Below are 57,671 nucleotides of genomic sequence, written 5' to 3'. Positions count from 1 at the left end.
TCGCCCAGATTGCGAATCAATCTTATATGCGCGTTGATAGTAATCCGATGCTTGCTGATTATTGCCTAACGCAAGTAATATGTCTGCTACTAACAAATTAGCGTCAAGTTGTTGTGGACGTGCCTCTTGAGCCGTAATGGCCCAGACCAGGGCATGTTGGTAATCGTGTTGGGCCATTAAAGCTTGTGCACTCATTAAATAAGCATCCTGTTTTAGTTGATCATCCGTAATTTGTTGATAATATGGTAACGCTTTGTCATAAGTTTGAGCTTGATAATAGACATTTCCCAACGCATAACGCAGGTAGTCGGCTGCGGGTTGTTGGTGGTCAAACTTTCCCAACGCCTTCATTGCTAACGCCTCTGCCTGTTCAAAATCTTGACCAGCCGTTAATAATACCACTAGTTCATAATAAGCATGGTAGTCCTCGGGCTGTGCATCAATCTTGCCAATGAGTTGATGGACTAGTGCTTGCTGTTTAGCTTTGCTAGGACGTGATGTTTTTGCCATCCGAACCACTTCCTTCTATATTAAATCGTATCAGTTGCATCGGGCCGCCGTGATAGGTATGAGGTGTCATTCCAATCTAATAGCTTAAAATGTTGACCACGGTCACGCGTCTCTAAAATTGTTGTTGACGTATTCGACAAGCCACCCCGTTGCCGTAACGTCGCCAGTGTCGCTCCCAGTAATGAGTTGACCAAGGCATTCAAGGCCGCACCATGACTAACGATCAAAACATTGTCATCGCGACGTGGATTTGCTTGAACAATTTGCTTAATAGCGGGAGTCATCCGCTTCAGCAGTTGTTGAAAGCTCTCCCCTTGAATCGCTGTCGGGTCATACTGATCCGGATGATTTCGAAACGCGTCGAATTCGGCCGGATACGTAGCTTCAACATCCGTGAAGGCCATTCCTTCCATCTTACCGAGATTGAACTCCCGTAAACGACTCAGTACCGTTATGGGTAACTCTGATTGTGTCAAATCATTACGTAGTGTCATCGCTGTATCACGCGCCCGTTTTAACGGACTGACATAGATATGACTAAACCGAATATCCTGGAGCGCCGCTGCCAATTCATGAATTTCTTGATAACTAGTCGGTAATAATGGTGAATCTCCCTGAGAGCCTTGATAGCGCCCCTCAAGATTCCACTCTGTTTTCCCATGGCGAACAAATAATAGTTTTGTCAATTGCTTACTTCCTTACTCTAGTGTCTTGATTTGATCTTATTTTCGAGCAATGGCCCCTCCAAACTGAATAACGGTTGCGATGATTCAGCAGTATCATTGCAACTCATAGTCAATCGCCGTTAGGCCAACCCTGTTAATACTTCAAATGACGTGGCGGATGGTCGTGATACTTCGTCACGCTCGCAACACGTCTTACGTTCTATATTATGACAGTTTTCAGACTGATTTTCAAAATCTGTTCACGAATTTTAACGATCATCACGCTATTATTTGATAAACGCGATCAGTTGACCGGGCATGGTATCTTTTAGCCACTAAGTATGCAACTGCTACGCCATACTGCCAATGGCTGTTATTCACCGTACTACTCAGCCGTAAGAGTAAATCGTCGTTTTTTCAATCTACTTAATAAAAATATAATTATGTAAACTAAATCAGCCGAACCAAGTTCAACTCCAGCATTACCCTGCTTTAACAAAAAAGTGGTAAGTAGCTTTGAAACACTACTTACCACCACTAATTATTATGCAGCGGGCACAATCGCCAAGGTCCAAGTAATAATGCTTTGATACTCACCAGGCGTTGCCAATGGTGTTGCTGGTAACTGTAATGAACTAGGTGCCACATCAAAAGTTTGACTCTGATGACCAGTTTGCCGGTAAACGCTGGTTGTCGAACCATCCGTTGGTATCGTTTGATTGAGCACTCCCGTCGAGTCTTTGAGCATTAACCGAGCCGTCTTGATTGTTGTATTTTCAGCAGTAAAGGGACTCAGACTCGCCATTAACTGCCAGTCAGCCCCAACAGTCCGGTCATCAACCACGGCCAACCGATAGTCATTATTACCGTCATAACCGTCATTAGCTTTTACGGCCGTCGGGTCTGTCGCCAAGTCAGTACCTTGTGCGAGTCGCTGCAGATTTAACGTTCCAAAATTAAAATTAGGAACGGCACTCAATGATAACCGACCACCACTCTTAACTGTTAGCAAAGCGGCGTTGGTCGTCACCGTCTGTGGCTTGCCATTGACCGGATAGCTTAGACTCGCATAGTAGGCCGTTCCATCATCATCCGCATTGGTCGGTACCTTGACCGTATAACTCGTATCCGTGACATTGAGGGCTGTAGCCTTACCATTCTTGACACGATACCAATTGCTAACAGTCACCCCCTCGGGCAATGCTGGTAATGTAAATGTTGCCGGCGTCCCTTCTACGACCGTCACATCTTGTAACGCTCCAACCAAAATTTTGACGCTATCACTCAGACCATTAGAGGTTCCGGTAATCGTGACAGTTCCGTGATCATCCGCTTTTCCGGAATTATCCGTGGCGGCATCCGCTGCGGTCACATTCCCATATTCATCAACTGCCGCAAGTGACGGGTCACTACTCTTCCAAGTAATTGGATCCGTTGCTTCCTCTGGCGTCAGTGCTGCATGTACCATGGTCGTTTGTGCATTATTGAGCCACGCGTCATCACTCGTCACTTTGATGCCAGTCGTTACCACCCGGGCTGGCGTGACCGTCACTTTCGCGATTTTGGACCAATAATCAGGAAACGCCCCAACACCAGAGAAATCATACTGGACCTGAAAATAAAGATGCGTTGTTTTGGTCACTTGCGGCGCATTGAAAGTATAGGTTCGACTATTAGTGCCAATCTTCTGATAGGTTTGCCCCTCATCCGTCGATTCCCACCAAACGTACTTGCGACCACTCAACAGACTTGTCGCCGCCTCAAGCGCACTGCGCTGAGCCCGAACCGACAGCGTTACTGAGTTGCCACCAATCACATTTGAATCGATTGGCTGTTGTGAAAAACCGCCCGATAGATTCAAGCCTAAGACGGAACTCGGTGGACTGCTTGGCGATTGGGGCGCCGTTTTGGCTGCTAAGGCACTCGTGACGATACCTAAACCAACCAGCATACTTATCACCATTAGGCCACAAGCCTTGATCAACTTTCTCATCGTTCCTCACTCCTTACGCGAACGCCGCTGGCCAAACCAGTACGCCGCCATTAGAAGTGCTAAGAGAATGACTAGTGCCACTGCACCCCACAGCCACCAGTTGACCTGACGCGGTCCAACCAGATGATGATTATGTTGTTGCGCCCGTTCTGCAGTCAAGGTAAAGTCACGGGTGAAATCCCAGACACGCTGGCCGCTCGTTAGATGCAATTTTAGTCGGTACTTCCCTGCGGCTAAGTTTTGCGTGCCCAACGCGACTTGATAGTTAAACCAGCTATTCGGTGCCATTGATCCTGATTTAAGTTGCTGCGTGGCAACGGTTTTTCCCGTCGTGCGTTGAATAACGCGTGCTTGAATTTTGAGTTGTCCAAAAAGTGTCGGCGTCAGATTACGGAGTTTGGCAAAGAGTACTGGTTGCCCATTGGTGGGCGTCACTTTGACTTCATCGAGGACTAACTTAACTGGAATCGTCACTTGCGGCTGACACCAAAGCGCCACCGCTGTAACCTCTGCATAGCGATTCTTCAACATAAAACCTTGACTCGTCGTTGGCCGGGCCGCATTGGCGGTTGGATTGGTGACAAAGAGGCCACCTAACACCTCCCCTTGGAACCCAGACTTGGGAATCGTGGTCTTAAAAGCCACCGTTTTCGCTTGATGAGCCGCTAACTTAACTACGACGCCACTTGACGTCATGTCAGTAAACGTCGTCGTGGCAGATGGGTCATGCCGCTTAGACGGCACGTACGCGACGCTGCCTGCATCTGAGGTCGTTGCGTTGACCGGTGTTACCTGCAACGTAATTGCTGATTTACCAGGATTGCTGACGGAGACTCTGAACGTTGACGTCGTTCCCGGCGTGACCTTCATATTAAAGTAACCCGCCTGCTTATCTAGTTGATCCTTGGGCAGTAAGGGTGTCAGAATAAAACCCGATGCGGGTGTGTTAGATGCCGCTTGACCAGGTAATGACCCTAAAAGCCCGCCTAGTAGCAATGCCAACACTAATAACCACCACTGACCGATTTGTTTCCATCGCATTCTAAACACCCCCACTTCACTTAATCATTGAATAACGACGCGCGATGATCAGCTGAACCTATGAAGCTGCTTTTGGTGTTGCTGCAGCAGCTGCTGGTGCATTTTGAAGCGTCCAGTAAAGCGTTGCTGTGTAAGTTCCAGCAGAAATATTGGACTGCTTACCGACTTGCAATGAACTGCTCGTGGCAGTCGTCGCTGTATTTGAACCTTCACCACTATCTGCAGCAGCATTCCATAACGTTTGTGGGCTCGCGACCCATCCGTTTGTCACTTCGCTCTGATTCAAACTCAATGCGGTCGGCGCGGCAGTATTAGCATTGTCAGCGTTACCCTTGGTCATATTCAAATTCAATGTGGCCGAGTCAACTTTAGCCGCTCCCGAACTAAACGGTCCCATCCCAACTGTCAACGTCCAGCCAGCATGATTTCCCCGAAAGTCGCTAACGTTTAAATTGCCACTACCATTGCCATCATAGCCACTGCCTCCCGACGTATTGCTACTTGTTGCATTTAACGTTGTGGCAGCAGATGCAATATTCTTAACGTTGGTCGAACTTAACGCGATATTTGGCACAGCATCCAACGTTAATTCACCGGGCATAACCGTAAATTGTGCATTCGATAACGCTTCCGCATTACCCGTGCTATCCGCAACATAACCAGACGAAACTGTCGTCAAATTGTTGCTTGCTGTTCCGGGTCCGGCCGCTAACGCCGCTAGGGGCATTAGCGCAAGTGATAGTAAAGTTGCGCCACCACTCAACCCGGTCATTAATTTAAAAGTTCGCATGTTGCTTCCTCCTTCTCAATCGACTGCTTTTCCAGTCGCCTGCTACCATATTAGTTTACTAATCACTTTATGATTCCGCTTTCACCGTCCTCTTCCCCTGACGCCAACCATAGTTTATCATGTATACCAATCGAAACTGTGGGTTATGTTTTGATTCATTAACTTTCCATATTAATTAAACGCCTGGTGATAACCGGCCACAACGTGGATACCCAGTCACCCTTGTAACCAAAAAAACATCAAGGCCCGTTGTCCTTGATGTTTTTACATCATTAATTCATTTATTTTTTTAACGCTTCATCTAACGCAATAACGCCCTTAACTGGACCAACCACAGTAATCACATCATGGAGGGCCATCATATCCGTCGGCTTGGGCGAGACATCAATGTGTTTCTCGTGTTTGATTGCAATTACCGTCAGACCAAAACGTTGCCGGATCTTTAAATCGATCAGATTCTGATTAACAAAGTTCGGATCCGTAATCTCGATTGCGGCCAACGTATACTCATCACTTAAGTCAATAAAGTTTAAAATATGGTTGGAAAGGATGCGGTGGGCAATGCCCTGACCCATATCACGTTCCGGAAATACGACTTGGTCAGCGCCGACCCGTTCAAGGACCCGCCCCTGGTCGCTAGTTTCGGCCTTGGCGATGACCTTTTTCGCCCCCTGCTCCTTGCTCAACATCGTCGTCAGAATACTGGCTTCCATATTATTGCCAATCCCAATAATCACATAATCAAACGTATCGACGTTCAAATCACGCAACACCTGCTCGTCACGGGTATCAGCAATCATTGTCTGTGTCGCCACGTCCATTAGCTCGTTAACTGGTTCTTCGTTAATATCAACGGCCAAAACATCCTGATGAGCTGCGGCAAGCGCCCGAACAACACTCTCACCAAACCGTCCTAGACCAAATACAGCAAAACTTTTTCGCATGTTGCCCACCTAACCAATCAAAATATTTTCTGCCGGATAACGGATCAAGTTCACCCTAGCTTGACGTCTGGAAAGCGCGTAGAGTGACGTGAAGATCCCCACCCGGCCAATAAACATTAGCATCATGATTACAATCTTCCCAATCAAAGTCAGATTGGGCGTCAATCCCAAACTGAGTCCGACGGTTCCAAATGCTGATAACACTTCAAACAAAACGTATTCCAACCCGAAGCCCTTCGGAATTTTTTCAGTCTGCGTTAAGATCAGTGTTGCCACTGTCAGCACAATACTAGCCAAGAAAATCAGCATTAGCGCCCGATTGATATTCTCCTGACTAAAACGACGATGACTAAACTCAACATCACGGCGACCACGTAGCTGGGCAATACTTTGGAACATCAAAACGCCAAACGTTGTCGTCTTGATCCCACCCGCAGTCGATCCAGGCGTCCCACCAACGAACATCAGAATCATAATGACCAATAAACTCCCCGCTTGCAATCCTTGAGTAGGCATTGTGATTAAACCCGCTGTCCGGGGGGTAACACTTAAAAACAGCGTATTGATCGTTCGGTTGACCCACGACATTCCGGTTGGCAACAGTTCCAAGTCACGTTCAGTGATCAACAACAAGACAAAACCGATGACAAATAAACTGAAAGTTGTGAGTAAGGTCAGTTTGGAATTTAAAGTCAGTCGCTTACGCGTATGGTACAGCAGCACGTCACGCCAAACTAAAAATCCAAGGCCACCCGCAATAATTAGGATCATCGTGACCGTCAAGACGTATGGATCATTACGAAAGCCTTGCAGACTATCGCCAAACACATCAAAACCGGCATTACAAAATGACATAACCGCATGGTATAGTGACACATACAATCCGTGACGCCAACCAAATCGAGGTACAAAATCAATTGCGAGCAACCCAAGACCGCCTAGCTGAAAGAGCAGTGACAAACCCACGACATACTTCATAACGCTTTTAGTATCACTCAATCGTTCCAAATTCAGGGAGGCCTTGACCATCAACTGCGTAGAGAGACCGATCTGACGACGCATAATATTAAAGAGGAGTACCGCAAAGGTCATGTAGCCCAGCGCACCGACCTCCGAAAGTACCAGAATCACCAATTGACCAAACGTTGTCCAGTGCGCAGCAGTATTGACGACGGTCAGCCCAGTAATACATGTCGCTGATGCCGACGTAAACAACACATCGATCAACGACGTGTGCACGTTTGCTGGCGTCGCCCATGGGAGGCTCAGTAAGACTGTCCCAATCAGAATTAAGATAATAAAACCGGCTACCATTTTCTTAGATAGCGTATCAAAAAATTTAAAATGTGCTAATTGTCTCATAATCATTCCATCCCACAACAGCTTATCGATTATAACCAATCAGTCCGATTGATCATACTCCATTTAGCTTAATCAACCTAGCCAAGAAAAGCAAGTCCGACCTAAGCTTTGACGTACGCCGGCCACGGCCGACCCAATACATACAAAAAAACCGCTAATCAAGCTCAGCTTGATCAGCGGTAAACCAATTACGAACTAAACATACTGTAAGACGCGCTCATCATTATAAGCAGCGTCAATCATACCGGAACCTAAGCATTCCTCACCGTTGTAGAAGACAACGGCCTGTCCAGGAGTAATCGCCCGAACTGGATCATCAAAAGTCACGGTAACTTCCGTGTGGTCATCATTAAAATGCACCGTCACACCAGAATCTTTTTGCCGGTAACGGAACTTTGCCGTCACGTGGAAGTCATTACCTAAGTCTTCATCAGTCACAAAGTGTAAATCGGACGCCTTTAAGTGGGTCGCGTACAGGTGCGGATTATGGTAGCCCTTGCCAACATACAGAATATTCTTCTTCAAATCTTTGCCGACCACGAACCATGGCTCGTTATCCTCGCCATCACCACCGATACCAAGTCCGCGGCGCTGGCCGATCGTGTAATACATCAGCCCGGCGTGCTCACCCTTCACCTGACCATCGAAAGTCATCATCTTACCGGGCGTTGCTGGTAAGTAATGGCCTAGGAATTCCTTGAAGTTCTTTTCGCCAATGAAGCAGATCCCAACGGAGTCCTTCTTCTTAGCTGTTGCCAAGCCCGCGTTTAAAGCAAGCTTACGAACGTCAGGCTTCACCATTTCGCCAAGTGGGAACATCACCTTTTGTAAGGTCTTCGAATCCAGCTGACTTAAGAAATAAGTTTGGTCCTTGTTGCTGTCAACACCACGCAAAAGGTGCATCGTGCCATCTTCATCATGTTGTAACCGCGCGTAATGACCAGTGGCAATGTAATCCGCCCCTAAATCCATCGCGTAATCTAAAAACGCCTTAAACTTAATTTCTTTGTTGCAGATAACATCGGGGTTCGGTGTGCGGCCCTTCTTGTATTCGTCTAAGAAGTACGTGAAGACCCGGTCCCAATATTCCTTCTCGAAGTTAATCGAGTAATAAGGAATCCCAATTTTATCTGCCACTTTGGCAACATCTTTATAATCTTCGGTCGCGGTACAGACACCATTTTCGTCCGTATCGTCCCAATTCTTCATAAACACGCCCACCACGTCATAACCTTGCTGCTTCAAGAGCAACGCCACTACGGATGAATCAACACCACCACTCATGCCGACAACGACACGCGTGTTACTGTGATCAGTCATACTTTTCACCATCATTTCCAAAAGATTCTGGAGAATCCACGATTTGAAGGTCGTACAAGTCCAGTAATTTCCATTATAACAAAGAAAACTCCGGCTGCAAGCCAGGCGTTCCCTGATTAGTCCGTCGTGAGGACATCCCGTTCAATAAAGTTAGCTAAAATATACCGTAATTGTTCAACAGCTTCCGGATGGGCGTCATTTTTGAAAATATTTGCCCGTTGGACACCATTGCCCGTTACCGTCGTCATCTTAAACCCAGTCAAATCCGCATTGACTGTCATCTTCAGCTTGAAAGCCGCTTGATAGGGTGAAGTGGGATCCAAGGAACGTTCAAAACTAAACGCGCCCGAGCGACCCTTCACAAAACCCAAATCCATCAACGTGTATTTCTTGACCGTTGGACTCAGCGTATACGTCTTAGTATCCCCATCTAGTTTAACCGTTGTTGTGTATGCCATCGTCACGCCCCCTGCTTTTTTAATAAGCGCTGCGTCGTCTTCGTCAGCACCGTTACAAACTGATCCAGATCAGCCTTAGTAGTATAGCGACCAAAGCTCAACCGAATCGACTCGCTGATCCGGGGAGAGTCTTCACCATACATTGCAATTAAAACGTGTGATGGTTCTAGGCTCCCCGCCGTACATGCGGAGCCCCCAGAAACTGCGACACCACCTAAGTCCAGGTTAGTTTGCATTGTATAGGTCGATACCCCTTTGATCCATAAGTTCAAAACGTGTTGCAAATTATGCTCACCGAGGGACCCGTTGACTTCAAAATCAACTCCGTTAGCCGTTAACTGGTCAACGATGTATTGCTTGAACTCACGATACTTAGCCTGCCGGTGGGCTTTCTCAGCGGTCGTCAGTTCTTGCACGGCCGTGGCAAAGCCCGCGATTGCCGGGATATTTTCAGTACCGGCACGGCGCTTATCTTCCTGTTCGCCACCCTTGACAAAGCTAGGAAAGTTAATGCCATTGCGTCTATACAAGAAGCCCAAGAATTTAGGCCCATTGATTTTATGTGCTGAGGTGGACAACATGTCAATATGATCCCGTTGCACATCAATATCCAACAACCCGTAGGCCTGCACTGCATCCGTATGGAACCATGCCTGGTGATCCTTTAACAATTCACCAATTTCATGGATTGGCATCTGTGAACCAACTTCATTATTCCCGGTCATGATTGAGACGAGAATCGTATCAGGACGTAGTGCCGCCTTCAAATCATCCAGACTAATTTGTCCCTGTTCATTCACGGGTAAATAAGTAATCTCAAACCCATGTTCTGCCAAAAAAGCAGTCGATTTAAGAATTGCTTGATGTTCGATTGCCGTCGTAATAATATGCTTGCCTAAATGTTGGCGCGTCCACGCGGTCTGCATCACCGCCGTATTATCACTTTCTGTACCACCACTGGTAAAGATAATGTCATCGTCAGCTGCGTTAATGCTTTGGGCAATCACGTGCCGACTATCGTCTAAAACTTCACGGGCGGCCCGACCGAATGCGTGGGTGCTTGAGGCATTGCCAAACGTATTCGTCATTTGATCCGTCATCGTCTGAATAACGGACGCTGCCATTGGGGTCGTTGCCGCATTGTCTAGGTACACTTGCTTCATTACATCATACTTCCTTCTAAATAATTCTTAGTTATTAGCATCGCTGCGATACATCTGACTAATTTTGCGCCGCAAATAATGCAAGTAACATCGCTGCGGACTGCTTACCCGCTTCCAGGATAAATTCGTCAAAACTAACACCGGCATTTTCATCACCGACATCGGACATCGCGCGAATCACCACATATGGCGTCTGGAACTGGTGACAAGCTTGACCAATTGCGGCGCCCTCCATTTCACTAGATAGTGCTTCTGGAAAGTGTGCTAAAATCTTATCGGTAGCCGCCTTATCTGCGATAAATTGGTCACCGGAAACAATCAGTCCAGTCTTGGCATTCAAACCGGTTGCCTTGGCCGCCGCCATGATTTGCTTTACCCAATTGGCATCCGTTTCGTAGTATAGTGGCTGTTGTGGTAATTGGCCATATTCGTAGTCAAAGGCCGTCGCATCAACATCGTGATAAGCAGTTGCCTTAGCTACGACAACGTCACCGACATGCAAACCAGCGCCAATCCCACCTGCAGAACCAGAGTTGATGACAACGTCCACATCAAAGTTAGTAATCATTAAAGCCGTAGTCATACCAGCTTGCACTTTACCAATGCCTGATTGCACTAAGACAACTTCCTGCTGATCAATTGTCCCATCATAGAACGTAATATCCTTAATATTAACGATCTTTTCGTCTTGCAAAGCGTCCCGTAACGTTTTAAGTTCTTCTTCCATCGCACAAATAATTCCAAATTTCATGTGAGCCTAGCGCCTACTTTCTATGGTGTTAAAAATAAAATTAAAAAGACAATAATAATCCCAACGACTAGTCCAGCAATCGCCCAATTCAATTTGCGGGCTAGCCGTTTCGTCTTGGCTTCTTCAACAGCCCGGTTGTTCTCAGCAGCATACGCTTGTCTGGATGCACTGGGTTCAGCCGTTGGTGATTCTTGCTCCTGAGTATCGTGACCAGTTGGCTGGCTACGTTGTTGTCGATATTGCTGTCTGGTGAGTCGATCATCATCTGCCACTATGCTTCAACTCCTAACTCAGGGTGACTTTGCCAGTACCAAATCGCCATTACGGTTTTGGCATCCTGAATCTGACCAGTCTGAACTTGACTGACAGCCGTCGCGAGGTCCAGCTTGATGAGCCTAATTTGTTCGTCAGGGTCTTGTGGGAATGCCGTTGCAACCGCACTCAGACCGGTAGCAACGTACAACTTCATTAGTTCGTCCGTAAACCCGGGTGACGTGTAGAATTGGGCGACTGCTTCTAAGTGCTGAGCTGTCAATCGTGTTTCCTCATTTAATTCGCGGACGGCCGCCTGGTCCATGGTCTCACCGGATTCGACCTTACCAGCTGGAATCTCGACGGTCAGCCCACCGGTTGCAGCGCGCCACTGTTGTTCAACAATCATTTTATGTTGCGCGGTAATCATCAGCATTGCGACGGCCGGCTGGTGTCGCACAATTTCACGTGTTGCCGTCGTTTGATCTGGTAAAGTGACTTCTTGTCGTTCGACCTGTACCAACCCGCCTTGATAAACCAACTGACGACTCTGAACCCGTTCCTCAAATGTCATTGATCAAGAACCCCTTTCAGTGTCTGCTCTCTCAATAAGGATACCGATTTTTTAGCTCGATTGCAATTTTCAACTGGGCGATTTCGGTAATTTTAACGAACCCGCAAAAAATGGGCTAACGAGCGACCAATTTGGCTCCTTAACCCATTTTTCCAATTCTTAAAATCAAGCGGACCAATTGACACTAATCGCCATTAGGCCTTTGCAAGGTTAGCGACGAAATCTTCATAAGCAACCTGCTCACCAGTTTCCGTTGCGGTAGCTGGGCTGTAGTCGCCCTGAAGCGCATCTTCTAATGGCAAAGTCACGATCCGGACGAACGTCGCGTTACCGATCAATTCCATCCAGTATTCTTCATCGGCACCTTGGTGAACAACGGTTTTGACCATCCCACCAGGATTGGTGACGTGGATTTCTTGATTAAAATCGGTACTTTCTTGGTGTAATAACACGTACATCAATGAGGAAGCCGACATCGCAGTCCCACAAGCATTGGTAAAACCAACCCCGCGTTCAAACGTGCGTACAAAAATTGAATTTGGTCCTAAGACTTCCACAAAACTAACGTTGACGCCATCAGGGAAAATTTGGTTTTTACCATCATTCATCCATTCACCGATACGTCCTAATTCGGGGCCAACCAACGTATCATGGTCAACGAACGCAATCAAATGCGGATTAGGCACCGCCACAGCTGAGAATTTCAAGTCAGCAGACAGCGCTGGAATCTTTTCATTAATAATTGTCGTCGCATCGTTATTCGCATGCATGCCAAGTGTCTGCGCGTCGAAAGTTACGGGTGAAATTTCAACACTGTAAGCTGGGACGTGGGCCGCAAAATCAGCAACGGCCTGCACCTTTAAGTCCGCATACATCGTCTGAACCCGGAAGTCTTCCTGACTATTTTGCGTGCCCAAATAACGAGCAACGGTCCGTAGCCCATTACCGCACATGCTAGCTTCCGTCCCGTCCGCATTAATGACCCGCATCCGACCAAGTACTTGTGGATGTTCTGATTTATCAACAACCAACACGCCATCAGCGCCATCGTACAAACCTGCGCCGTCACGTTTACAAATGTTAATTGCCAATTGCTTCAAATCCGCATCCGATAACGGTGCTTGAAATTGTGTTTGATCCAATAAATAAAAATCGTTACCAGAACCGTGTACCTTGATCATTTTCACAGCCATCAACATCCTATCTATATAAAATCGACCTTAATTTAAACTACTTCATTATCATACTGACTTTTTTATGAAAATTCAATTGCAAAGGACCATTTCTCATAATAACCATTCGAGTGACCAGGTCCAGCACTTGAATTGTTCAATAAATCACTGACGCTGTCATCGATCAGCACGTGCACTCCTGTTTAACACTATGAGTGCGGCCGGGTCGCTGTCGTGGGTTGCCGTTTAGCCAACGCTTGGTTAATCTTGGTAACCTTCAAATATTGATTGAAGCGGACCGTACCCCAGAGTACTAGGTAGACACCTGTGAACAAACCCCAGAAAACAATCGTCACGTGCCAGTGATTAAAACCTAACATACCAATGACAAGAACTAACGTACCACCAACATGCAACAATAACGCTCCTAATTCTGATAGTTGTTCAACGTCAAATATTAAGGTCAGCAACCCAATCAACGAACTCATCACCAATACACTCACGATATTCATTGGCGTGGGACGCGTCGCCTGAACTCCCAATGCAAGCAGAACAAGGTAGGCAACCGCACCATAACCACACCCACTCATTATTCGCCGTAAGAAAACCTTCATCGCTATCCTCCTAAACCCCTAAACTAGTCATCAGTGACTTTACATACTTCCGGCTCACCTCAGTTTTAACCTGATTAGTCAATCTTGCCGTCATATTACCCGAAAAGCTATCACTCAAGGTTATTAGATGGTTAAGATTCAGAACAGCATGTTTCGAAACTTGAACAAAGTCAGAGTTTGCCAGTCGTTGCCGAAAATGGATCAGTGGCTCCTTACTGGTCACGATGCCTGTCTGTGTGTAAATCATCAGCTGACCATGTTGGACATCCGCCAGAATAATATCGATGATTTTTACCATCATCAATTGCTCGGTCGTTTTCACCGGTAAGATCGCCGGTTGCCCTGTTTCAAATTGGTCAATGTACGTCATCAGCACTCGAACTGGCTGATTCAGTACCGGTGCCTTAACTAACACCTCCGGCTGTGTTGCCGCTACCTGTTCATCCTGTATAAACTGACTTTGGACCACCTTGACCACCCCATTTTAATTTAGTCGTTGTATGCGACGTCGCTGTCGATACGGTGCTATCAACACTGCTAACAAGCAGCCTAAAAAGATATATCCCATTATCTGATATGTTTGGGAGGTCGTCAATAATCCTGACCAGTTCAGTCGGACACCCATCAATCGTTCAAAATAGGCTTGTGCCGTCATTTGATGATTGAAAACATGGTTGAGCGTGTCGGACATTAATGCTTGCCGATATAGCGACGCCACGTAACTTCCTGGTGTCAGTTTGACTAAAGTCTGAGCAAATGACGGTAACGACCCAACCGGAATATAGATTCCAACTAAAAAGCCAGCCGCAGTGCCGAGAATCGTTGCTATTTTACCAAGATTATCAACTGCTCGGACCCGCTTCAAAATAACCGCATTGACCAGGGTCGCAAAGGCGGCGCTAACGATAATCAAACCAAAGACGGCCAACAATTCTGAGCCGGAGATGGTTAAGCCATCCGCTGCATTAAAATACCCCCACATGCCGAAGAACATCAAGAGCTGCATCACGATTCCAACGATGGTCGCGCTAACTAAATAACTCACCTGTAACTGAAGCGGCCCGGCATCAGTTAACAATAAGTCCGTCTGAATCTGTCGTTCCCGATCCCAAACCAGTTGATTCAAACCAGCTAGTGTCGTTGTGATTCCCGTGAGTGCTAACGTCCCACTAATTAGCCAGTTGTCCAATAATTGGTTGGCTTGGGGCAGTTGTGCCCAGTCGCGGTGCATACCTTGTTTGAGAAAAACCAAGTATAAGATAAATGAGATTGCAGCACTCAATAGTGACAATAACACCCCGCTCCGATTGCGAAAGTATAACAGATAGTTACGCTTAATCAATGCCAACATTTAAACCAGCTCCTTTCCTGTTAAGGTCATGAATGCCTAATTCATAGTTCCCGGATGAAATTCAAAATTTGTTAATAACATACGACAAGTATCCAAGACCTGTAAGGCTATCGTCATATTAGGTACAACGCAACTCACTTGATTGCCTGCCACGTCCACTTTCATTGGTGGTAGTCGCTTCAATACTGCGGACACACATGTTGGCGCCGCTGTCAACACAAGCCGTTGTTGAGCATATTGCTGCTTAATACTGGTCGCCGTCCCATTAGCAATTACCTGTCCTGACGCAATCACGTAAACATTATCGGCTGTATCCGCTTCATCCAAGTAATGAGTCGTCAAAATAATCGTCAAGTGTTCTTGCTGTTGCAACTGATGCAACAAGTGCCAAATTGCCGTCCTAGTTTGAATATCCAAGGCCGTCGTCGGTTCATCTAAAAACAAGATTTCCGGCTGATTGAGCAATGCCCGGGCAATATCAACCCGCCGCTTTTGACCACCAGAAAGTGTCCCATAACGCTGATGCAAAAAGCGTGTCAATCCCAATTGTGCTCCGAGCTGTTCAACTCGGTGCTTTGGTAAATAGTGATACTGATGGGCACGCAACTGTAAATTTTCAACAACCGTTAGTTCTGAATCCAAAACACTGTTTTGAAAAACGACCCCAACTTGTTTAGTCGTCTGTAACTCAATCGTACCAGCGCTTGGTACCAACTGACCAATCAGCATTTTGATCAACGTACTCTTACCAGCGCCGTTTGGGCCTATGATAGCAGTCAAGCTCCCCGTCGTCACTTGTAAGTTAATATCATTGACAGCGACGCGTTGCCGATAAGTTTTGGTTAAATGATGCGTTGTTAATAACATGGTTACCATCTCCCACTTAGAATACCGTCAGCATACCCGCATATGACCACCGTGTCTCACTTTTAAAGGCAAGTGGTCTCATTCACGTGGCAAGTGGTCAGATTGAGACAGTCAAATTCGCTTCCAATCATTCACATGCAACATTTAATTTAAAACCAAACATGTTCAATCATCCGCCATCTGGTAACCGCATTCCCAAAAAATCTAATAAAAAAGTGCCACTAATCAGTCCCGTTCGACTGATTAGTGGCACTTTTCATAAGTTATCAAGACTCACGCTAAATTTAATTCAGATTAAACTTCCAAACCAGTTGTTACTGATTCAGGGTAGTTTTCACGAACGATTGCGGCGCACCGTGCACATAACATCGGATAGGCCTCGTCACTGCCAACATCGGTCTTAACCATTCGGCAACGATCACAAACGTCACCGTCAGCATGGCCAACCTTGATGGCTAACGTGTCACCAAATGTTTCTGCGTCTTCAGGCGCGTCACTTAACGCGTGTAGATCTAATGCTGAAACCATCAACATCTGCCGAACATTGGTGTTCAGATGATCTAAGAAGGCTTGCGTATCATCATCAACATACAAATCCAAGTGTGCTTCCAAGGATTTACCAATCAACTTAGCATCCCGGGCTTCTTCCAACGCCTTTAAGACGTTACTCCGAAGATCCATGAACCGCGTCCATTGAGCCATCAACTCGTCGCTGTTCGCATAATTTTGAACAGCTGGCATCTCAGCTAATTGCGCAAATTCTTCTGGTTCCTTCAAAAATGGCCAAATTTCTTCAGTCGTGTGTGGCAGCATTGGTGTGAAGAGCTTCGTCAAGGCAACCAAAACATCGTAGAAGACCGTTTGCATCGACCGCCGTGAATGGCTATCCTCGGCATCAATGTACATAATATCCTTGGCAATATCGAGATAGAAGTTTGATAAATCAACCGTCAAGAAGTTGATCAACTTCTTGTAGATATCCAAGAAATCATAATGATCGTAATGGTCCTTCGTCTCAGCTACGAATTCGTTCAACCGTGTTTCCATGTACTGGTCCACACTTGCTAAATCTTCATAAGCCACGCGGTTGGTCTTCGGATCAAAGTCTGCGGTGTTGCCTAACATGAAGCGTACCGTATTCCGGAACTTCTTGTAGGAATCGGCTACTTGCTTAAAGCTTTCCATTGAGACCCGAACGTCGGAACTGGTATCCACTGAAGCGACCCACATCCGAACGATTTCAGCACCCATCTGCTTAATAACATCAGCTGGCGCAATCGTGTTGCCCAGTGACTTACTCATCTTACGACCTTGATTATCCAACGTGAAACCTTGTGACAAGACTTGCTTGTATGGGGCATGTCCAGAAACAGCCACACTCGTAATCAAGCTTGAGTTGAACCAACCACGATATTGGTCAGAACCTTCAAGGTATAAGTCGGCTGGATAGTCGAGGTATGAGCGCTCTGCCAGGACACCTTGGTGTGATGAACCAGAGTCGAACCAAACATCCATAATATCGGTTTCCTTAGTAAAGGTACCGTTTGGTGAATGTTCATTAGTATAGCCATCTGGCAATAGGTCCTTAGCGTCGCGTTCGAACCAAACATTCGAACCATACTTGCCAAATAAATCAGCTACGTGGTTAATCGTCACTTCGTCCATGATGGCAGTGCCATCTTCAGCATAGAAGATTGGAAGAGGTACACCCCAAACTCGTTGCCGTGAAATGACCCAGTCACCACGGTCACGAATCATGTTGTAAAGACGCTTTTTACCCCACTCTGGGAAGAATTCAACGTCATCCATCGACTTAAGGATTTCATCACGCATATCACCAACGGAAGCAAACCACTGTGGCGTTGCCCGGAAGATAATCGGCTTCTTAGTCCGCCAGTCAAATGGATAGCTGTGTTCGTATGGCATATATTTCAGTAATAACCCAGCGGCCTTCAACTTGTCCAGTGCGATCTTGTTAGCGTCATCGTAGAAGACCCCCGCAAAATCATCACCAGCTTCAGCCGTTAAGAACCCTTTGTCATCTACGGGAGCAAAGATTGGCAGGTCGTATTGCTTACCGATCCGGTAGTCATCTTCCCCATAACCAGGCGCAGTATGCACTAGCCCAGTCCCAGAATCAAGTGTGACAAAATCACCTAACATCGTTACTAAATGCCGACTATTGTCAAAAGGATGTTCGCACAAAATGTTTTCGAGTTCCGCACCCTTGACCGTTTTAAGCACTTGAACATCTTCCCAACCAAATCGTTCGGCATTTTCGTCCAACAATTCAGCCGCGAGCACAAACTTACGATTTTCACCAGCCGGTTGCACAACGACGTAATCAAAACTTGCATCGATTGTGATTCCTTCTGAAGCTGGAATCGTCCAAGGAGTTGTTGTCCAAACAACCATATAGGTATCATCATCTAAGACACCCTTACCATCAATGACATGTTCACCGTAGAAGGCGGATGGCGATGTCACATCATGATATTCCACTTCAGCTTCTGCCAAAGCCGATTCAGAAGACCATGACCAAAAGACAGGCTTTTGGCCCCGGTAGATCAAGTGACGTTTAGCAAACGCACCAAAGACCCGCACTTGAGCCGCTTCAAATTCTGGCTTTAACGTTAAGTATGGGTTGTCCCATTCACCAGCAACGCCTAAGCGCTTAAACTCATCACGTTGACGATCAACTTGTTCCAACGCGTATTTCCGACAAAGTTCTCGGAATTCATTGTCCGTCATCTTCTTGCGGTCATAACCGGCTTGCTTTAACTTCTGTTCGATTGGTAGCCCATGGGTATCCCAACCAGGAACGTAAGGTGCCCGAAACCCATTCATCGACTTATAGCGAACGATGAAATCCTTCGTGATCTTATTTAAGGCGTGCCCCATATGGATATCACCATTCGCGTATGGTGGGCCATCGTGTAAGATAAAGCTTGGCTTACCTTCATTCAATTTTTGCCGTTGTTCGTAGACTTTATTTTCAGCCCACACATTTTGCCGTTCAACTTCTTTGACCGGTAAGTTTCCACGCATTTTAAACTTGGTCTTACCGAGGTTTAACGTTTCTTTAACGCGCATATTCTCACTCCTTAAAATTTTTATCAAACAATCGCCATTGGATTTTTAGACACAAAAAAACTTCGTCCACCCAGGGACGAAGTTATCGTGGTACCACCCAATTTTAGAATTGTTTAAATTCTCTCTTAGCATGGTTAACGTCCATGGACCGGCCACCCTTACTCAATTCAGGATAGCATTCGGAGATGATCTGCAACTAACTAAGGGACGACTGCCTTTCCATTGCCGGCAGCTCTCTGGGCGTATTAGTTAATTGTTTGCTGTTCTCCTCAATACATTCAATTCGCTTCAATTGTGCCTGACGATCGCCTAATTAATTATTAGTGCTGTCATCATCAGGGAAAATAACCACCGTCTGTTGTTGGACTTGATCGCCACCGTCCGCAACGGGGGTCTCACCACTCGTTGCTTCCGTAATTTCAACGGTTGCTTCTGAGTTTACGCTCGCATCCCCCGAGTTGTCAAGGTTATCTTCCTTTAAAACGTGTTGAATTTCAGCATAATCAGCCGTATTCGTTTCGCTAAGTAGTTGATCCCAATCCTTGCTCTTAACCACTTCTAACTGCGATTCTAACATCACTTGCAAGCGTTGCCGGAAGACCCGCGTTTGTTTCTTCAAATCATCAGTTTCAACGGATAATCGTTTGGCCTTTTGAGAAGCTTCGTCGATCATTTGGTTTGACTTGTCGGTTGCTTCACTCACAATGTCAGACGCTTGTTTCTGAGCTTCGCGGGTGATAATGTCGGCTTCCTTCTTAGAGTTCGTCTTCACTTTATCAGCAGCTTCTTGAGCCACCAAGATAGATTGATTCAAGGAATCTTTCAATTCATTGAAATACTTCAACTTACCTTCACTCGAGTCCAACCGTTCTTGGAGGTCTTTATTTTGCTTCAAGGTAATTTGATAATCTTTGATAATTTGTTCTAGAAAATCATTAACCTCATCAATATTGTAACCACGCAGTTTCGTTGAAAACTCTTTGTTATGAATGTCATCAGGACTTAACACCATTAGAATTCCTCCAATATCTATTTACTATGAATAATATTTAATGTTATTCGCAGCCGCGCTTTTTTGGTCTCACCGCTAATTTCGGCAAGTCGGACACGACCGTAATGGTTCACACTCAGCATATCTAACAATGCTAACTCGTAATCAGCTTTCGGTAAGTCAGCCCAATTCAGCCGAACCTTAGCACCTTCGATCAATTCCTTGGCGTGATGCCGCGACAAGTTGAACGCCGCCTTAATGATACTATCCGCACGTAATGAACTAACCGTCGTAGTAACTGCCTCCCAGTCGTCTTCCGGTGTGATCACCGCCGACAATGGTACCGCTGTTAAGTGGACTTTCGTCTTACCAAAACGGTCGATTTGCTCCTCGAAATAGCTGGCCATCTCGTTTTCGCACACAAACTGCCATGTCGTTCCGTCAGTCACGATGTCACCAAAGACATCACGCTCGACGCCGGCATTGGCAAGCGTACCCAGAATTTGACCATGCTTTAAGGTGGCAAACTTCACGGGATAAACAATGTTAAACAGTGTGATTTGAAAATCGGCCACTTCAGGTTCGTAATACACCGGGTAAAATAAGATCCGTTGTAACTCAGCACCTTCAAAGCCACCGGATGCCCGCATCCGCACGTCGTCTAACTGGTTGACCAGCGTTTGCGCAATGTAGATTTGTCGCGGGTTCAAAAACGCAGTTAAGATTGGTCGGTACTGATCAGCTACTTGCCGTAGCCAACCAGTGACCTGTTCAATAAATGGGGCTTCACTATCGCGAAAATGTTGTTTTAAGTTATCATTCACGATACTATCCTCGTTATTTTAATTTAGTATATCAATAAAGTTATCAGATAAAATAGGCCACTTTCAGCTAATTGGAGCACCAACAGCGCAATGATCGGCGAAAAATCCAGTCCGGCAATTGCGGGAATAAAGCGCCGAAAAATACTGAGAAATGGTTCACAGATTTGACCTAAGAATTGGCCCACGCGAGTATTATAAGCTCCCGGGAACCATGACATCAAAATGTAAACCACAATGGCTAATTGGTACAGTTGAAACAACCGACTAATAATCGTCACTAACAGGCCACTCACTCCTTATAATTTGCTCGTATCAAACTGACTTGTCGTACTTCCGGAAACCTCGTAATTTTCAGGAATACAGAGGAAAATTTCATCACCGATCCGTTCGATCTCACCATTGATGGCAAAAACCGTCCCGGTCAAAAAATCCACAATCCGGCGTGCCATTTCATCATCGACGTGATCAAAATTAATGATTACAGCTTGATTTTTCAATAACTGCGTCGCAATTTCTTTCACGTCCGAATAAATTTTCGGTTCGAATAGGGCAATTTTGCTATTCACCGACTTGCCCCCTTGCATTGGAACTACCTTTGGCGTGCTCCGAGTATTGGTTGCAGATTCAGTGGGAGCCGCCGCTTGGGAAGCTTCGGTGGGTTCCTCATACTGACTGTCAGAATCACCAACACCAAAAAAGTTACTAATGAATCCGGCCATGTGCTTGCGCTCCCTTCACCGTTTTACTTACGCCGGCGCTTGAAGAATGGTGGTGTATCTAGCGAATCACCACTGTTATCATCCTTACTATCGTCAGCTTGTGAGTTGTCATTAAAGACATCAAAATCAGTTTTTTCAACATTGTTAAACTCTTGACCATTGTTGACTGGCCGTGAATTGTTCGGTTCGCGCCGAATATCCCAATTACCGAATGGGTCGTTAGCTTGGGACTCACTTGATTGGGCCGCTTCACTCGTCGCTGGCTGGTCAGTTGGCGTTGCGAACATGCCGCCTCGTTGCTGACTAGCTTCACTACGACTAGGCTGGCTGTCCATCTTGAGTTCGCGTTGCTTCTGATCGATACCAGTGGCAATCACGGTCACCCGGACTTCATCGCCAAGACTTTCATCGATCGAAGTCCCAAAGATAATGTTAACATCAGTCGTTGCCGCTTGGGAAACAATGTCAGAAGCAGCTTGGGCTTCATACAAGGACATGTCGGGGCCACCCGTGATGTTCAGCAAGACTTGTTCGGCACCATCGATTGAAACTTCCAATAATGGTGAAGAAATGGCTTGTTTAGTCGCGTCCGCCGTCCGGTTTTCACCACTAGCAGAGCCAATACCCATCAGAGCGGAACCTTGGTTTTGCATGACCGTCTTAACGTCGGCAAAGTCCAAGTTAACGTACCCTGGTGACGTGATTAAGTCAGAGATACCTTGAACCCCTTGACGTAACACATTATCAGCTTCTTGGAAGGCTTCCATCATTGGAGTCTTCTTATCAACGATTTCAAGCAAACGGTTGTTAGCAATAATGATCAACGTATCAACGTTGTCTTTCATCTGAGCAATTCCTTCAGCAGCGTTACGAGCACGCTTAGGACCTTCAAATGTAAATGGACGGGTGACAACACCCACTGTCAGCGCGCCGGAGTCCTTAGCAATTTTAGCCACAACTGGTGCCGCACCATTACCAGTACCGCCACCCATACCGGCCGTTACAAAGACCATATCTGAGCCTTGTAACGCTTCTGTCAAGGCCTCTTCACTTTCCTGCGCAGCCTTGGAACCAACATCAGGATTAGAACCTGCGCCTAATCCCCGCGTAAGCTTTGGTCCAAGTTGAATTTTAGTTTCGGCATTTGAAGTTTGTAATGCCTGCACATCAGTGTTGGCAACGATGAATTCGACGCCTTTAACATCTTCAGCAATCATCCGGTTAACGGCGTTACCACCACCGCCACCGACACCGATGACTTTAATATTAGCCCCTGAGTTCTGGGTTGAATCTAAAGAAAATTCCATGTTTTTTCCTCCGTCATTTCTATCCGATATTAATCAAAGAAGTGGTTGAAGAAGCCTTTGACCCGTTCAACAGTTCCCTTATGATCTGGATCAGCCTGTTCCTGTGGTGCTTGTGGCGCAGACTGTTTCTTAGTTGCTTTTTTAGGTTGTGCTGCGGGTTGGCTAGGTGCTGGTGTTGTATCAGCAAATTCCAACGCCACACTGGCACGAGTATCACCGGTAAGTGCACTCTTAACGAGTAACGTAACTTCACTCAAGGCCGCTTGATATTTGATGACCGCTAACGCCTCATCAAACGACGGATGCCTCAAGCCCATTTGATTAGGCGTAAAGACGCGAACTCGCGTTCCAAAACGTTGCGCCGCCAAATCAGTGATACCGGGTAATGCTGCCACCCCACCAGTTAAAACAATGCCACCGGGGAGCTCGAGCGCCCGAATCTCATCCAAGTGCTGCTTGACCTTATCAAAGATCTGGTCTAGACGAGCCTCAATGATTTCTGCTAAGTATTGCTCACTTATTTGCTCCGGTGTACTTTGCCCAACAACATCAACTGGGAAAAGTTCATCATCCGAGGCCTGCTGAGCATCGGCATAGCCATAATCACGCTTTAACTTCTCGGCATTCTCGATCGATGTATTCAAAACGACCGAGATATCTTTGGTAATATACTGGCCGCCTTCTTGGTCAACGTAAGTATACTTCAATTGGTGATCATGTATAACTGCCGCAGTCGTTTGACCACCGCCCATGTCAATAATGATCGAACCAAAATCTTGTTCACCGTCATTCAGCACTAAGGAACTTAATGCCAAGGGCGCGATCACAATCTGTTCAATTTGCAGTCCAGCCTTTTCCAAAGCCTTCCGCGTATTGTGAATGATTGTTTTCGGACCAGTGAACAGGGTGCCGTGCATTTCAAGCCGGACCCCAACCATGCCACGTGGGTCCTTGATGCCATCAAAGCCATCGACGACAAATTCATCGGGGATGACATCCAGTACTTCCCGCTCTGGCGGTAAACTCTGAACTAACGCAGCCGCCGCAACGTTTTGAACATCTTCATTATTAATTTCTTTGGACTCATCTGCCACGGCAATCATACCACGACAGCGTTCAATTTTAACCAGGTTAGCGGGAACTCCCGCAATCACCTTTTTTATTTCGATACTTGCTTTTTCTTCAGCTTGGCGTACTGCTGATCGAATCGTTTCGGCCGCCTTATCAATATCGACGATCACGCCACGACTTAAACCATTAGAACGTGCGCTTCCCACACCAATAACGTTCATTTGCCCTTTAACACGTTCAGCAACAATGACTTTTATTGAGGTGGTCCCTATATCAAGTCCGACATAAATTCCTGAATTATCCATAATAGAGGAACCTCCTAGTATTTTACATAAATATTCAAGGATTCGCTGACATATCCAGTTATTCCTTAGTTTACCATATCCTAAGCGCTTTTAAAAAGGTCACACTTAGCATTCTATCAATTATTCTGATTCTTGAACGGATAGGAGTATGCGCCCACCTCAAGATTGATGACACCCTTGGTTTTCATCTTCGCCACAATTCCCGGATAATAAGCCATCTTGCTAGCAAAAGTGCTAATTGTTGCGTACACTTCATTACCGTCATTCATGTAAAGATGAACCCGTTCGGGATTAGCCTTGTTCGGCGCAAACTTGATCTCAGAAATATTGTGTTTGACCGCCGATGGTAACTTAGCGTACTGTGCAATCATCGTTGCTAAGCGGTGACCGCTTTTAAAGTTGGCATAGATCGGTGAACCGCCACCGGGTTGAGAATAGGTCGCTTTCAAAATCAACCCATTTTCCAAAATTCGTCGATAGTGTTGACCAGTCGATAAGTAACCCGCGATGCGAATTTCTTTAACTGTCACCCGAACACTGTTCAATCCAACTAACTTAGTCGTGACCTTGCCGATTTGCGGCTGGGCACGTTCTGCGCGCTTAGTAGTCCGTTGATCATGACCAATCACGGACCATAAGGCAACTCCAGGGTTGATCTTAGTCGCCGTCTTGACCTGCGTAACAGACAATTGATCGTTACCATGTACGGTCACCGTCTGAACATGGCTCAGTGGTGAAATGAAGTAACCAGCCACACCAGCACCAATCAGAAAACAGCCCATCAAGATCACGACCCGTTTGAAAAGTAATCGGCGGCGCTGAGATTTGAGTTTCGGTAATTTATCGCCAATTCGCAGGCGTTTACCTGACCAACTATGGTGACTCTTTTGCGCTGCGCGATGATTCTCAGCCGCGTCTCGTTGAAACCGTTCCCAGGGTGTCAGCTGCTCGGGGTGCTCACGCTCCTTGGGCTTTTTATGAAAAATGGCCATCACACCCACCCTTTCACTCTAGTCTCTGTGCTACTTAATCACCGTTTCTAAAACGTGTAGTAACTGGTCGGCCGCATCAGGCATCCCCAGTTTTTTCGCATTAGCCGCCATCGTTTCACGATGCGTGGTACTTTGGAGAAGGCCATCTAATGCAGCTACCAAACTGGTTCCCGTCAAATCAGCTTCCTTAATCAGTTCAGCCGCCCCCGCATTCACGAGGCTTTGTGCATTCTTGGTCTGATGATCATTCGTAACGTATGGACTAGGAACTAGAATTGAAGGAATCCCTAAAGCCGTAATTTCCGCAATACTAGTTGCACCTGCTCGACCAAGAATAACCGCGACTTCTGGTAGAATTGCTGGCATATTTTTGATGTATGGTTCGATTTTAACATTCGGAGCTAGCGCTGTCGCTGACAAGCCATTCCGAATCTTTTCGTAGTGTACCTGGCCGGTGACGAACAAGGTCTGATAGTCACGTTTGTTCAGTTCAGGAATTGCCGCGACCGCTGCTGCGTTAATGCGCGCAGCACCCCGGCTCCCCCCAAAAATCAACGCCGTTGGAATGTCAGGATCCAGATCAAACTGCGCCAAAGCGCCACTTTTTTTAATATTAGCCACTTGTTGGGCTCGAGGATTCCCAGTCATCACAACTTTTTGAGCGGGAAATTGTGAGCGCGCACTCTCAAATGAAATGGCGATTTTATCCACAAACCGACTTAGGAATTTGTTAGTGACACCAACAACTGAATTCTGTTCATGAATGACTGTTGGAATGTGCATCTGGCTCGCCGCGAAAACGACCGCACCACTCACGTAGCCCCCGGTTCCGACCACAACATCTGGTTTAAACGCCTTAATGTACTTACGCGCCGTAACCACACTCTTTAAAAACAAATAGACTGTTTTAACATTTTGTAATGACAATGAACGCTTAAAGCCCTGGATCTTGATTGTTTTAAAATCGATCCCCCGTTCCGGCACAATGCGGCTCTCTAGTCCACGATGGGTTCCCACAAACTGAACTTGCGCTTCGGGATCATGTGCTTTTAAGGCATCGATCAGTGCCAGTGCGGGATAGATATGACCACCTGTCCCACCGCCAGAAATCATTAATCGCATTAGTTTTCTTCCGCCTTTCCAGTTAACTGTTCGATTGCTTTAATAAATCGGTCGCCCCGCACTTCGAAGTTCGGGTACTGATCCCAACTGGCACAAGCCGGCGATAACATGATGATGTCACCAGCCTGACTATGTTGCCAAGCAATTGGCACAGCAGTCTCACAGTTGTCCGTAAACTCAATATCTTGAATACCAGCCAAACGCCCAGCGTCCGCCATTTTTTCAGCAGTCTCACCGAAGACGATTAACGTCTTGACATGCGCCTTTAATGCGGGAGCAAGCTTTTCAAACGTATTACCACGGTCCAAACCACCAGCAAGTAAAATGACCGGCTGATCAAAGCCCTTCAAGGCCATCTCGGTCGACACCAAGTTGGTTGCTTTGGAATCGTTGTAAAATTGCCGGTCCTGATACGTCTCGACATATTGAGTCCGGTGTCGAACACCCGTAAACGTCTTCAAGACTTGAACGATTCCTGCTGTTGGAACAGCTTGAAGTTTAGCAACGGCAATCGCTGCTAACGCATTTTCAACATTATGATCACCAGGAATCCGGATATCAGCAGCATCCATGATGTACTCATCTTTAAAGTACAGCTTGCCGGCTTCTTCATAGGCGCCATCTTTCGTATTGGCTTGCCGTGAAAATGGCACGACGGTTGCTTGTGATTGCTTACTGAGTTGCCGCCATTCTTCACTATCCCAATTAATGACTAGATAATCATTAGCCGTTTGGTTCATGGTGATTCGCATCTTTGCCTTGACATAGTTCTCACGTGAGCCATGGTAATCCAAATGCGTCGAATAAATATTCGTAATCACCGCAATATGTGGGTGCAAAGTTTGAATACCACACAACATAAAACTCGAAAGCTCAGTCACCATTGTGTCGGCCGCCGTAGCCTTTTGTGCAATTGCTGAGGCCGGCACGCCAATATTGCCTGCTACGTAAGCTTTACCGGCATTTGTGCGTTGATTAAGCATCATCGTGATCATCGTCGTTGTCGTGGTTTTACCGTTCGTCCCCGTCACCCCAATCAACTCTCCCGCTAGGATTTGCGATGCAAGTTCAACTTCGGTAATAACTGGAATACACTTTTCCTGAGCCCCACTCACAATTGGATTTGAGTATGGAATACCCGGGTTCTTGACAACAACTTTAAAATCTTCATCTAGTAGTGACAACGGGTGACCACCCGTGATAACTTTGATTCCATCACTCAATAATTCCTGTGCATCCGGGTTCTCATCAAATTTCCTTTTATCATTAACGGTCACAAACGCACCTAATTTGTGGAGCAACCGTGCGGCATTGACCCCACTCTTTGCTAATCCAAGAACCAAAACCTTTTGGTTACGATACTGCTCAACCGACTTCATAAACCAAGATCTCCCTATAATGTTTGTAGATGATACCTAAATTAACTTGTTATGTGGCTGATGCACCAACTCGTGGTCATCAGCAAATTATTCATGGTGAGCCAGTGACCAATTCCACGACATAATCTGCGGCAGACAACGCAACCATTTAAAGAACAATCGTTGCGTTGATAGGAATCAGTACTATTTACTTGGCGACCACCAATGAATAAAGTCCTACCGCAAAGACCAATTATGTACAGCTAACTCGGACAAAAATGCCCGAGTTAGCAAACTGTGACTAAATAATCGTGGCAACACTGATTACGGCTGCCACTAAACCAATCGACCAAAAAACGATATCAATCTTCCACTCGCTCCAACCCTTCATCTCAAAGTGATGGTGAATTGGACTCATCAGAAAGATCCGTTTTCCCGTTAACTTGAACGAGGCGACTTGGAGGATAACTGAAGCCGTTTCAATGACAAAAATGATGCCAATCAAGAGGAGGGATAGTTCATGATGCAATAAGATCGATACTGCAGCTAAAGCACCACCGAGCGCTAATGATCCCATGTCACCCATAAAGATCTTGGCCGGTTTGTGATTATACACGAAGAAACCTAATAGTGACCCCACGACGGCCAAACAGAATAACATCACATTATACTGATTTTGAGCGTAAGCAATCACGGCATACGCACCAAAGGCAATCGTGGCCTGACCAGCGACTAATCCGTCCAACCCATCCGTTAAGTTGACGGCATTTGAGAAGCCCACTAACCAGATGATGGCGAAGAGCATGTACCAAATTCCCAGCGACCAGACCCCCAAACCTGGAATCCTAAGTGCCATTGGCAAATGTTCATGTTGATAGACCAACGTTAAAATTACTGCCCCAATGACTTGACCAAGTAATTTTTGCCAAGCCTTTAAACCTTCGTTTTGTTTACGCCAAAGCTTGATACTATCATCCCAAAAACCAAGTGCACCGTATAAGACCAGGATAAACATCAAAATCCAGGTGGTTGGTTGTAGCTGATGTTGCCACCCACCGACCCATAACGTGGTGACTAAGATTGCGATAATGAACAGTAGGCCCCCCATAGTTGGCGTCCCAGATTTTTTCTCATGCCACTTAGGACCTTCCTCACGAATCATCTGTCCTTCTTTGCGGGCGCGGAAATACCGAATAAGTGACGGCATTAACGCAAACACAATAATAAAACCACTAATTAGGGTTGCACCCCACACTAATAAACTCACAACAATTCTCCATTCTAAGACTTGATAACTACTTCAGTGTCACACTAATTGCCTGCTTAGCTTCGATCGGATTACCCGCAGTCACACTTTGCGTCTTGACGTAACCCGTCCCGCTAGTCGTGAGCTTAACGCCCGTCAACGTCGCAAAATCAGCCACTTCACTTGCCGACCATCCAGATAAGTTCGGCATATACATCTGCCCGTTGGTAACCAGAATGACGCGTTGACCACTTGAAACGACAGTGCCAGAAGAAATGGATTGCTTGACGACCCGACTACCCTTACCAACAACGACCACGTCAAGCCCCTGCTTCTTAGCAGCTTTCTTGGCCGCGCTAGTCGACTTACTCGTCAAATCTTTCATTTTGATCGTCGTCGCTTTAGTCTCACTCGCTTTTTGTTCTTCCAATGCCCGTTTCATCACGGTATCAAAAATCTCTGCCATGTCATCTGACGCGGAACTTCCGTTAAGTGTCGGTTGTTTCATCGTAATGTACATAATGTACTTCGGATTTTTAGCTGGCGCCATCCCGACGACCGAGTACAGATAGGTGTTGTCACCTTGCTCATACGTACTCCCGTTGCTGACCTGGGCAGTCCCAGTCTTAGCAGCAATGCGATACCCGCTGATCTTATATGATGAGCCAGTACCGTATGACTTATATACCACATCTTGCATATGATCCAACACCTTGCTGGCAGTCTTCGAACTGATTGGCTGGCTTACAACCTTCTTCTTACCCGTATAAACCGTTTTGTTGGTGTTAGGGTTAGTGATCTTGGAGATAAAGTACGGCTGTAACATCTTACCATGATTAGCAATCGCTGTGAATCCACGAAGCATCTGCATAGCGGTCACCTGAATCCCCTGACCAAAGGCCGTATCCGCTTGTTCGATTGGATACGTAAATTGAATTGAACCACTCTGCTCGTTGTCAAGACCACTATTAGTACTCTCACGCAACCCAAAGCGTTTAATGTACTTCAGCCAAGTCTTGGCCCCCATTGCTTGTTCTAGGTGGGCCATCGCCGTGTTACTTGAAAGGGCAAACCCCTTAGCATAGGTAATATTGCCCCACCCGCTCGTATTCCAATCAGGAACGGTATTATTACCGATCTTATATTCACCGGTTGGGACGGTTACATTAGCATTGTACTTACCGCTGTCGATCGCCGCTGCCATTGTAAAGACCTTCATCGTCGATCCTGGTTCATACGTGTCTTCAACCAACAAATTACGCCACATTTTAGATAGTCCGGTCTTTGTTTGCGCATTAAATGTCGGTCGCTGCGTCGTCGCCAGAATGGCACCAGTCTTCGCGTTCATCAACGTTGCTGTCATTGACTTAGGTGAGACCTTAGCGTTTACTTGTGAAACTTTAGTTTCCAGTAATGTCTGTAACTTACTATCGATGGTGGTATAAATATTATCCCCATCCTTAACCTTCTTACCAGTCTCAGTGCTACCTTGATATCCGCTCTTCGTAATCGTCTTGCGACCATCGGTTCCCGATAACTGCTTGTTAAAAGCCAACTCGATGCCCATCGACCCCGTTAACCGCGTCTGATCGGTATCCTTCTGACTCTTGGAGGTGGTCAACCCAACTAAGTGGGAAGCAAACGTGCCGTTTGGGTAGAGACGCGCTTCAGATTCAATAAAGTGCAGCCCAGCCACATTTTGGGCATCGATCTTTTCCTTGGTCGTCAGTGAAATATTCTTACCAGCCGTCCCAAATTCAATTTGGAACTTACCTGCGCCTTTTTGCAAGGTCGCGAGGGCTTTCTTATAGCTGATTGGCAAATACTTCGATAAGACACGCGCCGCCTTCGCATTATTTTTAACATACAGTGCCTTGCCACTAGCACTTTGCTGATTTTTCGCCATAATGGCGTAGACCGTGTACGTGCTAGTATCTTCAGCGATTGGGTCACCGTTGGCCGTATAAATAGTCCCACGTTTGGCCGTGATGGTCTGGTCTTCCGTATAAAGTTTCTTGGTGGCCTCGACCAGATTGACCCCGTTGACGTGGCGCACAATCGCGATATATGAAAAACGAATGATCAAAACACCAAAGACGGCAATCGCGCCAAAAAATAGCCATTGGCCAAAAATTCTACGATTTTGTTTTGGTGACCGTTTCGAAGTCATTCGTTGTTTGTTCTTATTCATTTGTAAACATTCCTTATGCTACCGTTGTTCAGCGATAACCCGTACTGCTTAGCAATTTTATTTAAACGGCTCCGACTTGAAAGTTCACTGATTTCTTGTGCGGCCGACGTATTTTTTGCCTGCACTTTTGTGACTTTCGTTTGCACCGTCTGTAACTGACTTTGTGCGTTACTCGTTGCAATGTTCGTTGAAACTAACATAATGGCTAATCCAAACACCACCAAACTCAAACCAACACACAATACTTTTTCAAATAATGAAAAAGCAACTCGCTGCGTCTTGATGGACGGATTCGGGGTCACAACGGTTTTTGTTTTATGTACCGGGGTGGTTGCGCCAGGAGTTTGCTGTGGCAACTCCCGCGCTAATCCATTTTGGGCCATTTTAATCACTCCTTTAATTATTCCTGAATATTATTTATTCGTTATCTTTAAACGTTCGATGGCTCGTAACTTGGCGCTGCGAGCACGACGATTAGCTTCGATTTCCGCATCGCTAGGCACGACCGGTTTACGACTGACTAAGCGGTAATCTGGTTGCATTTCAGCTGGGATAACTGGTAAACCAGGTGGCAGCTCCGGCAAATCGCTGTGCTCCTTAAAGATCGTCTTGACGAGACGATCTTCTAACGATTGGAATGTGATGACACTGACACGACCATGAACATTGATTAAATCAATCGCTTGTTCGAGCGAAGTCTCCAGTACGCCCAATTCGTTATTCACCGCAATTCGAATAGCCTGGAAAACCCGTTTAGCGGGATGACCACCCGTTCGCCGCGCTCTTGCTGGAATGGCATTCTTAATAATTTCGACCAATTGCCCCGTCGTCACGATCGGCTGAACCGCCCGTTCACGCTCAATCAACCGTGCGACTTGTTTAGAAAACTTCTCCTCACCATAGCGATAGAAAATACGAACCAAGTCCGCATAGGGCCAAGTATTGACAACTGTTTGAGCAGTTAATTTCTGACTCTGATCCATCCGCATATCTAACGGCGCATCATGTTGATACGAGAAGCCGCGGGCAGCATCATCAAATTGTGGCGACGAAACGCCGAGATCATAAACTACCCCGTCAACGTGGTCAAGCCCCCGAGCATCTAGTTCAGTCTTCAAGTTGGCAAAGTTACTTTTGATGAACGTGACCTGACCACGTTCAAGATAAGTCGCTAAGTTACTTTGGTTATAATCGATTGCGGTTTGATCCTGGTCAAAGCTATACAAGTGGCCTTCCGGACCTAACTGTTGCAAAATTTCACGAGAATGACCACCGCCACCTAACGTACAGTCCACGTAGATGCCATCCGGCCGGACGTTTAACGCGGCGATTGCTTCATGCAAAAGTACCGTTGTGTGTTCAAATGTTGCCACGCGTGCGCCCCCTTCCTAAATTATTATTGTTATTTAAAAATCAATCAAGTTTTCTGCAAGATCATCGAAGTTCGCTGCGGTCTCCGTCTCAAACTGTTGCCAGTGTTCGGCACCCCAGATTTCAAATCGGTCAGAAACTCCGACGATCACACATTGCTTTTCCAACTTTGCATATTGTCTCAAGGTTGCAGGTATCATGACCCGTCCCTGTTTGTCTAATTCACATTCAGCAGCAGCAGCATAGAAAAAACGGACAAACGCTCGCGCATCCTTGCGAGTTAGTGGTAAATCATCTAACTGTGCTTGAAGCGTTGCCCACCGTTCAGCGGGATAGCCAAAAATACAACCATCCATCCCACGAGTAATGACAAACGAAGTGCCCAATAGCTCACGAAACTTGGCAGGAATGATTAGTCGCCCTTTCGCATCTAAGGCATGTTCAAACTCTCCGAAAAACATCTTAGACGCCACGGCCAATCAACCCCTTTCATTAAACATAATTCAAGTCTACCACACCCCCCCACTTCCTACCACATCGTTTTGTTACTTTTCCAAATTGTTAACAAAATATCAAAAAAAGTCCCACCTAACGTTAGTTTCGTTAGGTGGGACTTAGTGGGGGACATTTTTACGATGTTAAAAAGAAGTGGCTGCCAAGTGCTAGGATATAGACGACGAGTGTCAATAATTCCGCTCCCCGCCAATAGAGCTTAAAAAAGCGCCAGTAAAGGATTTCTCCGCGTTCAACAGCTTCAATCAGTGTTAAACCGATCCCCAAAATCATTAGGGACAACACTTCGTACGGTGCCAGCGAACTATCCGTTGCTTGCAGTGTCAGAAAGTGGGTGAAAACAATTAAAAATGGCGGCCAAAAATCCAACAATCTTAATCCATGTGGCCAAACGCGGTGTGCAACCCGTTTAGCACCTAAAATGATCATCGAGATGGCGGCTAAAAATACCAGCTGCCCATACCAAGTGGTCCATAAATCTCGCATATGCGTACTTGCCTCCCCATTAGTGTCGGGTTAAATTATAGAGATTATCGTTAAACTTTTCAATCATCTGTGACAGCCCTATAATAAACATAAACTATTACTGGAGGGATGACCGTTGTTACAATACTTTACCACTGGTAAAAATGGCCTTTTGACTACGCCGGACGACCATCACGATCAGCCATACTGGATCAACGTTGAACGCCCGACCTCAACTGAAATCGACCAACTGGTCACACAATTTGATCTTCCCAAAGATTACTTAACTGCCATCCTCGACGATGCGGAGGTTTCACGAGCCGAGCAATTATCAACCACGCAATCCAGTCAACCAATCTTAATCGTGATGCAGTATCCCAAACTCACGACGAGTAAGCTGGGTTACCTTGAATTTCAAGTCTATCCCTTCGCCTTGATTTTAGTGGATCAAGTGGTCATCACCGTCAGTAATTACCCGGCTAGTTTTATTCAAGACTTTGTGATGGACCCGGCCTCGTCTAAGCTAAGTCTGGATAATCACGAAGATTTTGTGCTGACTATCATGTGGTACATCGAGCACAGTTTTGTGACCGCACTCGAATTGATCAACCAACGGACAAGCGCCCTGGAAAGCCGTTTGAATCAAGCTACTCACAACGTGGAACTCTTTACCATTATGGCTTACCAAAAATCCTTGATTCGTTTTAAGGCCGCCCTTAATCAGAACACACCCACGCTTGACGCGGTTGAAACTTCGATCACCCATTTCAACGCACCTAATCACCAATCACTCACCGATGACATTAAGATTGAGACCCAGCAAGCGAGTGACATGGCTGAAACGACCAATCAGATTTTGCAGCAATATAGTCAATTAGTGGGTTCAGTAATTTCCAATAATTTGAATGATGTCATGAAATTTCTGACCTCACTCACGATGGTGTTGACGATTCCAACGATTATCGGTGGAATCTATGGCATGAACGTCAAATTACCTGGTGCCGGTCTCGTCCACGCTTTCACTTGGCTGATGCTAGGAACGATTATTCTTTGCATTATTAGTATCGAATATTTACGAAACCATGACTATTTTTAATTTCAATTGAAAAAAAACTGATTCCACGTTAAACTATGAAAGAATTACTCGTAAAGTGTGGTGCATACAAACATAATGAAGAAAAAATCAACTTTTCAAAAAATTACGATGGTCGTTATCTGGTTAATGATCATTTCTACCATTGGGTCATTGGTGCTTACCGCCTTATCTGGGTTAGGTTTACTAACCTTCTAGGTTAAACACCTTGCGAACCACGAATGGTTGCAATACTTACCAAGAAAAAAGTTACGCTTGCTCACAACAAGCGTAACTTTTTTTATTACTGGTGGATCACTCAGCCATGGTCGGCAAGCTTAGCCACCAACTTCTGGGACAATGTGAATTAAAAAAATCACGCATTTGTCTCTGAAAAAGGTTCCAACCGTTAGTCAAATCTGGCTAACGATTGGAACCTTTACTTTAACGTCGATTATTCAATCGTATCGGCAGCGCCACCATGTGAAGTCATACCATTCAAATGATGCCCACCAATCTTACTGGACGCTAAGCGTCATTACCCGACGCGGGCGCTTCGTCAGCCGATTTTTGGCGGTAAACCTTACGTGGCTTACTCCCCTCCGAAGGGCCCACCACGCCGCGTTCCTCCATTTCGTCGACGATCCGTGCTGCCCGGTTATACCCGATACGAAAGCGTCGTTGGAGCATCGAGACACTGGCGGACTGTTGATCAGTCACCAATTCAACGGCTTCGGCATAATACTCATCCTCACCGTCACGAGGGTCCCCACTACCAGCGGCATCCGTCTCGTCATCCTTGACCAGCATACTATCGTCATAATCAGCCGTCTGTTGGGCTTTGATAAAGTTGACAACTTCTTCAACATCATGGTCAGAAATATAAGCACCCTGCACGCGCAGTGGCTTATTCATGCCCATTGGCTGATACAGCATGTCCCCACGACCAAGTAGCTTTTCAGCACCGTTACTATCAATAATTGTCCGCGAATCCGTCCCACTTGAAACGGCAAATGCCATCCGTGACGGTACATTGGCTTTAATTAATCCGGTAATAACATCTACCGACGGCCGTTGTGTTGCCAAAATCATATGAATACCGGCTGCCCGGGCCATTTGACCCAAGCGAATAATGGCATCCTCCACTTCGCTCGAAGTGACCATCATTAAATCGGCTAATTCATCGACGACCACCACAATGTATGGTAAGACGGGCCGTGACTGCCCATCAGCCGCATTTTGTTGACGGATATATTGGTTGTACCCCTGCATGTTACGCTGCTTGGAATCCGCGAACAATTCATAGCGTCGCTCCATCTCGGCAACGACCTTATGCAACGCCCGGGCCGCCTTCTTCGGTTCCGTGACTACGGGCGTCAACAGATGTGGAATCCCATTGTAAACCCCTAATTCAACCTTTTTAGGGTCAATCAGCATAAACTTAACTTGACTTGGTTTCGTGTTCATCAGTAGCCCCGTGATCATCACGTTAATGGCAACCGACTTCCCACTCCCAGTTGAACCAGCAATCAGTAGGTGCGGCATTTTAGACAAGTCGGCAACGACTAAATTACCAGAAACATCACGGCCGAGCGGTACGGCCAACGGTTTGGTCGGGTGCGCTGGTTGGGCCTCAACGATATCCCGAAATGACACTGTTGAAATCTGTTTATTTGGCACTTCGATTCCAATCAATGATTTACCGGGAATGGGCGCTTCGATTCGAAGATCCTTCGCTGCCAGCGCTAACGCTAAGTCGTCCGCTAAATTGACGACCTTGCTGACCTTGACCCCAACAGCTGGATGTAACTCATACTTCGTTACGGATGGCCCTAAGCTGACATTCTTCACTTCAACTTGAACACCGAAACTTGCCAACGTGGTTGTTAGCTTCTGCGAGTTACTCTCAATCGTTGCGTACTCAGCACTCTGATCCGTTTTTGGAATCTTCGTCAATAGTGTTGACTCTGGCAACTGGTAGTCCGCATCATCCATCACTTCAGTCCCTTGGAGTTCTTGTTCATGATCAACCGTAGCAGCTGAAGTTGGGGATTTTATGGGCGAGGCTTCACGATCACTAGCCACCGTGATATTCAAGTCGGCAGGCGAGCTCGTAACTGCACTGGCTGCTGAGTCCGGCGCCGAAGTCCCGCTCGTTGTCTCAGCAGGGGCTGCTGACTGTGGTACGGTTGACGTTGGCTGCTTCTCAGTACTTGCCGCTTGATTGGCGCGCACTTGTTGGTGAACCCGCCAACGGGCAATTTGAACCCGGAGCACGTGCGTCAGCCATTCATAACCGGATCGCAGTTGCTGGCCCAATTGCATCAAGGCCTGACGCAACGCTTGCATCGTCTTATGGAACGGCAAATCAAAGGTAATGTAGATACTGGCAACCATCAGGATCAGTGCGATCAAAATTGTCCCGACATTAGCCAATAGTGGATAAGTGACACTATAGCCAGCAGCGCCGACTAATCCGCCACCAAGATTACTGGCCATGCCCCCCTTGGCAAAATCATTTTTAATCAGATTCCACGTCAACGACCAAAAATCGGTATGGTGATTCAATTGATTAAACATCGGGATCTCTAATAGCAATAAGTAACTGAAGAAAAACAAGTTACCACCGACCCACCACCGCCAAGTCAGTCGTGGCCACCGACCAAAAATCATCAAATATCCCATGACGAGGAGTGTTAGCCCGGCAAAAATCTGGTAGGCATTCCCAGCAATGGCTCGGAAAAACTCTGCGAATACCATGCCCACTAACCCCACCTTCAACAAGGCGAGGATCGTGACCAATAGTCCAATCAGGCCAATGACATTCCCCGTCATCTGCCGCTTAGCCGCAACCGTCGGCTTCTTCTTGCGCGTCGAGGTCCGGCGCTTTTTTGTTGTTGCTTGTCTACGCGCCACGCTTCGTTCATCCTTTCTCAATTAATACTGTCTTCATTATAACAAACTCAAGTTCCCCCGTCCCCATCAAAAAACGCACCCTAACGTTTAGCGCTAGTGCACGTTCTGTTGGTTACTTCAACTTATCATTTTCATAGTGGTGCGACCGTTCAAGGTTCGGGAATTGTTGTTGCCGCAGGGCTTCATAAATCACAATCGCAGCCGAATTCGATAAATTCAAGGCTCGAATATGTGAATCATCTTGAGGAATCCGAATGGCCTTTTCGGGATATTTGCGCATAAATGGTTCTGGTAACCCTGTCGTTTCCTTACCAAATAAGAAATAGTGATCCTTACCCGTATCACTATAATCAACATCCGTATAGTCATGTTCAGCAAATTTAGACACTAAGTACAACTGATTTAAATCAGGGATACTAGCTAAAAAATCTTGCAAGTCAGCATGATAAGTAATATCGACACTATCCCAGTAGTCCAAGCCAGCCCGTTTTAAGTGCTTATCATCAATTTTGAAGCCCAACGGTTCAATCAGATGCAAGGCCGTATCCGTTCCGGCACACGTCCGGGCAATATTACCAGTATTCGCTGGCATTAACGGTTCAAATAACGCAATGTGATTTGTCAAAATAATCGTCCTCATTCATTTTAGTCTCTACGCCATGTTCATTCATAGCAATCCTATTAATCATACCATGTCTATGGTTCAACAGCGAACTTTGAAACTAAAAAACGCTTTGTTCGCATTCTTAACCAATCTTTCCTATACTAATCACCGTACGCGCCGGAGGGCGGAACAGGACGCACACTGGCTGACGAACACCAATCTAAACCTGACACGTTGTCATCATGATTCATGCCGGATTAACACGTACAAGGCAGCATTCGGATCATTTTATAACTCGAGGAGGAATTATCTATGAAAATTATGATTATTGGCGCAACCGGAATGGCTGGCTCAGCCATCACCAAACTAGCACTTGAACGGAACCACACCGTCGTAGCCATCGGACGTTCTGAAGAAAAGCTAGCCGCTCTACCGGCTAACCCAAATTTGCAGACCAAAGCTAAAGACGCTTTCGATCTCACACTATCTGAGCTACAGGCGGTTGACGTGGTCGTTGACGCAATGGCGACTAGTCCTGATAAGGCTTACCGACACGTGGATCTGGCAACTAAGCTGATCGCTCAGCTCCGCGAACAACAGCGGCCACGTCTCCTCTTCATCTTAGGGGCCGGTAGTTTAACAACTGGTGATGATCAACACCTCTTCGTGCACGACATTGAAAGTAATCCCGCCAATGCTGCCTTCGTCGCTATTCCGCAAAACCAACTGGCCGAACTGACCTTCTTACGAACCGTCACCAACGTCGATTGGGTTGGAGTTTCCCCGGCCGCCAATTTCACAGCAGGTCCTGCTACCCCGGCCCAGTACGGCCATGACACATTACTGACGAACACTACTGGTGAATCAGTGACCAATAGTGGCACGATGGCGGTAGCCGTTTTAAACGAACTGGAAACGCCCAAACATCATCAAGAACGCTTTACAATCGCTAACCAGTAAACGTCTTGCCTAGCAGCGCTAAAATATCGAGTGGCAGCCAAACCACAAGCCGAGCGCTACTTGAGCAATTTAGTTAACTGTGACGCGCTTTAAATAAGACCAATTAATCCCGCCAGAATCTGACGGGACTTTTGTGGCGTCGCAATTGCTGGCAGTATTTAACAGCTAAGTGCTGCCACCGCCCCATCTCTCCTCATTGCGACAGTCGTAGCCAACATTGTCACTAACCAGTTGGTTGCATTACACCGCCAGTTAACGCCCTCACCGACCTTTAATTAATTCTTCACCAAAGCATGCTAAACTATTGCCATGTTTATTTGAAAGTGGGGATACCATGAATAACCGTTTATCAGGACGGAATTTACTCTTCATCGGCACCATGTTATTTGGACTATTTTTCGGTGCTGGTAACTTGATTTTTCCAATTTTTCTGGGCCAGCAAGCCGGCCAACACGTTGGTGCGGCCATTATCGGACTATTGATCACCGGGATTGGACTTCCATTACTAGGCGTGATCGGCATGGGGCTGACGCGCAGTCAGGGCGTATTTGACCTGGCAACAAACGTTAGCCGATCATACGCGTATGTCTTCACCGTACTGCTTTACTTTACCCTCGGGCCACTTTTTGCAATGCCACGATTAGCAACTACGGCCTTTCAGATTGGACTGGCCCCCTTCTTAACCACCAAATTACAACCCGTGGTGCTATTGGGCTTCTCCGTTGCTTTTTTCGTCGTCACTTGGTTACTGGCTCGTAATCCCGGTAAGATTATGACCTATGTTGGTAAGTGGCTGACACCCATCTTTTTGCTATTATTAGGTGCCTTAATGCTTGTCGCTATCATTAAGCCACTGGGATCACTTAACGTCGCGGCGAGTGGCGCCTATGTCAGCCATCCAGTTCTAACTGGTTTTACTGAAGGCTACAACACGATGGATGCGTTAGCCTCGCTAGCTTTTGGCATCGTCGTGATTGATGCGATTCGCGACCTCGGTGTCCGTGATCCGGGGCAAATCGCAACTGATACCATTAAAGCAGGCCTAATCAGCATGAGTTTAATGGCAGTCATCTATGGCCTGCTGGCGATTATGGGTACCATGAGCTTAGGTCGCTTTGCTCCAGCTGCCAATGGGGGGATTACCTTAGCTCAAATTGCCGATGCCTACTTCGGCCGATTCGGTAATGTTTTACTAGCTCTAATTGTCATCATCGCTTGCTTAAAAACTGCCATTGGCCTCACTTCTGCTTTCGGTGATACGTTGCATGGCATGTTTCCTAAGATTTCCTACCATTGGCTGATCACCATCGCTTGTCTCATTCCAGCCATTCTTGCTAACGTTGGGCTAACTGAAATGATTACTTATTCAACCCCAGTGCTGATGTTTCTCTACCCGCTCGCAATCGTGTTAATCATACTGGCAGTACTGGCACCATGGCTTGGGATGTCCCGCTGGTTATATGGAATGACAACTGTCTGGACCATGATTCCGGCCATTCTTGCCGGCATTAACGCTATGCCATCCGCCTGGGTACAAGCATCCTGGTTGCAAGCTTTGCTTCATCTCAACGCGTGGCTACCGCTTGCCAATCTAGGGTTAGGCTGGAGTGTACCCGCACTGCTAGGTTTCGGTTTAGGGTGGTTGATCAGCCGTAAACAACCATCCGCTTCTAAATTGCATTAATATAGCGTCACATATAAAATAGCGGACCTTCTGATAGCCATCCACGACTTTTCAGAAGGTCCGCTTTAAATTACGAGAGCCATGCCAATTGACTGGTTGCCATTGAACCTCACCGGTGAATCATGGCATTATTCAGGACTGGTATGAATGCAATAGCAACACATGGTCACACCTCACCGTCAGCTTTTGAAGACACAAAAAAACGTAGTATTTCGGTGTGGGCACGGCGAAACGCTACGTTAATGAAGTACAACTCGGTAGTCACCAACGACATGTCGATGTTAACTACCAAACGATTTCTCAAAGGTTATCTTAACACCGGCGTTTCAATCATGCAAGCACCCGCGCTAACCTTTTTGCATCGTTAATAAACTCACATCAACGGTAATCTTAGTTAACCCCTGCCGTTTAGCGGTTGCGAGCTGCTCAGCATCCGCACCCCAGTGCAGCGGTGTCATGACTAATAAGTCGTTAAAGTCAATGTTATCAAGCGCAACTTGGTATTGAATTCGTTGCCGCTTAGCAGTGGGATAGTGCTGGGCAAACAGATCTAACACCCGTTGATTATCATACTGATACTGTCGATCAGTCGGTTTAAATAGTAAATGACGCAGTTCAACTAAGTACTCAGGATTTGGCACGATCTTCAATAACTGTCCACCGGGCGCAAGGACCCGTTCAAACTCTTGGTAAGCGGATGGTGAGAAGACATCCATAATGGCCGTGAATGCCCCATCGGTAAAGGGTAATTGGGCCAAATCGGCCACACAATAATAAGCAGTCGTCGTCAATTGGGTCGCTAAGTTAACCCCATCCTTACTAATGTCAAAACCAATCCCCACGTCTTCAGAATTGGCATGCATTGTCAACAAATCAGCTAGGGGGGTGCCTTCACCGCTACCAATATCTAAGATTCGTTGCGCCGTTTTTGGCAATGCCGCATTAATGGCTTGGACAATGGGGCCGAAAAAACCAGCTTGCAAAACTCGGCGCCGCGCTGCCAGCATGTTAGCATCGTACTCGCTAGCGACTTGATGCGTTAGAAAATACAACGTCCCTTTTTTTGAAAAATCTACTTGATGCCCATTAGGACAACATAAGCTGTGGCCGTCAATTGTCACGTATGCTTGATTACAAACTAAGCATCGAAAGCGATCGATATTTGCCTGAACAAACTGGATGCCGTGGTCAATTTTTTTCACAGGTGTCACCTTACCTTGGTTAATTTTATCATTAGGCGTCCCATATCCAAGCGATGCTTTCCAGCTTACCTGAAACTATGGATTCACGATGACAACATCGTGTAAAGGACGTATGTTCAATCATACCATATCGGGGCGGACAAAATAGTAGCTGTTACGATTTAGGTGTGGTATCTTATTAACTGTTCTAAAGGCTGACTTAAATTGTCAAAATGAATTTGCTACCGAATGGCATGAATTTAATGACATAAAGGAGACTCATTCAGATGGCAAAGAAATCAAAAATTGCGAAAGAAAAACGCATCGAAGCAACCGTGGCTAAGTATGCCGAACGACGCCAAGCACTTAAAGCTGCTGGCAACTATACCGAATTGGCAAAATTACCACGTAATGCTTCACCCGTGCGTATTCATCGGCGCGACTCACTTGACGGTCGACCACATGCTTACCTACGTAAGTTCAGCATGTCGCGCCTTAACTTTCGTCGCTTAGCGCACGCTGGTCAAATTCCAGGTGTTAAAAAAGCAAGCTGGTAAAGTGACAACTGGCGTGATATTCACTAATGATTAGTAACATCACCATTCAGTTAAATTAAAAAGGTTCCACAGAATTGTCATCAGACTTCTGTGGAACCTTTTTAATTTGGCGTTATTGGTTTAATCGCGTTTCAGCGCCATCTGAGTAGCCAACAATTACCTTACTTGTTAGTTTGATCAGTTGATGGGGTTGCTTCAGCCTCATACAATCCCGAAGACCGTCGATACCAGTCAAACAGATGTGTCCACAAAACTTTCAAGATCGCATAGCCTGGAATCCCGAAAATAACCCCCATCAACCCGAAGATTTTACCAGCCGCTAATAGGACGACTAAAATCGTAATCGGATGAATAGCTAAGCTACTCCCTAAGACTAACGGTGAGATAAAGCGGCCTTCAATCGTTTGTTCAATGACGAAGACAATCAGAACTTGGACCAACATCCATGGTGAGGTGACTAACGCAATGACCACTGAAGGCACCATTGCGAGAAAAGACCCTAAATATGGAATCAAATTTAAGATTCCAGCCGCAATTCCCAACGTCAGCGCAAATTTCAAGCCAATAATACTGTAACCAACCGCAAACATCACGGCAACAAAGAACGCCACGGTCAATTGACCACGAATATAATTACTGACCTGTGAATTGATTTCTGTCAAAACTTCTAAGAATCCTGAGCGCGCTTTGGTAGGTACAAACTTAGCCATATACTTCGGTAGTTGATGACCATCGCGCAATAGGTAAAAAAGAATAAACGGCATTGTTATCAACCCAATGATGACGGTCGTTACGGTACTAAATACGCCTGTAAGTGAAGTCACCGTCCCGGTCAAATACTTCGAAAAGCGGCCACTCACTAGCTTACTGAGATCCGTGTTCCAACTTTCAAGTTGGTCACGGATACTACTGAGTTGCGGATCATTGAGCCAGCGATTAACTTCAGTACTGGCATTTTTCCAATAATTGGGCCAGTCATTGATAATTGATAAAGTTTGATCGCGAATCGTTGGGATAATCGCAATAATGCCTAACGCCAACAGCGCGACAACCACAATAAACAAACCAATGATCGTCCAGGTTCGTCGTACGCGAAAACGCTTTTCTAGCCAGTCAACAAGTGGATTAAGCAAGTAGTACAGCACACCGGCCAAAATAATCGGCAAACCCACGATGCTAAAAAATTGCCGGACCGGATCTAATAGCCAATCGACTTGCTTGCCCATAAAGAAGATCGTCAATACTAATAAAATAACGACCAAAATCCGAATGAGCCGTTGCGCTGACCACCGTTGTTTCTGTGAATCAGGTTTCAAACAATCCCTCCTTCCTAAGCCTGATACGTAATAACGCTACCGACCTTGATTGTTGGTAACTGGTTTGGTGTCAAATAAATGCCGTTTTCCATTGGTTTGGCAGGTACTGGTTTGAAGTACAACGTCGCGTGCCCAATTGACGTTAAATTAGCTTCCACTAGTCCCCCTGCAAAGGCCACCGTATAAGTTTGTCGATCGATCGTAATGGTGCTACCAGCAACTAACGACAGACTCGCGATGGGCTGCTCAAATTTCTGAATCACCGCGATTTGCTGTAATGGTGCCGTGGCCGTTTCATCGAATAAAACTAAAATTGGTTCCTTGGAATCGATAGCATTCGCACCAATCGATTGTACTGTTGCAGTTATTGTCATATTGAGACCCCCATCGGTTAATTAATTGCTTTAATTGTAGCATAGTCCTAATCACAGACGCCAATTTGTCATCGCTTACACGGGCCATATCTATGCTATACTTGAATTATCTATCAAGGAGGTTTGTTATCATGCAAGAACGCATTTTATTCGGAACATATACGAAAAAAACAAGCCAAGGGATTTACCAAGGAACCCTTGACACCACTGCCAAAACCTTAACCAACGATGGCTTACTGGCAGCCACTCAAAATCCCACCTATTTGGCCCTCTCAGCTAAGGATTGCCTATACAGTGTCGATAAGGAAGATGACGAGGGCGGTATCGCTGCTTGGCAAATCGACGGGCAAACTGCTCACAAACTAAACACCGTTGTCGCACCTGGCACCCCACCAGCTTACGTTGCTGTCGATGAGGCCCGACAACTCGTCTACAGTGCCAACTATCATAAGGGAACGGCCGAAGTCATGAAAATTGCTGCTGATGGCGCGCTGACTTTGACCGATACTGTTCAACATAGTGGCCATGGCCCTCGTCCTGAACAAGACGGCTCCCATATTCATTACACCGACCTCACGCCAGATAATCGCTTAGCCGTAATCGATTTAGGTAGCGATAAGGTCTATGTCTATAACGTCAGCGACGCCGGTCAGTTAAGTGAACAATCCGTGCTCACTATGGAAGCTGGCTTTGGACCACGTCACCTCGTGTTCAGTCCAGACGGCCAATACGCCTTCTTAGCTGGTGAATTATCGAGTCAGATTGCGAGCTTAAAATATGACGCCCAAACTGGTGCCTTTACGCAGCTTGGCATTGTGAAGACCATTCCTGCCGACTACACGGCGCACAACGGTGCCGCAGCCATCCGCTTAAGTCACGACGGTCATTTTCTCTACGTCTCCAATCGTGGCTACAATACGTTAGCTGTCTTTGCAGTAACCGCCGACGGTCATTTGACCCTGATTCAGCAAATCAGTACGGAAGGTGACTTCCCCCGTGATTTTGATTTAGATCCAACTGAAGCCTTTGTCGTGGTCGTTAATCAAAACACTGATAATGCCACTTTGTATGCACGCGACTTAACGAGTGGTAAACTAAGTCTATTACAAAAGGACGTTACTGTGCCTGAAGGCGTTTGCGTCCGTTTCTAGTAAAGGATGAAACTCATGTTATTAAAAGAAGTCTGTGTTGAAAATTACACTAACATTCCCGCAGCCATTGCGGCCGGTGCCAATCGGATCGAACTCAACGATAACCTATCCGTTGGCGGTACAACGGTCAGTCGTGGTGTAATGGCTGAGGCAGCCAAGTATACCAGTGAACATCACGTGCCCCTAGTGACCATGATTCGCCCCCGTGGTGGCAATTTCGTTTATAATGATACGGAATTAAAAATCATGGAAGCGGACCTGCTACAGGCTCAATCATTAGGTGTTGATGGTGTCGCATTTGGTGCTTTGACTGCGGATAATCAGCTTGACGAAGAAGCCTTAGCGTTACTAATTGGTGCAGCCGGTGGCATGTCGATCACCTTCCACATGGCTTTTGACGCCATCCCTGAAAATCAACAAGCCGCGGCAATTGACTGGTTAGTAGACCATGACGTCGATCGCATTTTGACACATGGCGGCCCACTTGATCAGCCGATTGCTGACTGTGTCCCCCACTTGCAAACGACGATCAAACAGGCCGCTGGCCGAATTCAGATCCTACCTGGTGGTGGCATTACCACCGCCAATGTCGCCGACATCACCACAACGCTCGGCGTCAAACAGGCCCATGGGACCAAGATTATTAATTACTAAGAACTGCCAAAAAGGCGCATCTCATTTTTTGAGATGCGCCTTTTGATTGGCGAAGTAAACTAAAAAATTAGACCATTAATCACGGTTATTCAATGGTCTAATATTGGCACAAGCGCCCGCACTAAGCCAACTTGCCCTGAGCCCTCTTCCGCGAACAAATTGGTCATTGTCAACGCTGATCAATTGGCTCGTGTTCATCATCAATCATGCTAATTAGGATAAACATAAAACGGACCAAATCTTAATGGTCACTTTATGAATTGGCACGTTGATTATGAATAATTAAACGGTTAAGATCAGCCGGTAATGGTGCAAAGGTCGTGAGGGTCTGGCTAATGAATGGATCATCAAATTCCAGTTGCATGCAGTGCAGTGCTTGGCGCTGAATCCACGGGTCACGAGGACCGCCATAAAGGGCATCACCGATCAATGGATGACCGCTAGCTGCAAAGTGCACCCGAATCTGATGCGTTCGGCCGGTATGCAGCCGTACCCGGACGACTGTCATGTTACACAGCCGCTTGACCACCCAGTACTCGGTTAAAGACGGCTTACCGTCGGGACGGGTCGTTCGTTTGATAAATGAATCAGCGGCACGACCAATGGGCGCATCTAGCCACCCGTGGTCAGTCGTCAATTCACCACTGACGACGGCTAAGTACATTTTGCGCATCGCATGGGCCTTCAATTGATGATCAATAATCGAATGGGCAAAATGGTGCTTAGCGAAGAGAACGATACCGCTCGTATCCCGATCCAAACGCGTGGTGATATGCACAACCTCATTATCATAATGGGCCGCTTGATAATAACCTTTTACCCGATTCGCTAAGGTATTGTCAGGTAAGGCATGCGCCGGTACTGAGGCCACTCCTGCTGGTTTATTCACAATCAGGTAGTCACGATCCTCATATAAGATATCGATCGGCAACGTCGAGACGCCTAAGTGGTCATTACCAATTTCAGCAGGTGTGACCATCGTCACAGTCTCACCGCCTGTCAGCATATGAATCGCTAATACCGGTCGTTCATCAACGAGAATTGCCCCACCATGAAACTTAACTTTTTTCAACAAACTACGTGTCACACCATGTTGTGCCAAGAGTGTCTTAACTTTCATCGGGGTCGTCTCATGGTTGATCCAAGTAAACCTCATTGCTCGTCCAACCCGATGAAGGATGTCCCGACCCGTTGCCAGAAGCGATTATGACGATGCTGAGCAAATGCAATTCGACGATTAGCAATTGAATAACGAATTTGTTCAATTGGCCGCGGCTGCGTATCCATTTGATCAGCTGTAAAGACAAAGTGTGACTGCTGTTGTGGCCGAATCGTTATTGTTTCATACGGCGCTACGATGACTGGCGAGCCTAATGTTCGGAAGACTCGGTTGTTGATCGACGCAATCTCGGCCATTTGTAAAGCGTCCAAGCGCGGATGAATGACAGCACCACCAACTGACTTATTATAAGCCGTCGAACCAGTTGGAGTGGAGACGCATAACCCATCGCCACGAAAACGTTCAAATAGTTCATCTTGAATATAAACATCGGCAACCATGGTACTCCCAAGCTTCTTAAGCGTTGACTCGTTCAACGCCAAATAATGATCAGTCGCATCCGTATCCGCATAAGTAATATCTACAGCCAGCAAGGGATAGGTCACACTCTGGCCGTTGTCTTCCAGTAAACCGTTGATCAGTTGGTCGATTTCATAATCTCGCCAGTCCGTATAGAAGCCTAAATGGCCAGTATGCACGCCAACAAAGCGAACTTGGTCAACCATGTGACTATAGTGGTGAAACGCCGCTAAAAGCGTCCCATCGCCTCCTACCGACAAAACAATGTCTGGGTGCTCATCATCAATTTCAAACCCGGCAGCCAGCAGTTTAGTATGTAACTCACCCGCTACTTTCTTGGTCTTGGCACTCGCATTTGCAAAAATCGTTACTTTCATGAATTTTGATCTTCCTTTGTCGTGTCAGGCTCATCGTTGCCCGGCCCCTTCCCATACGAGAACAAGCTCTGAGCTTCTTGAATTTCCTCACGAATTTCTGACATTTCTTTATCCAAACTAAAGGCGGCTTCCGCAGCCCGTTGTAATCGTTGACTCAAGTTTTCAGGGAAATCCCCTTGATATTTATAGTTAAGCGAATGTTCAATGGTCGCCCAGAAATTCATGGCAAGTGTCCGGACTTGGATTTCGGCCAAAATTTTCTTTTCACCACCGACCATTTGGACCGGATATTCAATCACGATATGATACGAACGGTAACCAGATGGCTTTTCATTACTAATGTAATCGCGTTCTTCCAGAATTGTCATATCCGTCCGTTTTCGCAATAAATCAACGACCTGATAGATATCCTCAACGAATTGACACATAATCCGCAAACCAGCAATATCCTGCATATCTTGTTCTAGGCGATCTTCTTGTACTTTACGTCGGGTCATCTTTTCCTTAATGCTATCAACGGGTTTGACCCGCCCCGTTACAAATTCAATCGGTTCATGCTGATTCAAATCACGAAATTGTTTGCGCATTCCCCGCAATTTAACTTTAAGCTCATCAACGGCTTGCTGATAAGGCAGTAAAAAATGATTCCAATCTTCCATCGGGGCACCTCCGTTTCAATCCATACCCTAAAATTTTACCATAAATCGTCGGAATAAAAAGTTAACGTTCTCGAGATTGAACCCTAAGTTCACTTTTTTTCCAAACTGTAATCCTAGAAACAAAATACTTTACGAATTTAGCAAATCGGTGCATGATTACGGGTGAAGGTTTAAGCTAAGTAACGAGTGATTTTCTGCATTAAAAAATTTATGAAATGAAAAACTTGCAAATACCTCGTTTGATTGGTATTCTGCACTATGACGCGAATAGAGAAAGTGGAGGAATTATAACGTGTTAGAAGTGTATTTATTTGTAAATCCGTTGGCAAACCAATGCGTACGTGATGAGCAAAACGTGTTACGGTTGGCAAACGACTCAGACAAGCAAATCCAATTTCAATTCGTACCATTACTCAATATTAATGTGATTCAACGGGCTCTAAAGTGCCAAGGAATCAAGGCATCCGACTGGCATGCTCAAAATCAACAGTCTCAAACATTGTACCGAGTTATTTTGGATTATAAAGCCGCCCTTTTTCAAGGCAAAAAACGGGGGCGTAACTTTTTAATTGCCTTGCAATCTGCAATGCTCAAGGCTGGTCAACACTATTCGGAAGAGCTCGTCAAAACGGTTGCAACTAACTGTCAGATTGACTTAGACATGTTTATGGAAGATCGGGACAGTGACTTGGCGAAACAGGCCTTTCATGCTGATCAGCGGCTTGCATCTGAAATGAACATTACCGAAGCATCGTCGGCCGTCGTTTTTGATTGCGACCAATATGATTATGGTGTCTTGCTAGAACATTTTAATTACACGACTCTTTTTGACTTAGTCAATGGCAATCTGGATCCTTTTCAAGATGCAACTCGGGCAACCAATGCCAGCTGTGCTAGCCTTGCCAACGCACAATTACACGTTTTATAATTCCAGTAATTGCAATTATTCAACTGGTCCTACCAGTCAAAAGCACCCGACGATCATTTTCGCCGGGTGCTTTTGACTGTATTTACCTTTTATAGCTGCCAGAATAAGCCTTCTGGACTCGGCAGCTAACACCCTAACTGATAAGCGGGTCAGGTCTAAAATAAGCGTCGGGACCGAACATCCTGACGCTCATTGTGCTTGCTTTTATAACTGGTTAATCTTGGGTGACCAACTGTTCAAATTCATTTAATCGTTCTTCAAATACCTCGAAAGCTGCATCAAGATAATCAGGCTTGGTCATATCAACTCCAGCTCGGTGCATGACATCGATTGGGAAAGCAGATGAACCAGCTTTCAAGTAACCGAGATAATCCGCAACAGCATCTGTCTGTTGCGTACTAATACGGTCAGCCAACGTTGAGGCCGCTGCAAAACCCGTGGCATACTGATAAACATAATAATTGTAATAAAAATGCGGGATACGGGACCATTCGTCGGCAATTTGCGGATCACTGACGACGGCGGCACCATAGTAGCGTTGGTTCAACTGCAAATAATGTTTTGACAAGCGATCGGCAGTCAAAGCCTGACCTTCTTGATCTTGCTCATGAAGCCACTGTTCAAACTCAGCAAATTGCGTCTGCCGGAAAACGGTGCCTTTAAATCCATCTAAGTAGTAATTCAAGACATACGCCCGCATTTTTGGATCTTGTTCAGTCGCTAAGAAATAGTTCGTCAACAAGTTTTCATTAGTCGTTGAAGCAATTTCCGCCACGAAAATTGAATAGTCACCATACTGATAAGGCTGATGATGTGTCGTGAAGTAAGAGTGCATACTGTGTCCCATTTCGTGCACCAACGTATATAAATTATCAATATTATCCTGCCAGTTCAACAGCATGTATGGCGCGGTATCATACATTCCTGACGAATACGCCCCGCTACGTTTGCCTTGATTTTCCACCACATCAATCCACCGTGAAGCAAACGCTGTTTTGACGTGTTTGAGATAATCAGGACCCAAAATTTTGAGCGCTTGTAAAGCAGTTGCTTGAGCCTGCTGGTAGGAATAGTTGGTCGTCGGCTTGGGTGCCAATGGCGTGTACATATCATACATATGCAACTGATCAACTCCGAGCAGTTGTTTCCGTAGCGCAACATACCGGTGCAATAAGTCCAAATGCTTGTCAACGGACGTGACTAAAGAATCGTAAACCGCCGTCGGAATCTGATTGGCAGCAAGTGCTGCCGTCCGCGCATCTGGATAATGATGAGCCTGGGCAACAAAATTGTGTACCTTGACTTGGCTAGCTAAAGTCGAAGCAAGTGTTCGCCGGAACTGGCCGTATACTTTATACAGTGCTTCAAACGCCTCTCGCCGAACAGCCGGATGAACGGACTCAAGTAACACCCCATAAATTCCTTGTGACAATTTGACAGGGTTGCCGTCGTCATCCTTTACCGTTGGAAATTGAAAGTCAGCGTTATTCAGTACACCAAAAGTTTTCGCAGAAGCACCAAAAATATCACTAGCGCCTGCGAGTAAAGCTTCTTCGCTTTCAGACAGAACGTGTCCCTTTTGCAACCGGATCGTATCCAACAAATGCCGATAATCACGTAAATCGACGTTTTCATCAAGGTACGTATCCAATTCGCCCGGCGTTAATTCCAAGATTGCTGGTTCGAACCAGGCAGTCGCTGCGGATACCTTGGCAGTCAAACTACTAGCTTGATCGTCTAAAGCCGCATTGGTACTATTGCCAGTATCCTGGTCACTTTTCAGACTTGCGTATACCGCCACTTTCTCTAACCGACGATACAGCGCTAAAACAGCCTGGATGCCAGCCAGCACCGTGTCGGCCGAGCTTGTAAACGTTTCTTTAAGCGCAGTGACGGTGGGGATTGCAGCTTTGACTTGTGCAATATCCGCCTCATACGCGGCCTGATCTGCATAAATGGGCGTCAAATCCCACGTCAGTTCTTCAGGAACGGCCGAACGGGTCGGCAATTGTTTGGTTGCTACCATGCAAATTCCTCCAATTATTTCAATATAGCACTAGATTACCACAGATTGCGCCTATCGCGGTAGCATCTGTTCCGGAATCAATGTTTGCGCCATCGAAGCTGGCCGGAATTCACATGCCACTCAGTTTTCTGCCAGTTTATCACTTGCTGCTCGCTAAGCATCGTAATCATGGTCGTTATCAGTTGTTGTATTAACGTGCCTCGTGCTTGCAGGCAGGCACGCCGGGCAAGTAATGGCCGTAATTGGGCCCAGATCAATGCCTCTAATTGTGGCCCAGTAAGCCGTCCGGACTGTTGCCGCAGTGCAAAAAAGACGTGGGCGTGCCAGACCAGATATGGTACCGATAACAGCGGTAGTTGCGGCACAGTGGGCATCGTCCACGTCGGTAACTGGACAATCGTTCCTCCGCGTTGATAGCAAGCCACTTGTAACGCATCAAAACCACGTTGATGTCGAAGCCGTGCCAACATTAGCTGTTGATAATAATGCCGTAAATGCGTGTCCGGTAAAGTTGGGGTGTTAATTTTAGGAGCCAATTGGCGAAAATGTAACACAGACTGGCTGCGCGTATCCAGTCGAATCGTTTGATAGGTCAGCGGTTCCGTATCCAATGTCAAGACGTGATGCAATAAACGAACACTAGTACTTTGAGTGTCCAAAAAAAGTAGAAACAGGCCCCACCGTTGCTGGTACTGCAAAAACTTCAAAGCCTTGCTATTGAGGTGCAATTGTCGCTGATAGGGGCGTCCCAACAACCATAACACTTGATAGCCATGCTGACGATAGCCCTGCGTCCGAGCTGCGAGTCGCTCCACTGACAAGGGTGAACACTGAAATTCTAACGCGAGTGGTTGCGCTGTACCTCGTCGAACCAGGATATCCGGGCGCTGATGTAGCTCTGGCAAACCAGCCTCTAAGCGCACCGTATAACCACTGGCAGCGAACCAGGTCGCTAATTGTTGTTTACCACGAAGATGTTCCGTTGTTTCCCCTTCAGAGAAAGCATCACAATCCGTGGCATGGACGTGGGCAAAATGTGGCACGATCACTGCCCCCCGTTTCAATTGCACCGGCTGCACACATCCTGGACAGTGATATTCTATTTGGCGATCAGCCGTCGCCGCATTAACGAGTTGATGCTGAGCATCCATCGCGATCAACATGATGGTCCCTCCCTTCAACAACTAATTACGTCATTAAAGCCAATTCTCACGTAAACCCATCATCATTTATTGACCCCGAGCAGCCACCCGTTTTTTGGCAAAGCGTCCGGCAGGCAGATTGTTTATCCGTGGATACAAAAAAAGCCTTAACATTACGAATAAACGTTATGTTGAGGCAATTAACCGCTATTTAAAATAGTGCCGGATGGTTTCCAAAGCAGCATTAGACATGATCTTTTCACCATGTTCAAGTAGTACGTCAGCTGAAATATTAGCTAAATGGGCATATTCCAAGGCTACTGCGACATCATCTTTGATAGTGGCCGTTGATGATTGATCGACAAAGAAAACCAGTTCTAGATAATATTGGTCGCGATACTTGAATAAGTTAGACGCGAGTCCCTCTGGCCGGAATAATTGTGCCAATGAAACAAGATCCTCAAATTGATCGAATTTCAACACGTATTCCTTAGTTGGTGTATCAGGATCATCCAAATACGGATCGAGATCATTAGTGTCCTTAGTTGGATTATGTGCAATACCTTGTCCATCTTCAACCTGATTCGTATCCGTCTGCATCAGTTTACGCTTCAAATAATCTGAAACATCATCTTGTGAGTCGCTATCATCCGATTGGTCGGGTGACTGAGTTGCTTTAGCAATCGTATCTTGTAAATTATCACTGTTTTTGCTAATAAATAATTCTAAACCATTTCGGTTTGGTAATACTTGGAAAGTTACGGCATCATTGTCCTGAAATTGATGATCAACATCAACTTCCTCCAAGATGCTATAGAAGAAACTTTCAATTTGCTTATGATTCCCTAGTAAATCTAGTACGCGAATACCGCGTTCATTGAGATCATCATTTCCAATAACGACGCGAATCGTATCTTCGTTGATGCGTTCCATCTCCATTACAGATCCACCCCTTTCTAAGTGTCAAGGGCCATAATCACTATCACAATTCTAACTTATTTCAGTTTATTGTAAAGTAATCTATCTGAAAATACAAAAATTGGCCAATTAGTTAAGCTAACTAGCCAATGATAATCACATATTTGCTAATTGTTGTGCCCGTAATAATTCTAATGTCCGAATTTTGCGTGGCAAGAAGCGGCGAATCTCGTCCTCATTGTAACCAACTTGCAGCCGCTTCTCATCAAGCATAATTGGTCGACGTAACAGACTAGGATCATGAGTAATCATGTCAAACAATTCATTGAGTGACAAATCATTAATATCAACGTTCAGTTGTTGAAAGGCCTTTGAGCGAGTGGAAATAATTTCTTCCGTCCCTGATTCAGTCAGTTGTAGGATCTGCTTGATTTTTTCAATTGAAAGCGGTTCGGTAAACAGATTGTGTTCTTGAAAATCAATGTCGTGTGTCTGTAACCAAGCCTTGGCTTTGCGACATGAGGTACAACTTGGTGCGGTATATAAAATAACCATCCTGGGTCCTCCTTGGCATCGTTAATCAATTTTATAACATAATTCATTATACGCTACTCACTTTTAATTGTGAATAGGTTTAACAAAATTAATTTATTTAAAACTAATAATCTAAAATACAATTATTCGATATATGTATTTTTTCTATTGAATAAACCGCTTTTATAGTCATTCTTGTTATTAATTAATTCGTATACAATTTAATTATGACTTATGATATCAATAATCTATTAACGGTAAGCTGACAGAAAAAGCTTAGCAAAATGATTTGCTAAGCCCTATCATACTAGCCAAGATTCAATTGTAAAAACTTTTGAGCAACTGTCACTTGAATGTCATTACCGGCGGCTGCTTGTGCTTCTTGTTGGAGTTGTGTAAATGAGACATCTTGTGGCAAGTGTGTGAGCAATAATTTTTTGACGCGGGCATCTTTGGCAATTTTACCAGACTGTGCCGACGTCATATGCCACATTTTACCAGTTTTATCTGCGGCAAAATTCGTATCAGTCATCAATAACTGTGCCCCGGCTGCGAAAGTCGCTAATTCTGGCAAATAAGCCGTATCGGCGGAAAAGACAAGTTCTTGCCCCGTCGCTCGCTCGACCAACTTAACGGCATAGGCTGGAACTGGATGTTTAGTCGGTAAAAAGCTCACATCAAACGGCCCAATTTGATTGACAGCAGCCGGATCATAGGCCCGACCTTCTGTGGCATTCGCCCAGGTCAAGGCACCAAAGTTAAGTGGATCAGCGGTGTGCCCGTAAATCGGCAGCACGGGCGTCTTCCGTTCACCAGCACGCAACTGCCAGTAATATTGTAAGACCCCAACGTCCGCCGTATGATCGTGATGATAATGAGTCAGGAGCACACTATCGAGCTGTAAGGGGTCTAAAATCTCTTCTAAGGCGTTTAGCGCCCCCGACCCACAATCGAGCAATAAATGGTAATCACCGGCTGTAATCAGGTAAGAACTCGTACCCACGCCATCGTATGGATAACCACCATAGTAACCAAGAACTGTTAGTTTCATTATTGACCATCCCTTCATTTCTCTGTCCACTTCTATTTTAATATAGCACCAAGAAAAAATGAAACCAACAACTTAACATATTTTCAATTATTTTGAAAAACACGTATAATAATAGATGTAATAAATAAGGAGTGATATTGATGAGTGGAAAGATTGCAGCAACATTTGGGACACGTAAAATTCTAACCATGATCCAACAACAAAATGCTGATCGTGACTTGTTATTAATGCAGGCCAACGCCACTGAAGATCGCTATATGCTACTCGATTTAACCGGCGAAAAAACCGTTTTTTCAAGCCCCGTAACGTATGACGTTTTACTTTCAAAAGGATCAGCTGACTGGCATGGAATGACAAGTTTCATCTTCATTGATTTACCGGAAGAAGAACAAAAAGTCTTTAAATCTAAGTTTAGTAGTTTCCGACACGATTATAATAAGCCAGATGGGCTGAAACATTTTTGGATCTTACGTGAGTCCAAAAATAATTCAGCCTTCGTGATTGTCACAAATTGGCATAGCGACTCCGAATATGCTGTTTGGCTGCGAAGCGCTTCATTCAAGCCATTTGCCAAGTACATCACCTCAGATTACGGCTACCACGAAAGTCGCTATTCATTTGTACGTTCATTAAAATCATAATCATCCGGTATTGGATATTTCAAGTCGCTGCAGTGATTGAACTGCAACGACTTTTTTCATGAATATTACTTTTACTCAACACTGCTAAATCTCATCAGTTGATATATAAGCCTCGTTCACAACATCACATTGCAGTCAGAACCAACATATGTCCCGATCAGTGTGATCCTAAAGAATCTGCCGTCAGCTTTAGTTGAGCAATCGTGAGCCCCAATCAGCCATCTGTTGAATGACACCCACCCTATTTACTGATTACAGTGCGCACCTCTTTAGGTGATCTCGTCAAACAGTTAATATTCTGAAAACACAAAAAAACGTCATTCATCAACGAATGACGTTTGTGACGGTCCGTACGAGACTCGAACTCGTGATCTCCTGCGTGACAGGCAGGCGTCCTAAACCAACTAGACCAACGGACCAATTGCGGGAGCAGGGTTTGAACCTGCGACCTTCGGGTTATGAGCCCGACGAGCTACCAGACTGCTCCATCCCGCGATAATATAATGACCCCTACGGGATTCGAACCCATGTTACTGCCGTGAAAGGGCAGTGTCTTAAACCACTTGACCAAGGGGTCATATTTTTAAATGGTACAACGGAGAAGGAGGGATTCGAACCCTCGCACCGCTTGCGCGATCTATACCCTTAGCAGGGGCACCTCTTCAGCCACTTGAGTACTTCTCCAAAATGGGCCTAAATGGACTTGAACCATCGACCTCACGCTTATCAGGCGTGCGCTCTAAACCAGCTGAGCTATAGGCCCAAAAAAAGCGGGTAACGAGAATCGGACTCGCGACAACAGCTTGGAAGGCTGTGGTTTTACCACTAAACTATACCCGCAGAATACAGATATGGCGCGGGACGGAATCGAACCGCCGACACATGGAGCTTCAATCCATTGCTCTACCGACTGAGCTACCGAGCCATTGTAGCCATTTAGAACTATTAACTTAACGGTCCGTACGAGACTCGAACTCGTGATCTCCTGCGTGACAGGCAGGCGTCCTAAACCAACTAGACCAACGGACCAAATTGCGGGAGCAGGGTTTGAACCTGCGACCTTCGGGTTATGAGCCCGACGAGCTACCAGACTGCTCCATCCCGCGATAATAAGGAGGATGAGAGATTCGAACTCTCGCGTGGTTTGACCCACCTGACGGTTTTCAAGACCGTTCCCTTCAGCCAGACTTGGGTAATCCTCCATATGATGTAACTAGGAAATGTCCACTATTAATAGTAGATGGACCTTGTAGGGCTCGAACCTACGACCGGACGGTTATGAGCCGTCTGCTCTAACCAACTGAGCTAAAGGTCCAAGCTCTAATTCCTATCGCGGCAGGGGGAATCGAACCCTCGACCTCCCGGGTATGAACCGGACGCTCTAGCCAGCTGAGCTACACCGCGATGTGTTAAATAATCGTATATGACTACTTAATCGGGAAAACAGGATTCGAACCTGCGACCCCCTGGTCCCAAACCAGGTGCTCTACCAAGCTGAGCTATTTCCCGTTATATGCACCCAGTAGGAGTCGAACCTACAACCTTCTGATTCGTAGTCAGACACTCTATCCAATTGCGCTATGGGTGCTTCATAAAAGTGCCGAGGACCGGGATCGAACCGGTACGGTTATCACTAACCGCAGGATTTTAAGTCCTGTGCGTCTGCCAATTCCGCCACCCCGGCAACACTTTGGAACAAAGCGGAAGACGGGATTCGAACCCGCGACCCCCACCATGGCAAGGTGATGTTCTACCACTGAACTACTTCCGCATAACTATTCAGTTAATGCCGACTAGAGGATTCGAACCTCCGACCCCCTGTTTACAAGACAGATGCTCTGCCAGCTGAGCTAAGTCGGCATGACGATTAACACAACTATAACATCATATCATGCTCAGTTACATAAATCAACAATAACTTTTGTGAAACTATTTAATTATGAGCCGTGAAC

The 57,671-nt window shown here is 46.0% G+C and carries 56 protein-coding genes, 17 tRNA genes and 1 other annotated feature (1 of these 74 running past the window's edge); of the genes, 9 read left to right on the top strand and 64 right to left on the bottom strand.

From position 1 onward, the window contains the following. The 34 genes from ACWQAU_RS10435 to ACWQAU_RS10270 form a co-directional block, all read right to left on the bottom strand. A protein-coding gene (locus tag ACWQAU_RS10435) for a tetratricopeptide repeat protein (protein WP_003640835.1) crosses the window boundary here: on the bottom strand, window positions 1-510 show its 5' portion. 165 nt of this gene lie to the left of the window's left edge; 510 of the gene's 675 nt are visible here — the first part of the coding sequence; its start codon is at window positions 508-510; its stop codon lies off the left edge, out of view. A gap of 20 nt (window positions 511-530) precedes the next feature. After that, the gene (locus tag ACWQAU_RS10430; protein WP_003640836.1) at window positions 531-1,196 is read right to left on the bottom strand and encodes a histidine phosphatase family protein; all 666 of its coding nucleotides are present in this window, start codon (window positions 1,194-1,196) and stop codon (window positions 531-533) included. Window positions 1,197-1,719: 523 nt separating this feature from the next. Then, entirely contained in the window at window positions 1,720-3,168 is a 1,449-nt protein-coding gene (locus ACWQAU_RS10425) for a WxL domain-containing protein (protein WP_060418074.1), read from the bottom strand. A gap of 6 nt (window positions 3,169-3,174) precedes the next feature. Next, window positions 3,175-4,209, bottom strand: a complete 1,035-nt coding sequence (locus ACWQAU_RS10420) for a DUF916 and DUF3324 domain-containing protein (protein WP_003640838.1) — start codon at window positions 4,207-4,209, stop codon at window positions 3,175-3,177. Window positions 4,210-4,267: 58 nt separating this feature from the next. Continuing rightward, window positions 4,268-4,999, bottom strand: coding sequence for a WxL domain-containing protein (locus ACWQAU_RS10415; protein WP_003644599.1), 732 nt, complete (start codon window positions 4,997-4,999; stop codon window positions 4,268-4,270). Between the two features lie 281 nt (window positions 5,000-5,280). Beyond that, window positions 5,281-5,943 (bottom strand): potassium channel family protein, encoded by a 663-nt coding sequence (locus tag ACWQAU_RS10410; RefSeq protein ID WP_003644600.1) that lies wholly within the window; start codon window positions 5,941-5,943, stop codon window positions 5,281-5,283. 9 nt (window positions 5,944-5,952) lie between these two features. Next, complete coding sequence (locus ACWQAU_RS10405) at window positions 5,953-7,311, bottom strand: TrkH family potassium uptake protein (RefSeq protein WP_003644601.1); 1,359 nt, start codon at window positions 7,309-7,311, stop codon at window positions 5,953-5,955. A gap of 189 nt (window positions 7,312-7,500) precedes the next feature. Further along, the gene (gene mnmA / locus ACWQAU_RS10400) at window positions 7,501-8,646 is read right to left on the bottom strand and encodes a tRNA 2-thiouridine(34) synthase MnmA (protein WP_015640584.1); all 1,146 of its coding nucleotides are present in this window, start codon (window positions 8,644-8,646) and stop codon (window positions 7,501-7,503) included. A gap of 95 nt (window positions 8,647-8,741) precedes the next feature. After that, complete coding sequence (locus tag ACWQAU_RS10395; protein WP_003640843.1) at window positions 8,742-9,083, bottom strand: DUF1831 domain-containing protein; 342 nt, start codon at window positions 9,081-9,083, stop codon at window positions 8,742-8,744. Between the two features lie 2 nt (window positions 9,084-9,085). Beyond that, window positions 9,086-10,246: a cysteine desulfurase family protein gene (locus ACWQAU_RS10390; RefSeq protein WP_003640844.1), complete on the bottom strand. Its 1,161-nt coding sequence runs from the start codon at window positions 10,244-10,246 to the stop codon at window positions 9,086-9,088. A gap of 58 nt (window positions 10,247-10,304) precedes the next feature. Further along, window positions 10,305-10,997, bottom strand: coding sequence for a 5'-methylthioadenosine/adenosylhomocysteine nucleosidase (locus tag ACWQAU_RS10385; protein ID WP_027821190.1), 693 nt, complete (start codon window positions 10,995-10,997; stop codon window positions 10,305-10,307). A gap of 20 nt (window positions 10,998-11,017) precedes the next feature. After that, window positions 11,018-11,269 carry a hypothetical protein gene (locus ACWQAU_RS10380; RefSeq protein WP_003640846.1) on the bottom strand — a complete coding sequence of 84 codons (252 nt, stop codon included), beginning with the start codon at window positions 11,267-11,269 and terminating at the stop codon, window positions 11,018-11,020. After that, window positions 11,269-11,823, bottom strand: coding sequence for an NUDIX hydrolase (locus tag ACWQAU_RS10375; protein WP_003640847.1), 555 nt, complete (start codon window positions 11,821-11,823; stop codon window positions 11,269-11,271). The genes ACWQAU_RS10380 and ACWQAU_RS10375 overlap by 1 nt, the downstream gene beginning before the upstream one ends. A gap of 194 nt (window positions 11,824-12,017) precedes the next feature. Continuing rightward, a complete protein-coding gene (gene dapF, locus ACWQAU_RS10370) occupies window positions 12,018-13,016 on the bottom strand; it encodes a diaminopimelate epimerase (protein WP_003645933.1) in 999 nt (332 codons plus the stop codon). 188 nt (window positions 13,017-13,204) lie between these two features. Further along, window positions 13,205-13,609, bottom strand: a complete 405-nt coding sequence (locus ACWQAU_RS10365; RefSeq protein ID WP_013355684.1) for a DUF3021 domain-containing protein — start codon at window positions 13,607-13,609, stop codon at window positions 13,205-13,207. Between the two features lie 10 nt (window positions 13,610-13,619). Continuing rightward, window positions 13,620-14,078, bottom strand: coding sequence for a LytTR family DNA-binding domain-containing protein (locus tag ACWQAU_RS10360; RefSeq protein ID WP_013355685.1), 459 nt, complete (start codon window positions 14,076-14,078; stop codon window positions 13,620-13,622). A 15-nt stretch (window positions 14,079-14,093) separates the two neighbouring features. Then, on the bottom strand, window positions 14,094-14,960 hold the full coding sequence (locus tag ACWQAU_RS10355; RefSeq protein ID WP_027821192.1) for an ABC transporter permease: 867 nt from the start codon (window positions 14,958-14,960) through the stop codon (window positions 14,094-14,096). A gap of 36 nt (window positions 14,961-14,996) precedes the next feature. Further along, entirely contained in the window at window positions 14,997-15,827 is an 831-nt protein-coding gene (locus ACWQAU_RS10350; RefSeq protein ID WP_033607963.1) for an ABC transporter ATP-binding protein, read from the bottom strand. 294 nt (window positions 15,828-16,121) lie between these two features. Further along, the gene (gene ileS / locus ACWQAU_RS10345; protein WP_027821193.1) at window positions 16,122-18,920 is read right to left on the bottom strand and encodes an isoleucine--tRNA ligase; all 2,799 of its coding nucleotides are present in this window, start codon (window positions 18,918-18,920) and stop codon (window positions 16,122-16,124) included. A gap of 69 nt (window positions 18,921-18,989) precedes the next feature. Continuing rightward, window positions 18,990-19,202: a binding site (T-box leader), on the bottom strand. A 31-nt stretch (window positions 19,203-19,233) separates the two neighbouring features. Further along, on the bottom strand, window positions 19,234-19,932 hold the full coding sequence (locus ACWQAU_RS10340; RefSeq protein WP_003640850.1) for a DivIVA domain-containing protein: 699 nt from the start codon (window positions 19,930-19,932) through the stop codon (window positions 19,234-19,236). Between the two features lie 17 nt (window positions 19,933-19,949). Further along, the gene (locus ACWQAU_RS10335; protein ID WP_027821194.1) at window positions 19,950-20,735 is read right to left on the bottom strand and encodes a YlmH family RNA-binding protein; all 786 of its coding nucleotides are present in this window, start codon (window positions 20,733-20,735) and stop codon (window positions 19,950-19,952) included. A gap of 23 nt (window positions 20,736-20,758) precedes the next feature. After that, window positions 20,759-21,013: a YggT family protein gene (locus ACWQAU_RS10330; protein WP_003645935.1), complete on the bottom strand. Its 255-nt coding sequence runs from the start codon at window positions 21,011-21,013 to the stop codon at window positions 20,759-20,761. An 18-nt stretch (window positions 21,014-21,031) separates the two neighbouring features. Next, window positions 21,032-21,454, bottom strand: coding sequence for a cell division protein SepF (locus ACWQAU_RS10325; RefSeq protein ID WP_003640853.1), 423 nt, complete (start codon window positions 21,452-21,454; stop codon window positions 21,032-21,034). Between the two features lie 23 nt (window positions 21,455-21,477). Beyond that, on the bottom strand, window positions 21,478-22,761 hold the full coding sequence (gene ftsZ, locus ACWQAU_RS10320) for a cell division protein FtsZ (RefSeq protein WP_003640854.1): 1,284 nt from the start codon (window positions 22,759-22,761) through the stop codon (window positions 21,478-21,480). 29 nt (window positions 22,762-22,790) lie between these two features. After that, complete coding sequence (gene ftsA, locus ACWQAU_RS10315) at window positions 22,791-24,137, bottom strand: cell division protein FtsA (protein WP_003640855.1); 1,347 nt, start codon at window positions 24,135-24,137, stop codon at window positions 22,791-22,793. Between the two features lie 116 nt (window positions 24,138-24,253). Then, window positions 24,254-25,129, bottom strand: coding sequence for a cell division protein FtsQ/DivIB (locus ACWQAU_RS10310; protein WP_003640856.1), 876 nt, complete (start codon window positions 25,127-25,129; stop codon window positions 24,254-24,256). Between the two features lie 30 nt (window positions 25,130-25,159). Next, window positions 25,160-26,251 (bottom strand): undecaprenyldiphospho-muramoylpentapeptide beta-N-acetylglucosaminyltransferase, encoded by a 1,092-nt coding sequence (gene murG, locus ACWQAU_RS10305; protein ID WP_003640857.1) that lies wholly within the window; start codon window positions 26,249-26,251, stop codon window positions 25,160-25,162. Further along, on the bottom strand, window positions 26,251-27,630 hold the full coding sequence (murD, locus tag ACWQAU_RS10300) for a UDP-N-acetylmuramoyl-L-alanine--D-glutamate ligase (protein ID WP_027821195.1): 1,380 nt from the start codon (window positions 27,628-27,630) through the stop codon (window positions 26,251-26,253). Before murD ends, murG begins: the two co-directional genes overlap by 1 nt. Window positions 27,631-27,910: 280 nt before the next feature. Further along, window positions 27,911-28,876 carry a phospho-N-acetylmuramoyl-pentapeptide-transferase gene (gene mraY / locus ACWQAU_RS10295; RefSeq protein ID WP_003640859.1) on the bottom strand — a complete coding sequence of 322 codons (966 nt, stop codon included), beginning with the start codon at window positions 28,874-28,876 and terminating at the stop codon, window positions 27,911-27,913. A 28-nt stretch (window positions 28,877-28,904) separates the two neighbouring features. Beyond that, window positions 28,905-31,046, bottom strand: coding sequence for a penicillin-binding transpeptidase domain-containing protein (locus ACWQAU_RS10290; RefSeq protein WP_003640860.1), 2,142 nt, complete (start codon window positions 31,044-31,046; stop codon window positions 28,905-28,907). Then, window positions 31,043-31,429: a cell division protein FtsL gene (gene ftsL / locus ACWQAU_RS10285; protein WP_003640861.1), complete on the bottom strand. Its 387-nt coding sequence runs from the start codon at window positions 31,427-31,429 to the stop codon at window positions 31,043-31,045. The genes ACWQAU_RS10290 and ftsL overlap by 4 nt, the downstream gene beginning before the upstream one ends. Before the next feature lie 30 nt (window positions 31,430-31,459). Next, complete coding sequence (rsmH, locus tag ACWQAU_RS10280) at window positions 31,460-32,419, bottom strand: 16S rRNA (cytosine(1402)-N(4))-methyltransferase RsmH (protein ID WP_003645938.1); 960 nt, start codon at window positions 32,417-32,419, stop codon at window positions 31,460-31,462. A gap of 33 nt (window positions 32,420-32,452) precedes the next feature. Beyond that, window positions 32,453-32,878 carry a division/cell wall cluster transcriptional repressor MraZ gene (gene mraZ, locus ACWQAU_RS10275; RefSeq protein WP_003644614.1) on the bottom strand — a complete coding sequence of 142 codons (426 nt, stop codon included), beginning with the start codon at window positions 32,876-32,878 and terminating at the stop codon, window positions 32,453-32,455. A 169-nt stretch (window positions 32,879-33,047) separates the two neighbouring features. Then, window positions 33,048-33,416 carry a DUF3397 domain-containing protein gene (locus tag ACWQAU_RS10270; RefSeq protein ID WP_003640864.1) on the bottom strand — a complete coding sequence of 123 codons (369 nt, stop codon included), beginning with the start codon at window positions 33,414-33,416 and terminating at the stop codon, window positions 33,048-33,050. A 115-nt stretch (window positions 33,417-33,531) separates the two neighbouring features. Between ACWQAU_RS10270 and ACWQAU_RS10265 the strand changes: the two genes are divergently transcribed. Next, complete coding sequence (locus ACWQAU_RS10265) at window positions 33,532-34,491, top strand: magnesium transporter CorA family protein (RefSeq protein ID WP_003640865.1); 960 nt, start codon at window positions 33,532-33,534, stop codon at window positions 34,489-34,491. Between the two features lie 75 nt (window positions 34,492-34,566). Next, entirely contained in the window at window positions 34,567-34,686 is a 120-nt protein-coding gene (locus ACWQAU_RS10260) for a DUF4044 domain-containing protein (RefSeq protein WP_003645940.1), read from the top strand. A gap of 309 nt (window positions 34,687-34,995) precedes the next feature. On the opposite strand, the gene ACWQAU_RS10255 is transcribed toward ACWQAU_RS10260, so the two are convergent. Next, window positions 34,996-37,383: a DNA translocase FtsK gene (locus tag ACWQAU_RS10255; RefSeq protein ID WP_003645941.1), complete on the bottom strand. Its 2,388-nt coding sequence runs from the start codon at window positions 37,381-37,383 to the stop codon at window positions 34,996-34,998. A gap of 112 nt (window positions 37,384-37,495) precedes the next feature. After that, window positions 37,496-38,008 (bottom strand): tRNA (cytidine(34)-2'-O)-methyltransferase, encoded by a 513-nt coding sequence (locus ACWQAU_RS10250; RefSeq protein WP_003644616.1) that lies wholly within the window; start codon window positions 38,006-38,008, stop codon window positions 37,496-37,498. A 291-nt stretch (window positions 38,009-38,299) separates the two neighbouring features. On the opposite strand from ACWQAU_RS10250, the gene ACWQAU_RS10245 reads away from it, so the two are divergent. Both ACWQAU_RS10245 and brnQ read left to right on the top strand, forming a co-directional pair. Next, window positions 38,300-38,947 (top strand): NAD(P)-dependent oxidoreductase, encoded by a 648-nt coding sequence (locus ACWQAU_RS10245; protein WP_027821196.1) that lies wholly within the window; start codon window positions 38,300-38,302, stop codon window positions 38,945-38,947. A gap of 334 nt (window positions 38,948-39,281) precedes the next feature. Continuing rightward, entirely contained in the window at window positions 39,282-40,631 is a 1,350-nt protein-coding gene (brnQ, locus tag ACWQAU_RS10240) for a branched-chain amino acid transport system II carrier protein (protein WP_011101684.1), read from the top strand. A gap of 347 nt (window positions 40,632-40,978) precedes the next feature. Here the strand turns inward: brnQ and ACWQAU_RS10235 are convergent, their stop codons facing one another. After that, window positions 40,979-41,833: a methyltransferase domain-containing protein gene (locus ACWQAU_RS10235; protein WP_027821197.1), complete on the bottom strand. Its 855-nt coding sequence runs from the start codon at window positions 41,831-41,833 to the stop codon at window positions 40,979-40,981. 266 nt (window positions 41,834-42,099) lie between these two features. On the opposite strand from ACWQAU_RS10235, the gene rpsN reads away from it, so the two are divergent. Next, window positions 42,100-42,369: a 30S ribosomal protein S14 gene (gene rpsN, locus ACWQAU_RS10230; RefSeq protein ID WP_027821198.1), complete on the top strand. Its 270-nt coding sequence runs from the start codon at window positions 42,100-42,102 to the stop codon at window positions 42,367-42,369. A 161-nt stretch (window positions 42,370-42,530) separates the two neighbouring features. On the opposite strand, the gene ACWQAU_RS10225 is transcribed toward rpsN, so the two are convergent. Next, entirely contained in the window at window positions 42,531-43,685 is a 1,155-nt protein-coding gene (locus ACWQAU_RS10225; RefSeq protein ID WP_003640873.1) for an AI-2E family transporter, read from the bottom strand. Between the two features lie 14 nt (window positions 43,686-43,699). Continuing rightward, window positions 43,700-44,059 (bottom strand): PTS glucitol/sorbitol transporter subunit IIA, encoded by a 360-nt coding sequence (locus ACWQAU_RS10220; protein ID WP_003645946.1) that lies wholly within the window; start codon window positions 44,057-44,059, stop codon window positions 43,700-43,702. Between the two features lie 131 nt (window positions 44,060-44,190). Here ACWQAU_RS10220 and ACWQAU_RS10215 point away from each other — a divergent pair, with 131 nt between their 5' ends. Together ACWQAU_RS10215 and ACWQAU_RS10210 are read left to right on the top strand one after the other, a co-directional pair. After that, on the top strand, window positions 44,191-45,210 hold the full coding sequence (locus tag ACWQAU_RS10215; RefSeq protein WP_011101686.1) for a lactonase family protein: 1,020 nt from the start codon (window positions 44,191-44,193) through the stop codon (window positions 45,208-45,210). Window positions 45,211-45,225: 15 nt separating this feature from the next. After that, window positions 45,226-45,864, top strand: a complete 639-nt coding sequence (locus tag ACWQAU_RS10210) for a copper homeostasis protein CutC (RefSeq protein ID WP_003644620.1) — start codon at window positions 45,226-45,228, stop codon at window positions 45,862-45,864. 253 nt (window positions 45,865-46,117) lie between these two features. Here ACWQAU_RS10210 and ACWQAU_RS10205 read toward each other — a convergent pair whose 3' ends face one another. From ACWQAU_RS10205 to yjbM, 3 genes are read right to left on the bottom strand one after another with little or no spacing between them, the layout of a single operon-like run. Continuing rightward, a complete protein-coding gene (locus ACWQAU_RS10205) occupies window positions 46,118-47,020 on the bottom strand; it encodes an RluA family pseudouridine synthase (protein WP_027821199.1) in 903 nt (300 codons plus the stop codon). Further along, a complete protein-coding gene (locus tag ACWQAU_RS10200) occupies window positions 47,017-47,820 on the bottom strand; it encodes an NAD kinase (protein ID WP_003640878.1) in 804 nt (267 codons plus the stop codon). The genes ACWQAU_RS10205 and ACWQAU_RS10200 overlap by 4 nt, the downstream gene beginning before the upstream one ends. Further along, window positions 47,817-48,479, bottom strand: a complete 663-nt coding sequence (gene yjbM / locus ACWQAU_RS10195) for a GTP diphosphokinase (protein ID WP_003640879.1) — start codon at window positions 48,477-48,479, stop codon at window positions 47,817-47,819. Before yjbM ends, ACWQAU_RS10200 begins: the two co-directional genes overlap by 4 nt. A gap of 292 nt (window positions 48,480-48,771) precedes the next feature. Here yjbM and ACWQAU_RS10190 point away from each other — a divergent pair, with 292 nt between their 5' ends. After that, window positions 48,772-49,407 (top strand): DsbA family protein, encoded by a 636-nt coding sequence (locus ACWQAU_RS10190; RefSeq protein ID WP_003640880.1) that lies wholly within the window; start codon window positions 48,772-48,774, stop codon window positions 49,405-49,407. A 214-nt stretch (window positions 49,408-49,621) separates the two neighbouring features. Here the strand turns inward: ACWQAU_RS10190 and pepF are convergent, their stop codons facing one another. The 5 genes from pepF to ACWQAU_RS10165 all read right to left on the bottom strand — a co-directional run bounded on the left by pepF (window position 49,622) and on the right by ACWQAU_RS10165 (window position 55,078). Beyond that, window positions 49,622-51,433, bottom strand: coding sequence for an oligoendopeptidase F (gene pepF, locus ACWQAU_RS10185; RefSeq protein WP_027821200.1), 1,812 nt, complete (start codon window positions 51,431-51,433; stop codon window positions 49,622-49,624). A gap of 77 nt (window positions 51,434-51,510) precedes the next feature. Beyond that, complete coding sequence (locus ACWQAU_RS10180; RefSeq protein ID WP_053338973.1) at window positions 51,511-52,596, bottom strand: competence protein CoiA; 1,086 nt, start codon at window positions 52,594-52,596, stop codon at window positions 51,511-51,513. Between the two features lie 186 nt (window positions 52,597-52,782). Continuing rightward, on the bottom strand, window positions 52,783-53,514 hold the full coding sequence (locus tag ACWQAU_RS10175) for an adaptor protein MecA (protein WP_003640883.1): 732 nt from the start codon (window positions 53,512-53,514) through the stop codon (window positions 52,783-52,785). A 135-nt stretch (window positions 53,515-53,649) separates the two neighbouring features. Continuing rightward, entirely contained in the window at window positions 53,650-54,048 is a 399-nt protein-coding gene (gene spxA, locus ACWQAU_RS10170; protein WP_011101690.1) for a transcriptional regulator SpxA, read from the bottom strand. A gap of 286 nt (window positions 54,049-54,334) precedes the next feature. Further along, a complete protein-coding gene (locus ACWQAU_RS10165; protein WP_003644623.1) occupies window positions 54,335-55,078 on the bottom strand; it encodes an MBL fold metallo-hydrolase in 744 nt (247 codons plus the stop codon). 140 nt (window positions 55,079-55,218) lie between these two features. Between ACWQAU_RS10165 and ACWQAU_RS10160 the strand changes: the two genes are divergently transcribed. Continuing rightward, entirely contained in the window at window positions 55,219-55,719 is a 501-nt protein-coding gene (locus ACWQAU_RS10160; RefSeq protein ID WP_003640886.1) for an antibiotic biosynthesis monooxygenase, read from the top strand. Between the two features lie 344 nt (window positions 55,720-56,063). On the opposite strand, the gene ACWQAU_RS10155 is transcribed toward ACWQAU_RS10160, so the two are convergent. The 17 genes from ACWQAU_RS10155 to ACWQAU_RS10075 all read right to left on the bottom strand — a co-directional run bounded on the left by ACWQAU_RS10155 (window position 56,064) and on the right by ACWQAU_RS10075 (window position 57,579). Beyond that, window positions 56,064-56,138 (bottom strand) — tRNA-Asp (locus tag ACWQAU_RS10155). 2 nt (window positions 56,139-56,140) lie between these two features. Beyond that, window positions 56,141-56,214: transfer RNA gene (locus ACWQAU_RS10150), tRNA-Met, on the bottom strand. Between the two features lie 9 nt (window positions 56,215-56,223). Beyond that, window positions 56,224-56,296 (bottom strand) — tRNA-Glu (locus ACWQAU_RS10145). A 19-nt stretch (window positions 56,297-56,315) separates the two neighbouring features. Beyond that, a tRNA-Ser gene (locus tag ACWQAU_RS10140) sits at window positions 56,316-56,403 on the bottom strand. 4 nt (window positions 56,404-56,407) lie between these two features. Then, window positions 56,408-56,482 (bottom strand) — tRNA-Ile (locus ACWQAU_RS10135). A gap of 6 nt (window positions 56,483-56,488) precedes the next feature. Further along, window positions 56,489-56,559, bottom strand: a tRNA-Gly gene (locus tag ACWQAU_RS10130). Window positions 56,560-56,571: 12 nt separating this feature from the next. Next, window positions 56,572-56,644 (bottom strand) — tRNA-Phe (locus ACWQAU_RS10125). A gap of 29 nt (window positions 56,645-56,673) precedes the next feature. Then, a tRNA-Asp gene (locus tag ACWQAU_RS10120) sits at window positions 56,674-56,748 on the bottom strand. Between the two features lie 3 nt (window positions 56,749-56,751). Further along, window positions 56,752-56,825: transfer RNA gene (locus tag ACWQAU_RS10115), tRNA-Met, on the bottom strand. 6 nt (window positions 56,826-56,831) lie between these two features. After that, window positions 56,832-56,921, bottom strand: a tRNA-Ser gene (locus tag ACWQAU_RS10110). A 39-nt stretch (window positions 56,922-56,960) separates the two neighbouring features. Further along, window positions 56,961-57,034 (bottom strand) — tRNA-Ile (locus ACWQAU_RS10105). Between the two features lie 15 nt (window positions 57,035-57,049). Then, window positions 57,050-57,123, bottom strand: a tRNA-Met gene (locus ACWQAU_RS10100). A 31-nt stretch (window positions 57,124-57,154) separates the two neighbouring features. Next, a tRNA-Pro gene (locus tag ACWQAU_RS10095) sits at window positions 57,155-57,228 on the bottom strand. Window positions 57,229-57,233: 5 nt separating this feature from the next. Further along, a tRNA-Arg gene (locus tag ACWQAU_RS10090) sits at window positions 57,234-57,307 on the bottom strand. 10 nt (window positions 57,308-57,317) lie between these two features. Further along, a tRNA-Leu gene (locus ACWQAU_RS10085) sits at window positions 57,318-57,403 on the bottom strand. A 15-nt stretch (window positions 57,404-57,418) separates the two neighbouring features. Continuing rightward, window positions 57,419-57,490 (bottom strand) — tRNA-Gly (locus ACWQAU_RS10080). Window positions 57,491-57,506: 16 nt separating this feature from the next. Beyond that, window positions 57,507-57,579, bottom strand: a tRNA-Thr gene (locus ACWQAU_RS10075). Window positions 57,580-57,671 lie beyond the last annotated feature (92 nt).

This window comes from Lactiplantibacillus sp. 3062, assembly GCF_055413545.1.
This window is presented reverse-complemented; position numbering and strand designations above follow the sequence as displayed.

Coding starts and splice junctions, on each gene's coding strand:
- yjbM (WP_003640879.1), bottom strand. CDS start 48,479: ATGGAAGATTGGAATCATTTTTTACTGCCTTATCAGCAAGCCGTTGAT.
- ileS (WP_027821193.1), bottom strand. CDS start 18,920: ATGCGCGTTAAAGAAACGTTAAACCTCGGTAAGACCAAGTTTAAAATG.
- mraZ (WP_003644614.1), bottom strand. CDS start 32,878: ATGTTTTTCGGAGAGTTTGAACATGCCTTAGATGCGAAAGGGCGACTA.
- ACWQAU_RS10365 (WP_013355684.1), bottom strand. CDS start 13,609: ATGAAGGTTTTCTTACGGCGAATAATGAGTGGGTGTGGTTATGGTGCG.
- ACWQAU_RS10200 (WP_003640878.1), bottom strand. CDS start 47,820: ATGAAAGTAACGATTTTTGCAAATGCGAGTGCCAAGACCAAGAAAGTA.
- murG (WP_003640857.1), bottom strand. CDS start 26,251: ATGCGATTAATGATTTCTGGCGGTGGGACAGGTGGTCATATCTATCCC.
- ACWQAU_RS10290 (WP_003640860.1), bottom strand. CDS start 31,046: ATGAATAAGAACAAACAACGAATGACTTCGAAACGGTCACCAAAACAA.
- murD (WP_027821195.1), bottom strand. CDS start 27,630: ATGAAGTCGGTTGAGCAGTATCGTAACCAAAAGGTTTTGGTTCTTGGA.
- ACWQAU_RS10410 (WP_003644600.1), bottom strand. CDS start 5,943: ATGCGAAAAAGTTTTGCTGTATTTGGTCTAGGACGGTTTGGTGAGAGT.
- ACWQAU_RS10325 (WP_003640853.1), bottom strand. CDS start 21,454: ATGGCCGGATTCATTAGTAACTTTTTTGGTGTTGGTGATTCTGACAGT.
- ACWQAU_RS10420 (WP_003640838.1), bottom strand. CDS start 4,209: ATGCGATGGAAACAAATCGGTCAGTGGTGGTTATTAGTGTTGGCATTG.
- ACWQAU_RS10180 (WP_053338973.1), bottom strand. CDS start 52,596: ATGTTGATCGCGATGGATGCTCAGCATCAACTCGTTAATGCGGCGACG.
- ACWQAU_RS10425 (WP_060418074.1), bottom strand. CDS start 3,168: ATGAGAAAGTTGATCAAGGCTTGTGGCCTAATGGTGATAAGTATGCTG.
- ACWQAU_RS10355 (WP_027821192.1), bottom strand. CDS start 14,960: ATGTTGGCATTGATTAAGCGTAACTATCTGTTATACTTTCGCAATCGG.
- ACWQAU_RS10395 (WP_003640843.1), bottom strand. CDS start 9,083: ATGGCATACACAACAACGGTTAAACTAGATGGGGATACTAAGACGTAT.
- spxA (WP_011101690.1), bottom strand. CDS start 54,048: ATGGTTATTTTATATACCGCACCAAGTTGTACCTCATGTCGCAAAGCC.
- ACWQAU_RS10405 (WP_003644601.1), bottom strand. CDS start 7,311: ATGATTATGAGACAATTAGCACATTTTAAATTTTTTGATACGCTATCT.
- ftsA (WP_003640855.1), bottom strand. CDS start 24,137: ATGGATAATTCAGGAATTTATGTCGGACTTGATATAGGGACCACCTCA.
- ACWQAU_RS10390 (WP_003640844.1), bottom strand. CDS start 10,246: ATGAAGCAAGTGTACCTAGACAATGCGGCAACGACCCCAATGGCAGCG.
- rpsN (WP_027821198.1), top strand. CDS start 42,100: ATGGCAAAGAAATCAAAAATTGCGAAAGAAAAACGCATCGAAGCAACC.
- ACWQAU_RS10215 (WP_011101686.1), top strand. CDS start 44,191: ATGCAAGAACGCATTTTATTCGGAACATATACGAAAAAAACAAGCCAA.
- ACWQAU_RS10310 (WP_003640856.1), bottom strand. CDS start 25,129: ATGGCCATTTTTCATAAAAAGCCCAAGGAGCGTGAGCACCCCGAGCAG.
- brnQ (WP_011101684.1), top strand. CDS start 39,282: ATGAATAACCGTTTATCAGGACGGAATTTACTCTTCATCGGCACCATG.
- dapF (WP_003645933.1), bottom strand. CDS start 13,016: ATGGCTGTGAAAATGATCAAGGTACACGGTTCTGGTAACGATTTTTAT.
- ftsZ (WP_003640854.1), bottom strand. CDS start 22,761: ATGGAATTTTCTTTAGATTCAACCCAGAACTCAGGGGCTAATATTAAA.
- ACWQAU_RS10165 (WP_003644623.1), bottom strand. CDS start 55,078: ATGAAACTAACAGTTCTTGGTTACTATGGTGGTTATCCATACGATGGC.
- ACWQAU_RS10385 (WP_027821190.1), bottom strand. CDS start 10,997: ATGAAATTTGGAATTATTTGTGCGATGGAAGAAGAACTTAAAACGTTA.
- pepF (WP_027821200.1), bottom strand. CDS start 51,433: ATGGTAGCAACCAAACAATTGCCGACCCGTTCGGCCGTTCCTGAAGAA.
- ACWQAU_RS10340 (WP_003640850.1), bottom strand. CDS start 19,932: ATGGTGTTAAGTCCTGATGACATTCATAACAAAGAGTTTTCAACGAAA.
- ACWQAU_RS10375 (WP_003640847.1), bottom strand. CDS start 11,823: ATGACATTTGAGGAACGGGTTCAGAGTCGTCAGTTGGTTTATCAAGGC.
- ACWQAU_RS10415 (WP_003644599.1), bottom strand. CDS start 4,999: ATGCGAACTTTTAAATTAATGACCGGGTTGAGTGGTGGCGCAACTTTA.
- ACWQAU_RS10205 (WP_027821199.1), bottom strand. CDS start 47,020: ATGAGGTTTACTTGGATCAACCATGAGACGACCCCGATGAAAGTTAAG.
- ACWQAU_RS10210 (WP_003644620.1), top strand. CDS start 45,226: ATGTTATTAAAAGAAGTCTGTGTTGAAAATTACACTAACATTCCCGCA.
- ACWQAU_RS10245 (WP_027821196.1), top strand. CDS start 38,300: ATGAAAATTATGATTATTGGCGCAACCGGAATGGCTGGCTCAGCCATC.
- ACWQAU_RS10270 (WP_003640864.1), bottom strand. CDS start 33,416: ATGCGAGATTTATGGACCACTTGGTATGGGCAGCTGGTATTTTTAGCC.
- ACWQAU_RS10220 (WP_003645946.1), bottom strand. CDS start 44,059: ATGACAATAACTGCAACAGTACAATCGATTGGTGCGAATGCTATCGAT.
- ACWQAU_RS10350 (WP_033607963.1), bottom strand. CDS start 15,827: ATGTTATTAACAACGCATCATTTAACCAAAACTTATCGGCAACGCGTC.
- ftsL (WP_003640861.1), bottom strand. CDS start 31,429: ATGGCCCAAAATGGATTAGCGCGGGAGTTGCCACAGCAAACTCCTGGC.
- ACWQAU_RS10260 (WP_003645940.1), top strand. CDS start 34,567: ATGAAGAAAAAATCAACTTTTCAAAAAATTACGATGGTCGTTATCTGG.
- ACWQAU_RS10175 (WP_003640883.1), bottom strand. CDS start 53,514: ATGGAGATGGAACGCATCAACGAAGATACGATTCGCGTCGTTATTGGA.
- ACWQAU_RS10160 (WP_003640886.1), top strand. CDS start 55,219: ATGAGTGGAAAGATTGCAGCAACATTTGGGACACGTAAAATTCTAACC.